This window comes from Ruegeria sp. B11 (assembly GCF_056539785.1).
On sequence record NZ_JBQFVO010000007.1, the window covers coordinates 57,672 to 115,342 of the forward strand.

A 57,671-nucleotide genomic window follows, 5' to 3' on the forward strand; every position below is an offset into this window, starting at 1 on the left:
CAGCGTCTGGCTCGGATGCGCGACGAAGCGATGGCGACGACCAGTGTCGCAGAATTGGGTTATCGCTATGGGTCGGAAGGCGGATTGCACGAGACACTTTTGCGTCATGCATTTCTTGAACAGCCTTGGTCCGAAGACCTGAACCGAGCTTTGCAAAAAGGGTCTGCGGCCAGTTTCCCGATCAAGGCGGCGGATTTGATCCCCGCCTTCTCGGGCCCCGCGCTGGGCGCAAAACTGGCCGAGCTTGAGGCGCGTTGGATCGCGTCGGATTTCGCGCTTAGCCGCGAAGAATTGCTGGCCGACTGATTTGAAGTCTCAAAAAGGGATGACAAACCCGATTTGATTTGGCAGGGTGCGCCTGACTCATATGGAGGGAGGAATGCGAATGTATTACGGGATCTGGTTCGGCTAAAGCCCGGAACACTTTGACCCGTGGGGGTGGTGTTCTGGCGCCATCTTTCTTCGCATGACCTATTTTCTGCTCAATCGGAGCACTCTCCATGTTTCGCTACTTCGAAAATCTCATTGACCCTTTTGTTGCCTATGAACAGGTTGACAAGCCACCGACGCGGCTGTGGCCTTTCATGCTGGGATACTCGCAGCCTTTCAAACGCGTTTTTGTATTGGCCGCGCTGATGTCCGTGGTCGTTGCTGCTGTCGAGGTCGGGCTGATCTTTTATATGGGTCGCGTTGTGGACCTGTTGGGCAGTTCTCCTGCTGAATTCTGGCAGGCGCACGGGACTGAATTGGTCGTGGTTGCCGCCTTGATCCTGTTTATTCGTCCCATCCTTCAGCTTGTTGACGTCTTGCTGCTCAACAACACAATCCTGCCGAACTTTGGCACTCTGATCCGTTGGCGGGCGCATAAACATGTTCTGCGTCAATCGGTTGGCTGGTTCGAGAATGACTTTGCCGGGCGCATCGCAAACCGGGTTGTTCAGACCCCGCCCGCCGCGGGCGAGGTGGTGTTTCAGGTCTTTGACGCGATTTCATTCTCGATCGCCTACATGATCGGCGCGGCCATTTTGCTGATGGCAGCTGATCCGCGCCTGTTGCTGCCGTTGCTGATTTGGCTGGTGTTCTATGGGGCCTTGGTGCGGTGGACCGTCAAGCGGGTCGGCCCCGCGTCGCAGGCGGCGTCGGATGCAAGATCTACCGTGACGGGCCGGGTGGTGGATAGCTATACCAACATCCACTCCATCAAGATGTTTGCCCATGACACTCAGGAACAGGACTATGCGCGCGAGGCGATTGCGGAAACCCGCCGCACTTTCCAGATCGAGATGCGGATTTTCACCATTATGGATGCCGCGCTGGTTGCATTGAACGGTGTGCTGATCGTGGGAGTCGTTGGTTGGGCGATCTTGCTTTGGACGCAAGGTAGCGCAACGGTCGGTGTGGTGGCCGCCGCCACAGCCTTGACGCTGCGGCTGAATGCCATGACCGGGTGGATCATGTGGGCGCTGACCAGCTTCTTTCGCGAATTGGGTATCGTTGCCGAGGGTATGCAGACCATCGCGCAGCCCATCGATCTGTTGGACGAACCTGATGCGAAACCTTTGCGGCTGGGTAATGGCCAGATCGAAATACGCGATCTGTCTCATCACTATGGACGGGAAACCGGTGGTTTGGATCACGTCAACTTGACCATCCGGCCAGGCGAAAAGATCGGCCTGATCGGTCGCTCAGGTGCCGGAAAATCGACCCTAGTAAAGCTGCTTTTGCGGTTTTACGACGTCGAGAAGGGTGCGATCCTGATCGATGGCCAGGATATCTCGAAGGTCACGCAGGACAGTTTGCGCAGCCATATTGGCATGGTTCAGCAGGACAGTGCTCTGTTGCACCGCTCGGTTCGGGCCAATATCCTCTATGGTCGGCCTGATGCGACCGAAGAACAGATGATTGCCGCTGCGAAACAGGCCGAAGCGCATGAGTTCATCCTCGATCTGCAAGACCCGGAGGGCCGCACTGGCTATGATGCGCATGTGGGCGAGCGGGGCGTGAAACTGTCGGGCGGTCAGCGGCAGCGTGTAACGCTGGCGCGGGTGATCCTGAAAGACGCGCCGATTTTGCTATTGGACGAGGCGACATCTGCCCTAGATTCCGAAGTCGAAGCCTCGATACAGGAAACACTCTACGGCATGATGCAAGGCAAGACCGTGATCGCCATCGCGCACCGGCTCAGCACGATTGCTCAGATGGATCGCATCCTTGTGATGGATGGCGGCCGGATCGTTGAACAAGGTGGTCATTCCGATCTGTTGGCGCAAGGAGGGCTTTACGCTCAGTTCTGGGCGCGGCAATCTGGAGGCTTCCTAAACCCGGAGGCCGCTGAATGAGGATTGCCGACCTCATCCAACCGTTCAAAGACACAGAAACGCCCCCGCCGCAAACGCTGGGGGCGTTCATCCGTTGGAGCTTGTCCGGCGCCTGGCCGATGCTGTTCGTCGCAGCCGCCTTCTCGGCGATCGCGGGTGCGATGGAGGCTGGCACCGCCTGGGTCTTGGGCCGCGTGATTGATCTGACCACCAACAGCAGCCCCGAGGCGTTTCTGACCGGCGGCAATCTCGCGATCATTTTGGGTGCTGTCGCATTCTTCATGCTTCTACGCCCCGCACTGTTCGGACTGTCATCGGTGGCAAACAACTACATCGTCATGCCCAACATCACGCCGTTGGTTTTGGCAAAACTGAACCGCTGGACGCTGGGCCAGTCTGTGACCTATTTCGATGACGATTTCGCCGGACGTATCGCCCAAAAACAGATGCAGACATCGAACGCCATGACGCAAGTGGTGTCCGAAACAATCAGCGCTATTGTCTTCGCTATTGCCTCACTTGCAGGCTCATTGCTTTTATTAGGGTCTATTCACCCGCTTGTGATGCTGCCATTTGTTGCCTGGCTTGTTGTCTATTTCCTGCTGGTGCGCTGGTATCTTCCACGCATCCGCGTACGCTCTGCTGCGCGGGCGGGGGCGCGGGCGATGGTGTCGGGGCAGGTGGTCGATACGATCACCAACATCAAGACCGTCAAGCTGTTTGCCCATTCCGAGTTCGAAGATCATACCGCCCGAAATTCCATGGTCGACCTGCGTGAACGGTCGCTGGAATTCGGCAAACTATCGGCCAGTTTCCGGTTCATCCTGATGACTCTGGCGGGGGTTCTGCCGGTCCTGTTGATCGGCGCAACGCTATGGCTGTGGCGGGCGGGTGGCGCGACCGCCGGGGATATCGTAGCGGCGGGGGCCGTGGCGATCCGTATCTCACAAATGACAGGCTGGGTTAGTTTCACACTGATGGGTCTTTACGCAAATGTCGGTGAGATTGAAAACGGGATGCATACTCTGACCAAGCGCGACCGGGTCGAGGACGCGATGAACGCCTCTGAACTGATCGTCTCAGAAGGGGAGATTGCGTTTGATCATGTCAGTTTTGCTTATGGCCGCGATATTGGCGGTGTCTCCGATCTGCATTTCACCGCCGCACCGGGCGAAAAGCTGGGCATTGTCGGGGCGTCTGGTGCAGGGAAATCAACGTTGGTTTCACTGCTGCTCAGGCTCTATGACGGCGAAAAAGGCGTCATTCGCATCGACGGGCAGGATGTCAGCCAAGTCACTCAGGACAGCTTGCGCCGCCAGATCGGCATGGTCACGCAGGAAACCGCAATGTTCAATCGTTCGGCGCGCGAGAACATCCTATATGGTCGTCCTGACGCGACTGAAGATGAGCTGATAGAGGCCGCGACCAAAGCCGAGGCGCATGAATTCATACTCGGTCTCGAGGATGCGCAAGGACGCAAGGGCTATGACGCGCATCTGGGCGAACGCGGCGTGAAGCTGAGCGGCGGGCAACGACAGCGGATCGCCTTGGCTCGCGCTATCCTGAAAGACGCACCGATATTGGTTCTGGACGAGGCGACGTCGGCATTGGACTCCGAGGTCGAGGCAGCGATTCAGACGGCACTGCACCGGGTGATGCAGGGCAAGACCGTGCTGGCTATTGCCCACCGCCTGTCCACGCTTAGCGAGATGGATCGGATTATTGTTCTGGACCACGGTCACATCGTTGAAAGCGGGACGCACGAGGCTCTGCTGGAGCGTGGCGGGTTGTACGCCCGGTTCTGGCATCGCCAATCGGGCGGCTTCATTCAGGCCGAGGCTGCAGAATAAAGGGTTTTGTTGCGCTCAAACCCCAGTTATCAGGCCTCCATGACGCAGCAATACACAATAAACCGCCTTGGACATCAGGGCGACGGAATCGCCGATGGTCCGATCTATGCGCCACGCACTCTGCCGGGTGAAGTGGTCAGCGGTACGTTGCTGGGTCAGTTTTTGAACGATATTCGCGTCGAAACACCCTCGGATCAGCGGGTGAAGGCACCCTGCCGTCATTACAAGGCCTGCGGCGGCTGCCAGTTGCAACATGCGACCGATAATTTTGTCGCCGAGTGGAAAGTTGAGGTGGTGCGCAACGCGTTGGCCGCGCAGGGGCTCGATGCCCCGATGCGGCCCATTCACACTTCGCCTGATCGATCCCGCCGTCGGGCCACCATCGCCGTGCGGCGCACCAAGAAGGGTACGCTGGCCGGGTTTCATGGTCGCGCTTCTGACACGATTACCGAAATCCCGGATTGCCATTTGCTGCACCCAACCTTGATTGCTGCCATCCCGGTGGCCGAAGCCTTGGCGTTGTTGGGTGGCAGTCGGAAAGGTGTGTTGGCCGTAACGCTGACCCTGTCCGAAGGCGGATTGGATGTTGCGGTCAAGGGCGGCAAACCGCTGGATGGACCGTTGGAGCTGGCGCTCGCGCAGGCGACCGAGCATCACGGCCTTGCCCGGCTTAGTTGGGATGATGAGGTTATCGCCATGCGTGTACCTCCGATCCAACGCTTTGGAACCGCTGGCGTCACCCCACCGCCCGGAGCGTTTTTGCAAGCCACAAAAGACGGAGAACAGGCTCTATTACAGGCCGTTTCCGATGCGACGCAGGGGGCCAAGCGGATTGTCGATCTATTCGCGGGCTGCGGAACCTTCTCGCTGCCGCTGGCGCAGACGGCCGAGGTGCATGCGGTTGAAGGTGAGGCCGAGATGACGAAGGCCTTGGATCAGGGCTGGCGCAAGGCGCAAGGCTTGAAACACGTCACAGCCGAGGCCCGAGACCTGTTCCGCCGCCCGCTCATGCCCGATGAACTCAAGAAATTCGACGCCGTTGTGCTTGACCCGCCGCGTGCTGGGGCCGAGGCGCAGGTGGCCGAGCTGGCGCAGGCCATGCGCCCGGTGGTTGCTTATGTCTCGTGCAACCCGATCACCTTTGCCCGTGACGCAAAAATGCTGGTTAACGCCGGATATGCCCTTGAATGGGTACAGGTGGTTGACCAATTTCGATGGTCGTCACACACCGAACTTGCTGCTCGGTTCATTTTGAACAAATAACCCTGAGATAAGGACCGCCCGCATGGTGATCGCCCAACGACTGCTGCCCATCATCGAAGCACCGGCTTTCGGGAAATTCATCACCGGTGTGATCCTGTTCAACGCGGTACTGCTGGGGATGGAGACATCGCCTACGCTGATGGACGCAGCGGGCCCGCTGATCGTGACGCTGGACAAGCTGTGCCTTTCCATATTCGTCATCGAAATCGTCATGAAACTGATCGCCACAGGGCGCCGGTTCTTCACCAGCGGCTGGAATGTGTTTGATTTCGTGATCGTGGGCGTCGCCCTAGTTCCCAGTGCAGGGGCGCTTTCAGTTCTGCGGGCACTGCGTATCCTCCGGGTGCTGCGCGTCATCTCGGTCGCGCCGCGCCTGCGCCGAGTGGTCGAAGGCTTCATCTCAGCCCTGCCGGGCATGGCCAGCGTGTTCCTGCTGATGGCGATCCTGTTTTACATCGGCGCTGTGATCTCAACCAAACTTTTCTCGGGCACGTTCCCCGATTGGTTCGGCGATCTGGGTCTGTCGGCCTATACGCTGTTCCAGATCATGACGCTGGAAAGCTGGTCCATGGGCATTGTCCGCCCTGTGATGGAGGTGTATCCCTACGCTTGGCTTTTCTTTGTTCCCTTCATCATGGTGACCACCTTTGCGGTGGTGAACTTGCTGGTCGGTCTCATCGTGAACTCGATGCAGGATGCGCACCATGCCGAGGATGAGGTCAAGACCGATGCCTATCGTGATGAGGTTCTTGAAAGGCTGGAATCGATCGAACGCCGCCTGACGGAACAGTCGAACAGCAAAAAGTGATTTAAGTTTCGCGAAAATCTGGCATAATAATTGACAAAAAAGAGCACCAGGCAGTGAAAATAATGGATCGTCGAGCATTCGGAATGGGCGCAATGGCAACGCTGAGCCTTTCAGCGTGTGCCTCAGCCAAACCCAGATTTCTTTCTTATCGCGGGCCCGAGGTGACCTCGATGGTCATCAACAAAGGTGCACGCAAGCTGTATTTGCTCCATAACGAGCAGATTTTGCGGGAGTATGATATCGATCTAGGATTTGCGCCCACCGGCACGAAAAACAAAAAAGGCGATGGCCGTACGCCCGAGGGCACCTATCTGATCGACCGTCGCAATCCGCGCAGCAGGTATCATCTATCGTTGGGTATATCGTATCCCAATTCGGAAGACTTGGCTAAAGCCAAGGCCGCAGGTGTTGATCCGGGCGGCGACATCTTCATTCACGGACAACCCAATCTGCGATCCGAGTTCAAGCGGGCGAAGAAGACCCCGGATTGGACGGCAGGTTGTATTGCGGTCAAGAATGATGAGATCGAAGAGATCTACGCCATGGTGAATGAAGGAACCGTGATTACCCTGCGCCCCTAAGCAAGGTTCAAAGCGGTTTCCAGTCACCAAATCCAAATATTGTATAGTCGCGCTGGTATGCTTCCTTCGCCAGCGCTTCAAGCTGTGCGTCGTAAATCTGATCAAGTGCAAACGGCGCGTCCGGCTTGGCCCTGTTTGGGGTTGGCGGGGCTGTATGCCCAACTTTGTAGGCAAGGTCGGGCAAGGCGGTTTCCATCTCATCCTCGCGCAGGATCAGGTCGGGCATGGTGAAACCGGCCATGCCTTCCAGCGTCTGCGCCTGTCCGCACCATTCCCCATCCACACGGATCGGGGTTTGACCCGCCAGAATACTGCGCAGCATGCCCAAAAAGGCCGCGAACGCCTCGGAATGCTGATCGCGGGTATAATTGCTGAGATCACCCTTGGCAGGCAGCGGGACCTTGTACCGTCGGCTCAGCATATTGCGAATGCTGACATATGCGCCGGGGCCTGTGTGCAGAATACGGTCGCAGAACACAGCGTGCGCGCGCGCCAGCGGATGGCGCAGCACCGTGAATTTGAGGTGACCGGGATGATCCTGCATCCATTGACGGGTCTGTTTTTGATTGCGGCCGGTGATCAGGTCGGCTTGTGACACCCCGTCCAGATCGGCAATCCACTGCACCACTTCAGCCTCGGGGCCGCCGCGCACCGGAAGGTACATCAGCGAAGTTTGCGCAGCACCCACATAGCGCGAAACAGCCGGCCCGCGGTGCGGCTCGTAACTTGGGATATGGTGTAGCTTGAAGCGGTCACGTTGCGACAGGGCCAGCTCCATATCATCCGGATTGGTCACTTTCGACAGGGCAGGCGCTGGGTTTTGACGTTTGAGATGCTGGTTCAGCTCCTTAAGACGTGCGCTGACGCCAAGCCACGCGGCAAGGCCGTTCAGAACGTCCAAATCTGTTAGATCGTCATAGTCGATATAGAACGGTGTTTGCCCGGTGGTCTGCAGATGTTTGAGCACTGTTTGTTGAAATGCTTGCCGCTGGTCGAGCTGTTCGGCGAATTCTTCGGCATCGAAGGTGATTTGCGCCTCCCGCCGTTGCTTGATGTTTACCAACCGCCACTGCTTTGTTTCCAAGGCGATTTTCCACGATATGTAGCTATCCAGAGGGTTGCGCATCAGAATGATTTTGGCGCAGCGCGGATCATCCAGCGCCGGTGGCAGCGCCCGCGCATCGTGGTCGCTGAAAAAACGAAAGCCGTTCATCTCGCCCGGCGCCTTTCGGATAGCGTCGATTAGCGCCATCGGGTCGCGTTCACGATCTTCCAGGGTAAAGCCCAGAACACTGTCCAGTTTTGGCAGGCCGACGAAATAGGGGTTAAACGCTTCTCCGTGACACGTGACGCCATCCAGCGTGTTCAGCTGCAATTCAAGCAGGTTCGAACCGGTCCGCATATCGGCCAGAACGATGAAATAATCGAAGCGGCGGGTCATTTTATGTTACTGCACCAAATAGGGCTTCTTGAACGATTTGGACTGTGCGCCAAACACGTCATTCACAGGGAAATCCCCCATCAGATAGGGATGCATCCCCTGGTTCTTGAGGTTTTGCAGGAACTTTCCGAACCCGGTCAGATCCACCATCGTCGGTGCCTCGGTCAAATGGGTGGGCTTGGGCGCGCCCATGTCTTCCAGAACGGTCTGCAGTTGCTCCATCGGGGATTCCACAAACTCCGCCATTGTCCATATTCGAATGCGCGTCTTTGCGCGGGCGGCATCCAGCAGCTTGAGCTGTTTGCTTTCGATCTGTTGTAGGCGGGCAGCTTCGCACCGGATATCGGCAAAATTCAGGTTCGAACGGAACAATGGAACCGCCCAGGCCCCCGAGATGACCGCAATATGTGCATTCTGGTCTTGCGTCAGGAATTCATTGATTTTCTGAATATCCGTTGGCCCGAATTGAAAGCACTGACGCTCGCCTCGTGTATTCCAGATGAGGTTCGCCAGAAAGGCCGAGGGGTTATAGTCGCGTAGCGTGGCGCAATCGCTGAGCGCACCGTTGATGATCGTCTCATCTTCGGCAAATTGCGCCCGTTCGGGACCGAACAGGTGCCCATGCACCCGCCCGCCGATGGCGTTTGTCAGCCAAGGTTCGAAATCCTCGAACAACTCGGTAAAGCCTTGAAACACCGAATAGGGAAAGGCTGTCAGGCTGCGTTCCGTAGCCGCGCGGGGGAAGCGGCTTTGCATATAAAGACCATCCCGTCCGCGAACGCGCCGCTCGACCGCTTTGGAAAACACCCGGTCGATCTTGCCGGGGTTGGGCTCGGCGGGGGTCAGTGCGCCTTCGTGGTCGGTCAGGAAGGTCTGATACAACCGGTTCGCGCTGTGCCAGACTTTGCGCGCCACGAAACAGTCGGACCGGCGCAGCAATTGCAGGTGATCGTCGTAGAACATGTGCGGCCGACCTTGATAGTCGAACTTCGAAAGGGTCAGCGATCGGCTTTCGATATGGGTGGAATAGAGCCGTGCCAGTGTCTGAAAATAGCTTTCATCGGGAATCCAGACCTGGCGAAAATAGCGATCATATTCGGCGCGTTTGGGATCCTGAAGAATGGCCGACAAGGTTTGGCGGGTCAGACACCACCACTGGCTGCCCATATGGGGCACCAGACCGTCTGGAATTCTGCGGCGCAGACCGAGGGCGCGTTGCAACCGCACGTAATTGTCAAACAGTTTTCGTTGCCTGCGCCATGAGAAGGGGAAACTCAGGGTGAAACGTTCCAGATCCAGGCCGCCGATCGTCCAGCTGACGTCGCGCGTGGTTGCGCTTTCGATGAAATCGACACGGGGCCGGTCGGCCAGATAGTCGATCAGATCAGCGACCGGACGCAGCGGCAGACACGCGCCCGAGGACAGATATACATGCCGGACGTTCGGAAACCTCTCCAACATCAGCGATGCAGCGGATTGCGATGCGGCGACAATACCCCAGCCGCCCCATTCACAGACATGGCGTTCGGAAAACAGAATAAGCGGTTCATCCGAACAAGCGGCGACAAAATCGGAATAAGCCGGATCGCCGACTTTCTGATCTACATGAATGACCACAGGACAGCCCGAGGCGGCCCAATGGCGTGCCACCTGCTCAACCCGATCCAGCGCAGTGTGCACCAGCATTATGATGCCCAAGCTGCTCATGCCCAGTTCCCCTTGGACATCAGGCCGAGGATCTCAATCTGTCGCCAGTTGATGTATTTCTCGGACCATTTGTTCCAGAAAACCGGATTATCCTCTAACTGCTTGGCATAAGCCTTGTACTCGCCCGACGCAGCATAGTGCTGTCCGCGCAGCAACTCTTCTTTAGCTTTTTCCCCAAGCGTATTGATCAGCTTTGCATGCAACAGTGCTCCGCTGGTTTTTTCACCGCCCTGCTCTTCATAGACCTGATTGAGCCCGCGCGGCAGCAAGGCGTGGGTTGAGCTGACATATGCGTAGCGCCGGTGCCATTTCACAAGAGGTATCTTGTTCAGGGCCGGAGCCTTCAGGGGATTGTCCTGAAAGAAAACCCGTGCGCGTGCACCGCCTTGAATCCACAGATTCCCATAGGTCGGGTTGCGGGTAATCATGAAGTTGCCTGAATCGAACCAAGGCGCGACTTCAAAGGGGTTCTGGCCCTCATGATAGGGCGCATCCATGATTCCGGTTTCGGGATACATGTCGATCAGCATGGTGCCGAAACTGCGCACACCAGTATCGTCCAGCCAGTCGGTCAGGGCGCGGATCGGGCGGGTATCGCAAAAAGGATAGATAAAGAATTCATCCGGATCGACCGTCAGAACCCAGTGCTTATGCGCATAGCGGCGCAGCAGGTAGTTGGACCAATCCAGACCAAAGGTCGCATTCTTGTAACCTACATCCGTCCACCACACCGAAACGTCCGGCTGGCCGCTCAGGTATTCATGGGTGCCGTCATCGCTGTTGTTGTCCACGCACAGGAAGTGATTGATACCAAGCTTTCGATAGTACTCAAAAAAATAGGGAAGGCGGATCTTTTCGTTCCGCATCACACTCATCAACAAGATGTCGTTTTCTTTGATCTTGTTGGTGTTATCTTGCACCGCTTTCAGATCCCGGCGCCGACGCAGGCAACGCAGCAGGCGGCGCTTGCGCCGCAATCTCATGCGATAGGAATCCAAAAGGCTCACGCGGCTGCCCAACCTTTTTTGATACGCGCGTCTGCCCGGGGCCGCCTGAGGCCTGAGTGGTGCCGGACATTAACGTTTTATGACATCTCTGCACCTTGTGAGGCAACGGGTTTAAATCCGGTTTACTTCCCCCCTGTGGCAGGAAATCCGCCCGCGTTCATGAGCCCAAGGTCTTGTAACTGTTGCCAATCACCTAGTTTGACCGAGTCAGAAGTCCAAAGATCAGGCCCGCTGATGATCCCGTCATAATAGGCGTCGAACCGATCGGGGTCATGAAAATGTTGCCGCCTCTGTTTTTCGATCCGCGATTTGTCGACAACCTCGGGCAGGAATTTCGTGTGTAACAACACGCCCGAGGCGGTCTGCCCACTCGGACCGTCATATTCAAAATTCAGGAACCGGGGCAGCGCGGAATGGCACGAATTCACATAGGCCATATGCCGTGACCACCGGGTTAGAGGGATTTTGTTCAGGGTCGGTGATTTTTGGGGCTGATCTGCAAAAAACACCCGCTCGCGTACGCCTCCCTGAACCCAAAGGTTGCCCATCGGCCTTTGGCGCTGGGCACGATAGGGGCCGGGGTCAAACCAGTTCAGGCAATCGGTTGGATCGGAATGCGGATCATAACTTTGCTTGCCCAGCCGACCTTTGGGATAGAGATCCAGCATCATCGCCCCAAACGTGGTTTGACCGCGCGCGTCCAGCCATGCAGTTAAATCGCGCATCGTATGGGTGTTGTGATGGGCGTAGATCAGCAACTCATCGGCGTCGACCATCAACGTCCAGTGGTCGTGCCCAAATTTCCACTGCAGCCAAGTCAGCCAATCCAACCCGAACCGAGACGCTCGATAGCTCGCCGTAGTCCGCCACAGCGACACATCCGGCTGTTTAAGCAAATACGGGACCGAGCCGTCATCGCTGCCATTATCCACCATCAGAAAATGATCAACGCCCAGCGTGCGATAATGGTGAAAGAACCACGGCAGACGGCTGATCTCATTCCGCAGCGTGGTAAAGGCCAGAATGGCGCAGGGTGTGATCTTTTGCGTGTTGTCAGTCAACGACTTCAGTTGATGGCGGCTGCGAAAGGATCGCCACAACAGCCGCTTGCGTTTCAGGCGCAGCTTGTAGCGCTGCACCCAGGTAAGCGGCTGATCCTCAAGGTTCACTTGGTATAGCTGCCATTCTGATGCCAACGCCAGGCATCCGTGATCATCGTCTCTAACGTTGATCTTTTTGGTGTCCAGCCCAGCTCTTCCTTGGCTCGGACCGAGCCTGAAACTAGACGCGTGCAATCCCCGGCTCGGCGCGGGCCGATGCTATACGGCACCGCACGGTTGGTGACGGCTTTGGAATGCTCGATGACTTCCATCACCGAAAACCCCGACCCGGTGCCCAGATTGAACACGCGGCTTTCTTTGCCCTGTTCTAGCCACTTTAGCCCCAGTACATGTGCATCGACCAGATCACAGACGTGTACATAATCGCGGATGCAGGTGCCGTCGGGTGTGTCGTAATCGGTGCCGAATACAGTCAAGCCACCCCGCTTGCCATCGATGGCGTCCAGCATCAGCGGCACCAGATGGGTTTCTGGTTGGTGAAACTCTCCAACTTCGGCATCCGGGTCGGCCCCGGCCACGTTGAAATAGCGGAAGATCACGTGCTTTAGGCCATATGCGGCTTGGAAATCACGTAAGATGTCCTCGATCGCTCGTTTCGAAGCACCATAGGCATTCAATGGCTGCTGCTGAGTGCTCTCGTCCAGCACAACGTTGTCATGTTCGCCATAGATGGCGCAGGTCGACGAGAACACAAAGTTCAAACATCCCGCATCCACAGCCGCTTGTATCAGTGTCAGCGAACCGGTGACATTGTTCGACCAATACGTTCCGGGCTCAGCCATCGCTTCGCCGACCTGACTGAGGGCGGCGAAATGTATCACGGCGGCGGGTTGGTATTTGGCGAACACTTCGTCCAGCCGGGCGCGGTCCAGCAGGTCGCCCTGCTCGAAAGGGCCGAATTTCACCGCGTCCTGCCATCCGGTGACAAGATTGTCATAGGTTACGGGCGTATACCCCGCCCTTGCCAGTGCCTTGCAGGCATGAGAGCCGATATAACCTGCACCACCTGTAACCAGAATATTTGTCATTCAAGCCCCATAGCGGCCATCATTTCTTCGATCTTGGCCACGTCCTGCGGGTTGTTCAGCTCCCAGAACTGACGACCTTTGGCTTCAACTTCGACACACAGAACCTTGCGGCCGTTTTCCATGAAGCGCAGCTGTTCCAACCCTTCCAGTGTCTCCAGCGGACCGCTAGTCCAGCCCGGATAAGCAGTCAGAGCGTCAGGCCGATAGGCATAAACTCCGACGTGGTGGAATACCGGTGTCGGGTCACTGCTGGCATAGGTCTCGGCTGTGAAAGGGATCACTTCTTTCGAGAAGTAAAGCGCGCTGTGGTCATTGCCGAACACCGCTGTAGTGCCCCCGACCCGGCCTTGCTTGCGATCGTTCAGTAATCCGTTCAGTGCGTCCCCGTCACAGCGCAGCACGGGGGTGGCCACACCCGCATCTGGCGCGTTGCGCAGACCCGAGATCAGGTCTTCAACAAACCAATGCGGGGTCAAAGGCGCATCCCCTTGCAGGTTGACGACGATGTCATAACCGCCACCCAGAGCCGAGTGCGCCTCGGCGCAGCGTTCGGTACCGTTGCGGCAGGTGTCTGAAGTCATCACCACCTCGGCACCAAATCCCTCTGAGACTTCGCGGATACGGTCATCGTCGGTTGCCACAACCACGCGATCTACGCCTGACACGGAAATCGCAGCGCGCCAGGATCGTTCGATCAGAGTCATGCTGGTTCCGTTTGCCCCGGTCAGCGGAACCAGAGGTTTGCCTGGATAGCGGGTCGAAGCGTAGCGCGCGGGAATGGCAATCAATACTGACATCAGGCTTCCTTCAGCTCAACGCCTGGAGCATAGGCGATGAAAAATGGATTGGCATAGCCGTCTTTGCCATAGGTCAGCGGCGAATGGTCGTCAAAGCGCACCACATGTCCGCCCGCACCGGCCAGAACCGCGTGGCCCGCAGCGGTGTCCCACTCCATGGTGCGGCCAACACGGGGGTAGAGGTCGGCCTCTCCCGTCGCCACCAGACAGAACTTCAGCGACGACCCGGCACTTTTGCTGTCGCGCACCTGATATTTGTTGATGTAATCCTCGGTCGCCTGATCCCGATGCGACTTGGATGCAACGATCATCAGCGCCGAATTGTCTGGTTTAGAGACTGATATTGGCGTCAACACACCCGGCTGATCTTTGTCCAGTGCGCCGGTTTCCTCGACAGCTTGCCCATCGGCTTGCGTATAGAACATCCGCCCCCGCGCCGGTGCGTAAACCACACCGCGCGTCGGCACGCCGTTCTCGACCAGAGCAATATTTACCGTGAAATCGCCCCGCCGGTTGACGAACTCTTTGGTGCCGTCCAAAGGATCAACGATCAGAAAGGTTTCACCCTTTTCGGAATGCGAAGCTGCCTGTTCCTCGGTCACCAGCAGGATATCTGGAAAAGCCTCGCGCAATCCGGCCGAGATCAAAGCATCCGCCGCCTCGTCCGCCTCGGTTACCGGGCTTGAGTCTGACTTGACCTTGACGCCGAAATCATCCGCTTCATAGATCTGCATGATCTTGTCGCCTGCCTGCAAGGCCAGCCGCCGGATGACGGGAATAAGCGCGTCATAGGTCACAAAAAAGCTCCGTTCCTGTGGTTTGTTGATCAGGGCATCTCACGGACTTATGATGCGATGGATACGGAACAGCAAGAATTTCGTGCCAATTTGCGGCTGACACAGCAGGAAAGAGTATTCGAGTGTTTCACTACAAGCGAAATCAGTCGTTGCTGGGCGGGGTTTTCACCACCGCCGAGCTTATATTCCATGCGGTGGTCCGCAATATCCGCTCGCAGCATTCAAATGCGGTGATCGCAATCCTGATAAACATTGTTCAGGTCGTTCTTCTGGTGACGGCGTTTTATATACTTATGACGCTAATTGGTCGAATGACCGGCATGGCCAAAATCCGGGGCGAGATGGTGTTGTTCCTGCTCTCCGGAGTTTTTCTGTTCCTGACGCATATCAAGTCTGTCGCTGCTATCGCCGGGGTTGGATCCGGCAACAATCCGATGACACTGCATTCGCCGATGACCATGATGGTGATGTTGTCAGCATCTGCCTTCGGTATTCTGTACACGCAGCTTGTCTCGATCCTGGTCATCCTGTTCGTCTACAGCGTAGCCGTCTCGCCCCTTGTAATTCAGGAGCCCGGCGGTGCTTTTGGGATGCTTTTGCTGGCATGGTTTGTAGGATGCTCAGTCGGTCTTGTGTTTCTGGCGCTAAAGCCCTGGTTTCCAAATACGGTAAGCATCCTGACAAGTATGTACCGTCGTCTGAACATGATATTTTCTGGCAAGATGTTCGTCGGCAACGCATTGGGTGGGTTCATGCTGACTATGTTTGCGTGGAACCCGCTGTTTCACATCATAGATCAATGCCGTGGTTTTGTGTTCCGAAACTACTTTCCCCGCAACTCCAGTTGGGAATACGCGCTTTGGGTCGGGATAATCCTGACGATGATCGGCCTGCTGGGCGAGTTCTATACCCGTAAGCAGGTCTCGAAAAGCTGGGATGCGCGACGCTGATCTTGGCGGTGCACACTTTATCCTGAAAAGCTGATCCCGAATTTGGATTGTGTTTCACGTTGCGACTCTCAAAGTCAGGTTGATGCGTCCGCCCTTTGGCAAAAGTTTGGATGATCCAAACCGGATGCGATCAACCCCGTGATAGGTCAAGCGTGCCGGGCCGCCCATGATCACCACATCGCCCGAGCTCAGCCAGATCGACTCGGTCTTGCCGCCCCGTGTTGTATTGCCGATGCGGAATAGCGCGTCATCGCCCAATGAAATCGACAGCACGGGCCACGAGAAATCGGCCTCATCCTTGTCCTGATGCAGGCCCATCTTGGTGCCTTCACCGTAATAGTTGATCAGACAGCAATCGGGCCGGCGATCCGCGCCCGTCAGGTCCTGCCAGATGGTCAAAATCTCATCTGGAATCGCGGGCCATGTCATGCCCTTTGGGTGCGTGTCCTGATACCGATAGCCCGCCCGGTCAGTGACCCATCCCAGCACCCCGGCCGAGGTCATGCGCACTGACATTTCCTTGCCCGAAGGTGTCACGGGCCGATAAAGCGGTGCCACTTTCAGAATCGGCCTAAGCAGGTCAACTAGATGCGACTGCGCCGCCGCATCCAAATAGCCTTTCCGAATATCAAATCCGCGCAATAACAGCCGCGCCATTCCAGAATCCCCAAACCTTGCCAAAACCTTGCCAAAAAGGCCACAGATTCCCGAAAACCTGCGTTTCTGAACGCTTGCAGGCCCCTGTTCTCGCCCTTATATACGCCTCGACGCGCGATGGTGTAGTGCTGTCGCGCACATCAATCGGGGGCAGGATGCCGCAACGGGTCCAACCCTCGGGACATCGCCTTGAATGGAAAGGGATTGAAAATATGGGAAAAGTAATCGGGATTGACCTCGGTACCACCAACTCGTGTGTGGCCATCATGGACGGCTCGCAGCCGAAGGTCATCGAAAACGCCGAAGGGGCGCGGACCACGCCCTCGATCGTCGCTTTTACAGAAGATGAGCGTCTGGTCGGTCAGCCTGCAAAACGTCAGGCGGTCACCAACCCCGACAACACGATCTTTGGCGTCAAGCGTCTGATCGGTCGTCGTGTGGATGATGCAGAAGTCGAAAAAGACAAGAAAATGGTGCCCTACGCCATCGTTGATGGCGGCAATGGCGACGCGTGGGTTGAAGCCCGCGGTGAAAAGTACTCCCCAAGCCAGATCTCGGCCTTCACTCTGGGCAAGATGAAGGAAACCGCAGAAAGCTATCTGGGTGAGGAAGTCACGCAAGCAGTCATCACCGTTCCGGCATACTTCAACGATGCTCAGCGTCAGGCCACCAAAGACGCCGGTAAAATTGCCGGTCTGGAAGTGCTGCGGATCATCAACGAGCCGACAGCGGCTGCTCTGGCCTATGGTCTGGACAAGGAAGAAACCCAAACCATCGCGGTTTATGACCTTGGTGGTGGTACTTTCGACGTAACCATTCTGGAAATCGACGACGGCCTGTTCGAGGTGAAGTCGACCAACGGCGATACCTTCCTAGGTGGTGAAGACTTTGACATGCGCATCGTCAACTATCTGGCGGATGAGTTCAAAAAGGAACACGGTGTCGACCTGTCTGCCGACAAGATGGCCCTGCAGCGTCTGAAAGAAGCCGCTGAAAAAGCCAAGATCGAGCTATCCTCGACCTCGCAGACCGAAATCAACCAGCCGTTCATCTCGATGGGTTCGAACGGTCAGCCGCTGCACATGGTCATGAAACTGACCCGTGCCAAGCTGGAATCGCTGGTTGGCGACCTGATCAAGAAGTCGATGAAGCCTTGCCAGGCTGCCCTGAAAGACGCGGGCCTGTCGGCTGGCGACGTGGATGAGGTTGTTCTGGTCGGTGGTATGACCCGGATGCCGAAAGTGATCGAAGAGGTCACCAAGTTCTTCGGTAAGGAGCCGCACAAAGGTGTGAACCCGGACGAAGTTGTTGCCATGGGCGCCGCCATTCAGGCCGGCGTTCTGCAGGGCGACGTCAAAGACGTGGTTCTGCTGGACGTGACCCCGCTCAGCTTGGGCATCGAGACACTGGGTGGCGTGTTCACCCGACTGATCGACCGCAACACGACCATTCCGACGAAAAAGTCCCAGGTCTTCTCGACCGCCGAGGACAACCAGAACGCCGTGACCATCCGCTGTTTCCAGGGTGAGCGCGAAATGGCTGCGGACAACAAGATCCTCGGTCAGTTCAATCTGGAAGAGATCCCGCCCGCACCGCGCGGCATGCCTCAGATCGAGGTGACTTTTGACATCGACGCCAACGGCATTGTCTCGGTTTCGGCCAAGGACAAAGGCACCGGCAAAGAGCAGAAGATCACCATTCAGGCCTCGGGCGGTCTGTCGGACGAAGATATCGACAAGATGGTCAAGGATGCCGAGGAAAACGCCGAGGCAGACAAGGCGCGCAAAGAGCTTGTCGAAGCCAAGAACCAGGCCGAAAGCCTTGTTCACGCGACCGAGAAATCGATCGAGGAACATGGCGACAAGGTCGACCCGTCGACCGTCGAAGCGATCGAGCTGGCCGTTGCCGCGCTCAAGGATGAGCTGGAAACGGACAATGCCGACAAGATCAAGTCGGGCATCCAGAACGTGACCGAAGCGGCCATGAAACTGGGTGAGGCGATCTATAAGGCACAGGCGGAAGAGGGCGAAGATGAGCCCGCAGCCGCAGATGCCGCGCCGGGTGACGATGACATTGTCGACGCCGAGTTCGAAGATCTGGACGACGACAAGCGTAACTAACGGGTAACCGGGCCAATTTGGGCCGGTCCGGTTGCCGGGCCGGCCCGATTACGTTGAGGCAGAAGGAAATACTGATGTCCAAACGCGACTATTACGAAGTGCTCGGCGTGTCCAAGGGCGCTTCTGCGGATGAGATCAAGAAAGGCTTTCGCTCGAAAGCCAAACAGCTGCATCCCGATCGCAACAAGGACAACCCCGATGCCGAAGCGCAGTTCAAAGAGGCCAACGAGGCCTACGATGTTCTGCGTGATGCTGACAAGAAAGCCGCTTATGACCGCTTTGGTCACGCTGCGTTTGAAAACGGCATGGGTGGCGGCGGCGGCCGTCCCGGTGGCGGCTTCGGTCAGGGCGATTTCTCCAGCGCGTTCTCTGACGTGTTCGACGATCTGTTCGGCGACTTCATGGGTGGCCAGCGTGGGGCAGGCGGGGGCCGTCGCGCCGCACGCGGTTCAGACCTGCGCTATAACCTGCGGGTCACGCTGGAAGAGGCTTATGCAGGCCTGCAGAAAACCATAAACGTTCCTACGGCTGTGGCCTGTTCCTCTTGCGAGGGAACTGGTGCCGAAGGTGGTGTTGAACCTACTGCATGTCCAACTTGTTCCGGCATGGGCAAGGTTCGCGCGCAACAGGGCTTTTTCACGGTTGAGCGCACTTGCCCGACCTGCTCTGGTTTGGGTCAGATCATTAAGAACCCTTGTAAGTCGTGCCAAGGTGCGGGGCGCGTTGAAAAAGATCGCGCATTGTCCGTGAACATCCCTGCCGGTGTCGAGACCGGCACCCGGATTCGTCTGGCCGGTGAGGGTGAGGCCGGAATGCGTGGTGGTCCTCCGGGTGACCTCTATATTTTTGTCGAAGTTTCCGAGCACAAGCTGTTCGAACGTGACAGCGTGAACCTCTATTGCCGTGTGCCAGTCAGCATGGCCAAGGCAGCACTTGGCGGTTCGATCGAGGTGCCGACCATCGACGGTGGTCGCGGTCGTGTTCAGATTCCTGCTGGCAGCCAGTCGGGACGCCAGATGCGTCTGCGTAGCAAAGGCATGCCCGCCCTGCGCGGCGGAGGCATCGGGGATATGTTCATCGAACTTGCCGTGGAAACTCCGGTCAATCTGACCAGTCGTCAGAAAGAACTTCTGCGTGAGTTTGACGATTTGGGCGAAGATAACCACCCGGAATCTAAAAGCTTTTTCTCTTCTGTAAAGTCCTTCTGGGATGGCATGAAGGGTTAAACGGTTGAGCAGGGGGCTCTGCCCCCATCGCCCTTTGGGCGACCCCCCCCGAGATATTTATGGCCAGATGAAACAGGGGATCCGTGTGTTGCCGATCCGGCAGGCAGGGATAGGGCGCGTTAACTTTTCGGAAACCGATTCTGCGTCAGAGTGGTGTTATGACCCAAGACGCCTTTGCCGAAGCCCCCATGCTGTTCGATACGGATGAAGCACCGGCGCAGCCGCTGCCCGTTGGTCGGTTACCCTCCTACATCAAAGACCATCGCAAGCGGCTGCGCGAAAGGTTCATGTCTGGCGGATCAGCAGCGATGCCGGATTATGAACTGCTGGAACTTGCTCTGTTCCGATCCATCCCGCGTCAGGATGTGAAACCGCTGGCGCGCGCGCTGATGGATGCGTTTGGTGATTTCAATCGTGTGTTGACGGCACCCGAGGAACGGCTGCGTCAGATCAAAGGCGTTGGGGACACGGTGATTACCGATCTGAAAATCCTTGAGGCCTGTGCCCACCGCATGGCGCGTGCCCGGGTGATGCAACGGCATGTGATCTCGGGATGGGATGCGCTTCTGGACTATTGTCACACCACGATGGCGCACCGCGAGATCGAGCAGTTTCGTGTGTTTTATCTAGATCGCAAGAATGTGCTGATTGCGGATGAAGAGCAGGCCAAAGGCACGGTGGATCATGTGCCGGTCTATCCGCGAGAGGTCGCGAAGCGGGCGTTGGAACTCAATGCCTCGGCTCTGATCCTGGTCCACAATCATCCATCCGGTGATCCGACGCCGTCGCAGTCGGATATCGATATGACCAACCGGATTCAGGATGCGTGTTCCGCCCTTGGGCTGACTTTGCATGATCACCTGATCATCGGGAAATCGGCTGAACTGAGTTTCCGCTCGCAAGGCTATTTGTAAGGGTTATCGGATCCAAACTTCGACCCGACGATTCACCTTGCGGCCCCATTCGGTGTCGTCGCAGGCCATCGGCATGGCCTCGCCAAAGCCCTCGACACTGATTTCGATGCTGTCGGGGAGGCTGGTTTCGACCGATGCCAGCACTGCGTTTCGGACGGTTTTGGCTCGCTGCAGGGCAATACGTGAATTGGCGACCGCCGCGCCCTCGCCGTCACTAAACCCAACAAAGATCAATTGACGTGCCTCCAACGTTCCGCTTTCCAAAGCTTGCGCAAGCTTCAAGATGTTTGACCGGGACTGAGCATCGGGTCGCGACGACCCCGGTTCGAACCGAAAGGACAAAGATAGCCGCGAAAGTGGACGGAGGGTTTCGATCATGCGCTGCAACTCTTCCAACCCGACCTCAGCTCCACCGGTGCTGATCGCATTGGCCAGCCGATCGCCTTGCAGCCCAACCTGGATTGTTTCAAGGGATTGATCGACAAATCCGGCTTGCCGGATGACCATCTGTGCGGCGCTGCTTTGGGTATAGGCCAAAAACTGTCGCGCGACTTTGGGCAATCGTCTTTGTGGCAAATAGAAAAACATGGGTGAGGTCAGCGGATAATCTTCGGTCTTGACCGATTGCCGCGTTGCCGGCAAGGCATGTCCGCACCCACCGGTCAGAGGCAGGGCGCGCACAGTCCCGGCCTCGGCAAGACTGGCGACGCCGAGCGCGAACGGGTCGTTCGAGACCGTGCGCACCAGATTGCTGTTTCGATCGTGGCGCGTGATCTGAGCGGTCATATGTGCGTTGGCAGGTGCTAACAGCAAATCCTCGACCGCCTGATCCAGCCCGGAACCGACCTGTGGCAGATGCAGAGAGATCGGCGCATCAGGCCCACCGAGATCGCCCCAATTTGCGACCTCGGCGGTGAAAACCTTCACCAGATCAGCAAGCGATATCTGGCGCACGGGATTGTCGGCCGACACGATTGGCACGATTGCATCCAGAGCCAAGACGCGCGACCGGCGGGTTTGCGTCAGATCTCCGAGCCCAGCGGCTTTGGTCAACTCCAGTTCGTCTGATCGAATTTCCCGCTGCGCCAACACGACATCTGCGGTGTTCTCAACCAGATCGATAAAGCCGTCAGCCGTATCCGTTGCACGAAATATGAACCTCGCCAAAGGCGCCTGCCGATCAGGGTGATGCAGAGCGTAGACCCGCAGGTCTCCGGTGCCCTCGGGCTGTGACAGGGTTAACCCTTCCTCGATGGCAAAGCCCTGTGCAAGTGCGGGCAGCAGCGTCTCGGCGATCACTGATGAGCCAGAGAACCGAACTTCGGCCACAAAATCCGTCAGGTTGGGGCAAGCTGGGCCGTCGCAGGTGACCCCCGATCCATCGACCGTCAGCTCTCCGAATTGCGTATCGACACGGTAGAATTCACCGTCGTAACCAAGAAGGGTGCCGACCACTTCTACCTCGCCGTCATGCGAGGTCAAAGTGATGTCCTGCGCGAATACGCTTTGTGCCAAGGATAAGGCAAAAAGCGCGGCGAACGCCGCACGAAGAATGTTCATTGGAAACCGTAGATCTGCCTGCTGCTTATTTGGCAGCGATTGTCAGGTCTGAGAACAGATTATTCAACACCAGAAAATCGCCAGCTGCCTCACAACCGGGCATATCCAGCGACAGGTCGCGTGAGCGTAGCCGTTCCGCGCGCCATTCCAACGATTGCACGCTTAGGGGCTTGCCGCAATTTGCTTCGGTGACCTCAGTTTCAACCGACAGAGTGATACTTCCGGCCTCGGTTGCGGTCTCGATGGGGTATGAATAAACCTCGATATTGCGCGCGACGTCCGAACCGCCCTGACCCAGATGGATCACCGAGCCCGCGCCGCCGGTCTGGGACCCGGACCACACGTGGCCTTCTTCCCCGTAACCTGCGCCGAATTCCAGCGCATGAAGCTGCAGATCGGTTTCGCCCTGCCACTGCAAGGCAACCCGGTTGAAGCTGTTGATCTCGGGCACATGCGTCGTCGCAACGGTACCTTTCTCATCCGGCAGCGAGATCAGGAAAATAGCGTATTCCGACAGCGCCGGGATGGTCAGGTTCAAGCCGCCAAGCGCATCGGTCTCGGTGCTGAAAACCAGCCCGTTGTGATGAACCTCAATGGTCTCATTGGCGTGGCAGGGGGCCTTGACCCGCAGCCGTACGTTGGCGCCGGGCACAGCCATGGCGCGCGCGCTCATATCGCAATTCGAAGGCAAACGGCTGGTTTCTGGCGCTGAGCGTATGGATTGAGATAGATCCTTGGGACGCGCTTCTGTCGGGGAAGAAGAGGTCAGGACAACGCTTTCCAGTCCGGTCAGGTCCGAGTCCTGCTCCGAGATCGAAGCGACGCGTTCACCGCTCGGCTCAGCATTGGGTTGCTGCGCCGATCCGTTTTGCATCAAATATCCAATGGCCAGAGCGCAGGCAACGGTTCCGCCCGTGGTCACGTAGTTCTTAATGACAAACAAGACACCCTCCCCAGTTGAAGGAGCGATTCGCAATTTGCTTCCCAATCAAGGCCAATATGTGGCCGTGAGGCGGACTCATTGTGGTGGAAAGCAGGTGACGTTAAGTCAACCTGCCGTGGCAATGTTTGAATTTTTTCCCCGAGCCACAGGGGCAAGGATCATTGCGTGACGGGTTACCCCAAGTCGAAGGATCATCCTCAACAAAACCCGGACGACTGTCACCAGACGCTTCAGCTTCGGCGATCGCCTCAGCATTCCCGGCAGCTTGATCCACAGCTTTCTGCGCCTGTGCCTGTTGCGCCGCCATCTGCGCGAGCATTTCCTTCTGTTCTTCTTCGCTCAGCGGGCGCACGCGCGACAATTGCTGAGTGACGGTTTCGCGCAAGGAATCAAGCATCCCTTCGAACAGCTGGAAGCTTTCGTTCTTGTACTCGTTCAGCGGATCGCGCTGTGCATAGCCACGGAAACCCACGACCGAGCGCAAATGCTCCAGCGTCAAAAGATGTTCGCGCCATTTGCCATCGATAGTCTGCAGCAGAACCTGCTTTTCGATGTTGCGCATGTTTTCCGGGCCAAAGGCCACGGCCTTCTGCGCCATCATTTCATCGGCGGCGTTGATCAGACGTTCGCGGATTTGCTCGTCATCCACGCCTTCCTCGGCGGCCCAGTCCTGAACCGGCGCATCGATGGTTAGCTTGTCTTTGACCGCTTCGTGCAGACCTTCTGTATCCCATTGATCTGCATATGATTTTGGCGGCATGAATTCGTCGATCATATCGTCGATCACCTGCTCACGCATATCGGACACGACATCCGACAGATCATCCGCTGACATGATTTCACGCCGCTGGCTGAACACGACTTTCCGCTGATCGTTCATCACGTCGTCGAATTTCAGAACGTTTTTGCGCATGTCAAAGTTGCGACCTTCGACTTTGGATTGCGCCCGTTCCAGCGATTTGTTCACCCAGGGGTGAATGATTGCCTCGCCCTCTTTCATGCCCAGCGTGGTCAGGACCTTGTCCAAACGTTCCGAACCGAAGATGCGCATCAGGTCATCTTCCAGGCTCAGGTAGAACACGGTGCGGCCCGGGTCACCTTGGCGTCCCGAACGCCCGCGCAGCTGGTTGTCGATCCGGCGGCTTTCATGACGTTCGGACGCCATTACGTAAAGACCACCGGCCTCCAGCACCTTTTCCTTTTCTTCCGCGTGCTTGGCTTCTTCTGCCGCACGCAACTCGGCCGGGTCAGCCTCGGGGTTTTCGGCCAGCGCCTGCAGCACCTTCATCTCGACATTGCCGCCCAGCTGAATATCGGTGCCGCGGCCCGCCATGTTGGTGGCGATGGTCACCGCACCCAGACGGCCGGCATCTGCCACGATCTGGGCTTCCTGTTCGTGCTGACGGGCGTTCAGAACGTTGTGCTCGATTCCCTCTTTGTCCAGCATCTGGCTGATCACTTCGGACTTTTCGATCGACGTGGTACCGACAAGAACCGGCTGACCTTTTTCACCGGCCTTTTTAACCTGTTCAATAATGGCACCGTATTTTTCGGCTGTCGTGCGATAGACCTGGTCGTCTTTGTCCTCACGCGCGATTGGTTTGTTGGTCGGAACCTCGACCACACCCAGACCATAGATTTCCTGAAATTCTTCCGCCTCGGTCAGCGCAGTGCCGGTCATGCCGGACAGCTTGTCATAGAGGCGGAAATAGTTCTGGAATGTCACGCTGGCCAGAGTCACATTCTCGGGCTGAATCTGTACGCCTTCCTTGGCTTCGATGGCTTGGTGCAGACCTTCCGACAAGCGGCGGCCCGGCATCATCCGACCGGTGAATTCGTCGATTAGCACCACATTGCCATCCCGAACGATATAGTCCTTGTCGCGTTGGAACAGTTTATGCGCGCGCAGGCCCTGATTGACATGATGCACTACAGTGGTGCTTTCGGGGTCGTACAGCGAATGCCCCTCGGGCAGCAGACCCGCTGAAAGCAGTTGCTGCTCCAAAAACTCGTTGCCTTCATCGGTGAACGTCACGCTGCGGCTTTTTTCATCGAGCGAGTAATGATCGTCCTGCAGCGTCGGGATCACGGTATCGATGGCAGTATAAAGGTCCGATCGGTCTTGTGCCGGCCCCGAGATGATCAGCGGTGTCCGCGCCTCATCAATCAGGATCGAGTCGACTTCGTCGACGATCGCGAAATTGTGGTGCTTCTGATAGACCTGTTCCAGATCGGCCTTCATGTTGTCGCGCAGATAGTCGAAGCCCAACTCATTATTTGTGGCATAGGTGATGTCACACTTGTACGCCGCCATCTTCTCGGCATCCGGTTGGCCCGACCAGATCACACCGGTCGTCATGCCAACGGACGCAAACACCTTGCCCATCCATTCCGAGTCGCGCTTGGCCAGGTATTCGTTCACCGTGACCACATGCACGCCCTTGCCGGTCAGAGCATTCAGATAGGCGGGGAAGGTGGCGACCAGGGTTTTGCCTTCACCCGTTTTCATTTCCGAGATGTTGCCCTGGTGCAGGAACAAACCACCCATCAACTGCACATCAAAGGCCCGAAGACCCAGGGCGCGCTTGGCCCCTTCGCGGACATTGGCAAATGCTTCCGGCAGCAAGTCATCCAGCTTTTCACCGTCCAGCGCTCGTTTGCGCAGCTCAGCGGTTTTCTCGATCAGGCCATCGTCGGTCAGGATCTCGAACTCCGGCTCCAGCGCATTGATCTTTTCGACCAGCGGGCGGGCCGCCTTGATCTTGCGGTCGTTCGGTGTTCCGAACACCTTTTTGGCGAGCGTTCCGAGTCCCAGCATGTTCACTCCAGCGGATCTGTTTTTTTCTTGGTTGCGACAGGCTTGCCCACCTTGCGCGCAGCCCCTAGATACGGGGGGTGAAAGGCGGCCCTGTCCAAGGCTTCAAAGCGATGTAAGGGGCAGGTTCCACAGTGTCAACGCTGCGCCCTGTCGCGGCAAAGAAATAGGATAATTCCATGCCCAAAGGCCTCACTTTTCTGCCATCGCTTGCGCTTGCTGCCGTGATGGCGTTGCCGCTGGCCGCCCAGGACGCACCGGATGCCAACACCGTGGTTGCCCGCGTGAACGGCGACGAGATCACATTGGGTCACGTCATCGCCACCGCCTCGGCGCTGCCGGCGCAGTATCAGCAGCTTGAAGATGAGGTGCTATATGATTTCATCCTCGAGCAACTGGTCCAGCAGCACCTGCTGAGCCTTGAACAGGAAGAGCTGAGTACACTAAACGCCCTTCGACTGGAAAACGAAACCCGGTCCCTGCGCGCCGTACAAACCGTCGAAGCGCTGACAGCCGCCAGTGTCACTGATGAGGCCATACAGGCCGCCTATGACACGCAATTCGCCGAGTTTCAGGGCGAAGACGAGTTCAATGCCAGCCACATTCTGGTCGAATCCGAGGACGAAGCCAAAGCTGTCAAAGCCCAACTTGAAGAAGGCGCAGATTTCGCTGAGCTAGCGAAAGAAAAATCCACAGGACCCTCTGGCCCCAATGGCGGTGCGCTGGGCTGGTTCGGCAAAGGCCAGATGGTGCCCGAGTTTGAAGGTGCCGTGCTTGGCCTTGAAAAGGGTCAGGTCTCGGATCCGGTGCAAACCCAGTTTGGTTGGCACGTGGTCACGCTGAACGACAAGCGCAAGACCGAGGCCCCCGAATTGGCGGTCGTGCGCGATGAATTGGCTCAGACCATTCGGCAAGAAGCAATTCAGGCCAAGATTGACGAGTTGACGCAGCAAGCGCAGATCGAGCGTCCCGCGCTCGAGGGCGCCGGCCCCGAGGTCATGCGCCAGCTGGAGCTGCTGCAGGAGTAACCCCGTGGCCACGATAACCAAGGTTTCACCGCTGGCCCCGGCGGCCTTCCCCGAATTGCCCGCGATCGACGGTGTGCGCTTCGCCACTGTCGAGGCTGGTGTCCGATATCAAGGCCGCACCGATGTGATGCTGGCCGTTCTTGATCCGGGCACCTCGGTGGCCGGAGTGTTCACCCGCTCGGCCACCCGTGCGGCCCCCGTTCTGGATTGTCAGGACAAGATCGGCGGGCCCGGCGACGGGCCTGCAGCGATCCTTGTGAATTCGGGCAACGCCAATGCGTTTACCGGCCATTACGGGCAGACCTCAGTGGCCGAGGTGACGCAAGCCGTCTCCAAAGCTACCGGTGTTGAGGTAGATCGGGTTTTTACCTCGTCGACCGGTGTCATCGGCGAGCCGCTGCCCCATGACCGCATCGTTGCACAGCTTGAGGCGTTGAAGGCGGGCCTCAGCCGTCACGCGATCGAGGACGCGGCGCGCGCGATCATGACCACCGACACCTTCCCGAAGGGGTCGTCGGCGCAGGTCGATATTGGCGGCCAAACAGTCTCTATTGCGGGGATAGCGAAGGGTTCCGGCATGATCGCGCCCGATATGGCGACGATGCTGGTTTATATCTTCACCGACGCTCAGATCGAGCAGACAGCGCTGCAGGCGATGCTGGGCGCGCAGACCGACCGGACCTTCAACTGCATCACTGTGGATAGCGATACCTCGACATCCGACAGCCTCTTGCTTTGCGCCACCGGGGCATCGGGCGTCGATGCCACCGGCAATGCCGCTTTCGCGCAAGCGCTGGAAACAGTGATGTTGGACCTTGCGCAGCAAGTGGTCCGCGACGGCGAAGGGGCCACGAAATTCGTCGAAATTCGTGTGACCGGCGCCGCCACGGATGCTGATGCCAAAACCCACGGGCTGGCTATCGCCAACTCCCCGCTGGTCAAAACCGCCATCGCGGGCGAGGACCCGAATTGGGGCCGCATCGTCATGGCCATCGGCAAATCCGGTGCTGCTGCAGACCGCGACCTTTTGAGCATATCGTTCGGAGACATCCTTGTGGCTGAAAAAGGCTGGGTCAGCCCCGACTACCGCGAGGAAGACGCTGCGGCCTATATGAAAGGTCAGGATTTGGTGATCGCAGTCGATCTGGGACTGGGTCAGGGCGCTTCCACCGTCTGGACCTGCGATCTGACCCACGGATATATCGAGATCAACGCGGATTATCGCTCGTGAAGACAGTATTGGTGTCTGCTGTCGCTCTGATCGACATCGAGGGCCGCGTCCTACTGGCCCAACGCCCCGAAGGCAAATCCATGGCCGGTCTCTGGGAATTCCCCGGCGGCAAGATCGAACCCGGAGAAACCCCCGAGGCCGCCCTGATCCGCGAATTGCACGAGGAACTGGGCATCGACACCTGGGCCTCGTGCCTCGCGCCGCTGACCTTTGCCAGCCACAGCTATGACGATTTCCACCTGCTGATGCCGCTGTATGCCTGCCGCAAATGGGAGGGGATACCGCAATCGAAAGAAGGACAGGCGCTGAAATGGGTGCGGGCGAATGATCTGAGGAACTACCCGATGCCTGCGGCAGATGTGCCGTTGATCCCGATTTTGCGGGATTGGCTATAAGCCCTTAAAAAAGACTCTAATCTGACTCAACTGGCAAAACGACAAAGCTCGGCAAATCACTGTGGTGCATGTCATTGCTGAACATATCGTTACGAAGGCAACCGACGTATTCTGCTTGAGGTTCCCTTTGTTCGATCCGGACTGGCCCGCCCTCACGCGTAGCAATTCCCGCATGCACCGCGGCCATACAAATGTTGCTCCACCAAGCGTACACTTCGCATCCCTGTACATTGAACGGCCGTATCCGTTGCGCCTCTTTTGTGCACATGCACTCAATGGGTAAGTCAAGTTCACCAATATGGCCGGGGCAATCCTGTAACTCATCGGCTGAAATCGGTCGACTCCCGCTACCAGCGATCACAAAAATCGCGATGGCCACAAATATGATCTGCTGAGCTCTATGCATTATCAATTCTATCACGAACTCACGCATTGCCCAAAGAAACGCGGAGGTTGTATTCGCTTTTGGCAGCGCTGGTTTATCCAGTTCAACGATTTTTACATCTTGTACAACTCGGAACTTCACTCCTCCGCCCCTGTTACAATTCGTAAGAATTGAGAAAACATCAGGCAAAACTTGACGCTGATCGTTACGACGTCCCTTATCGGGGCATTGGCGTTCGGGCACCATCCCGAACCCGCCATTTTCGGCCCGGGGAGGGGTCGGATGGGGAGGAGAAAAAGATTGGCTCAGACGCAGTCGGGCGCTGAAGGGATGGACTCTCTTCCGGCGCTATTACACCGCAATGTGACCCAGTTCGGGGATGCCCCGGCCTATCGGGAAAAGGAATTCGGGATCTGGCAATGCTGGACCTGGGCGGAAGCCGCCAAAGAAATCCGTGCCATCGCGCTTGGGTTTCTAGAACTTGGCGTTGAAAAGGGTGACCATATTGCTGTGATTGGTCGGAACCGTCCCGCCCATTACTGGTCGATGGTTGCCGCTCAGATGGTAGGCGCGGTGCCGGTGCCTCTGTATCAGGACTCGGTCGCCGAAGAGATGGCCTATGTGCTGGAACATTGCGGCGCGAAATATGTGGTCTGCGGTGATCAGGAGCAGGTCGACAAAGTCATCGAGATTCAGGAAAATCTCCATCAGGTCAAACACATACTTTATACCGACAAGCGCGGGATGCGGAAGTATGACCACTCGCAGATGAACGCGCTTGAGGACATCATGGCGGAGGGCAGCGCCGGTCATGCACGGTTTGACGCCGAACTGGACAAGCGCATCGCTGCGATCACCTATGACGACACCTGCGTAATGCTCTATACCTCGGGCACCACGGGCAAGCCCAAGGGCGTGGTGCTGTCGAACCGGAATGTCATCGAGAGCGCCAAGAACTCGGCCGAGTTCGATCGTCTGACCCGGAATGAAGATATTCTCTCATACCTGCCGATGGCGTGGGTTGGGGATTTCATCTTCTCCATCGGTCAGGCCTATTGGTGCGGTTTCTGTGTGAACTGCCCCGAAAGCGCCGACACGATGATGACCGACCTGCGCGAGATCGGGCCAACCTACTTCTTTGCTCCGCCGCGTGTGTTCGAGACGCAGCTGACCAATGTGATGATCCGGATGGAGGATGCGGGCAAGCTGAAACAACGGATGTTCCACCACTTCATGGCGCATGCCAAAAAAGTCGGTGGTCTGTTGCTGGACGGCAAGCCGGTGGGCTTTGGCGACAAGCTGAAATACGCACTGGGTAACCTGCTGGTTTACGGTCCGCTCAAGGACACTTTGGGCTACGGTAGGTTCCGTGTTGGCTATACAGCGGGCGAGGCGATTGGGCCGGAAATCTTTGATTTCTATCGCTCTTTGGGCATCAACCTGAAACAGCTATATGGTCAGACCGAAGCCACCGTGTTCATTACAGTGCAACCGGATGGGGAGGTACGGGCCGATACGGTCGGCGTCCCCGCACCGGATGTTGAGCTGAAAATCGACGATAAGGGTGAGATCCACTATCGCTCGCCCGGGGTGTTTGTTGAATATTACAACAACCCGGACTCCACAGCTTCGACCAAAGATGCCGAAGGCTGGGTCGCCACTGGGGATGCCGGGTTCATCGAGGAGAACTCGGGCCATCTGCGGATCATCGATCGCGCCAAAGACGTGGGCAAGATGGCCGATGGCTCGATGTTTGCGCCGAAATACGTCGAGAACAAGCTGAAGTTCTATCCTGACATTCTTGAGGTCGTGCTGTTCGGTAACAGCAAGGATCGCTGCGTAGCCTTCATCAATATTGACCTGACAGCTGTCGGAAACTGGGCCGAACGTAACAATGTGGCCTACGCGTCCTATCAGGAGCTAGCGGGTCATCCCCGTGTGTTAGAGACGATTCGGAGCCATGTGGAAGAGGTGAACAAGTCGGTTGCGGCGGATGAAATGCTGTCGGGCTGTCAGGTGCATCGTTTCGTGGTTCTGCATAAGGAACTGGATGCGGATGATGGTGAAATGACCCGGACCCGCAAGGTGCGGCGTGGGTTTGTCGAGGACAAATTCAGCGACATTATTGCGGCGTTGTACGACGGGTCGTCGAGCGTTTCGACCACGACTGAAGTGACCTATGAAGATGGTCGTAAGGGATCGATTTCTGCGACGTTGGAAATTGTCGATGCGCCAGTGGTTCCGGTCGCGCAGCACAAGGTGGCGGCGGAATGAGTGGGCTGACGCGCGCCGCTCGACCTGCGGTCATCGCCCCGCCCGCCGTCCCGTTTTTGTGTCAGGGAGGTTCTGATGCTGGATAACTCCGAAGGATATGTCACCGAAGACGGCCGCAAGATCGGCGGTGTGGTGATGGAGATGAAGAACATCACCCTGCGCTTTGGCGGCGTGGTGGCGATCAAGGATATCTCGTTCGACATCCGTGAGGGTGAGATCCGTGCGATCATCGGGCCAAACGGGGCGGGTAAGTCCTCGATGCTGAATGTGATCTCGGGCTTTTATGTTCCGCAAGAGGGTGAGGTTTGGTTTCACGGTGCCAAACGCCCGCCGATGCGGCCCTTTGAAGTAGCCCAGCAAGGGATCGCGCGGACGTTCCAGAACATTGCCTTGTTTGAAGGGATGAGCGTTCTGGACAACGTCATGACCGGGCGTTTGGGTTTTATGAAGACCAATATTCTTCAGCAAGCGCTGTGGAAGGGCAAGGCCGAGGCAGAAGAGACCGAGAATCGCGAGGCGGTCGAGAAGATCATTGATTTCCTTGAGATTCAGCACATCCGCAAAACGCCGGTGTCCCGGCTGCCTTACGGGTTGAAGAAACGCGTCGAACTGGCGCGCGCGCTGGCAGCGGAACCGAAACTGCTGCTGCTGGATGAGCCGATGGCCGGGATGAACGTCGAAGAGAAAGAGGACATGAGCCGCTTTATCCTCGACGTGAATGACGAGTTTGGCACCACGATTGCGCTGATCGAGCACGATATGGGCGTGGTAATGGATCTGAGCGACCGTGTGGTTGTGATGGATTACGGCAAAAAGATTGGTGACGGCACCCCGGATGAGGTGCGCAACAACCAAGAAGTCATTGATGCCTATTTGGGGGTCAGCCATGACTGAGGTCCGGGCAGAATTGGGGAGGGGCTGGCATGCCTGAACAATTAATCTTCGCGATGGAGGTCATCCTCAACGGTCTGATGGCTGGGGTGCTGTATGCGCTGGTCGCGCTGGGCTTTGTGTTGATCTACAAGGCGTCGGGGATTTTCAATTATGCCCAAGGGGTTATGGCCCTGTTTGCGGCGATGACGCTGGTCGGAATCATGAACGGGCAGGTGCCTTTTGCGCACCTGATCAACGCGACTTTCGGCACGCACGTCTATAATTTTGGTTGGAATGTGCCCGCGTTGCTTGCGATTATTCTGACCATGGCCGTGATGGTGTTGCTGGCCTGGTGCGTGCAGCGGTTCGTGATGCGCCATCTGGTCGGACAGGAACCGATCATCCTGTTCATGGCGACCATCGGTCTGGCCTATTTCCTTGAGGGCGTCGCCGACCTGATGTGGGGGTCCGAGATCAAGACGCTGGATGTGGGTCTGCCGCAGGGTATCAACCTGTGGATTGACGAGACGACTTTTAACATCTTCGACTACGGTTTCTTCATCGACAATCTGGACATCGTGGCCACGATCATCGCAGCACTTCTGGTGGCGGCTCTGGTGGCGTTCAGCCAGTACACCAAGCAGGGTCGGGCGATGCGTGCGGTGGCGGATGACCATCAGGCGGCGCTATCGGTCGGGATTTCGCTGAACTTCATCTGGATCATGGTCTGGTCGGTCGCCGGGTTTGTGGCGCTGGTCGCGGGCATCATGTGGGGCACCAAATCGGGCGTCCAGTTCTCGCTGTCGCTGATCGCGCTGAAGGCGCTGCCGGTGCTGATGCTAGGCGGGTTCACCTCGATCCCCGGAGCCATTGTCGGTGGCCTGATCATCGGTGTGGGTGAGAAACTGTTCGAGTTCGCCATCGGCCCAATGGTTGGCGGTGCGACTGAGAACTGGTTTGCCTATGTATTGGCGCTGATATTCCTCGTGTTCCGACCTCAAGGCCTGTTCGGCGAGAAGATCATCGAGAGGGTGTAGGGCGTGACCAAGCTGATTGCCATCATCAACGTGATCGCATGGGCGGGGTTTTGGGCTTTCGGCTACATCGCCCTGACATCGAGCGATCTGACCGAGGGCCAACTTGTGATCGCTGTAATTCTGGCCTTTGCCGGGCTGGTCATGGGCATCCTGGCTTACATGAAACTGGTGCGCGCTTCCGAGGCCACCGGATATGCCAAAGGGTCCAATCAACTGGACGCCGCTGCCCGCAATCGGGCGCAGGAAGAATGGGGAAAGTAAGTTATGTTCTATCGTGAGGCCGGGGATTTCAAAACCTCATATATCGCCGACAGCCAGACTTTCCCGATCAAGTTTGACCGGTATCGGTATTATGTCGTGCTGGCGGTGGCGTTCGGGATCATTCCGTTCATCATCAACGACTATTGGGCCAACGCGCTGCTGCTGCCATTCCTGATCTATGCCATCGCTGCGATCGGGCTGAACATTCTGGTGGGCTATTGCGGACAGGTGTCGCTGGGCACCGGCGGGTTCATGGCTGTGGGGGCCTATGCCTGTTACAAGTTGATGACGGCCTTTCCCGATGTTAGCATGTTCATCCATGTGATCCTAGCCGGCGGCATCACCGCCATTGTGGGTGTCCTATTCGGCTTACCATCACTGCGGATCAAAGGCTTTTATCTGGCGGTTGCCACGCTGGCGGCGCAGTTCTTTCTTGTGTGGCTGTTTAACCGGGTGCCGTGGTTCTACAACTACTCGGCCTCGGGCCAGATCAATGCGCCGGAACGCGACGTATTTGGGATCATCATCACCGGCCCGAATGCTCCGGCATGGGCGACTTATCTGTTCTGCCTGATCTTCCTGACCGTCTGCGCGATCATCGCGCGTAACCTGACCCGCGGCACCACTGGTCGTACCTGGATGGCAATCCGCGACATGGACATCGCGGCCGAGATCATCGGGGTGAACCCGCTCAAGGCCAAGCTGACCGCCTTTGCTGTCAGTTCGTTCTTCGTGGGCGTGGCCGGCGCGCTGTTCTTTGCGGTCTATCTGGGCGCGGTCGAGGTTGGCGAAGTGTTCGGCATTCAAAAATCGTTCCTGGTGCTGTTCATGGTGATTATCGGCGGATTAGGGTCTATTTTTGGATCCTTTGCCGGTGCCGCCTTCCTCGTGCTGCTGCCAGTCGTTTTGAAACTGCTTGGCGTCGATCTGCTGGGCTGGCCCACAGATATCGTGGCGCACCTGAACCTCGTCATCGTCGGTGCTCTGATCATCATGTTCCTGATCCTCGAACCGCACGGTCTGGCGCAGCTCTGGCGTGTGGCGAAAGAGAAACTCAGACTCTGGCCGTTCCCGCACTAAGGACCGGCCCAACGAAAAGACGGGTGTGAAACCCGAAACCCAACATCGGATCAACCAAGGGAGGAGACACCCGATGAAAAAGAAACTGGCAACCCTGGCGCTGGGCGCCGTGATGGCCGCAGGTCCGGTCATGGCCGACCTCGTATTCCCGTCGCTCAGTTACCGGACCGGGCCTTATGCGGCCGGCGGTATCCCATTTGCGGACGGATATGCCGACTACTTCACACTGCTGAACGAACGCGATGGCGGTATCGGCGGTGTTGCGGCCAACGTGATCGAATGCGAGACCGGATATAACACGGAAAAAGGCGTGGAATGTTATGAATCGACCAAGGGCGAAGGTGCTCTGGTCTATCAGCCCCTGTCCACCGGCATCACCTATCAGTTGATCCCTAAAGTGACCGCAGACGGCATTCCGCTGCACACAATGGGTTATGGCCGCACCTCGGCGGCGAACGGTAAGGTGTTCAGCAACGTGTTCAACTATCCTGCCAACTACTGGAACGGGGCGTCGGGCGCGATCAACTATCTGCTGGACGAAAACGGTGGCGACTTGAGCGGCAAAAAGATCGCGCTGGTCTATCACAACTCGGCCTATGGCAAGGAACCGATCCGTACGCTGGAAACACTGGCTGAAAAACATGGCTATGACCTGACCCTGCTGCCGGTCGACCACCCCGGTCAGGAGCAGAAGTCGCAGTGGCTGCAAATCCGCCGGGAAAAGCCCGACTATGTGATCATGTGGGGCTGGGGCGTGATGAACCAGGTCGCCGTGCAAGAAGCCGCCAATATCCGCTTCCCGATGGAGAACTTCATCGGCGTCTGGTGGTCCGGGGCCGAGTTTGATGTTGAGCCTGCGGGTGATAAGGCCACCGGTTACAAAGCGCTGACCTTCACCGGTCTGGGCGACGACTATCCTGTCTATGACGACCTGAAGAAATATGTCGTCGATGCGGGCAAAGCTGCAGGCGCCGGTGATCAACTGGGTACGGTGCAGTACAACCGCGGCCTCTATGCTGCGATGCTGGCCGCAGAAGCAGTGAAAACCGCGCAAGAAATGCACGGCACTGCCGAGATCGACGCATCGATGATGCGCGATGGCATGGAGGCGCTGGAGATCACCAACGCCAAGATGGAAGCGCTGGGTATGGCCGGTTTCGGACCTGAATTCGCGGTCTCATGCGAAAACCACGGCGGCCCAGGCCTTGTCGGTGTTGTTCAGTGGGATGCAGCGGCGGGTACCTGGAACTCGATTCAGGGCTTCGAACCGACTGACGCTGAGGTCATCAACGCACTGATCGACGAAGACTCGGGCGCATATGCTGCTGAGAACAATATTTCTCAGCGCTGCGAATAAGGTGCTCTGAACCAAACGGGGCGGCGGATCGCTGCCGCCCCGAACCCCACACTCGCACAAGGACACGCGCTGATGTTGGATGCGGCACAAACCACTGACGTGCAGGCGGAAACCCTGCTTGAGGTCAACAATATCGAGGTGATCTACAACCATGTGATCCTTGTTCTGAAAGGCGTCAGCCTGACTGTGCCCAAGGGCGGCATCACAGCCCTACTGGGTGGCAATGGTGCGGGCAAGACAACCACATTGAAGGCCGTGTCGAACTTGCTGCATTCGGAACGGGGCGAGGTCACCAAAGGCTCGATTAAATATCGCGGCGAGGGCGTGCATGAAAGCGACCCGGCTGCCTTGGTGGAGAAGGGCGTCATTCAAGTCATGGAAGGCCGCCACTGTTTCGAACACCTCACAGTCGAAGAAAATCTGCTGACCGGTGCCTATACCCGTAAGGACGGGTCTGCCGCGATCCAGCAGGACCTGGAACTGGTTTACAATTACTTCCCACGCTTGAAGGAACGCCGTCGTAGTCAGGCCGGTTATACTTCGGGTGGTGAGCAGCAGATGGTTGCGATGGGCAGGGCTCTGATGTCACGGCCCGAGACCATCCTTCTTGATGAACCCTCAATGGGTCTAGCCCCGCAACTTGTCGAAGAGATTTTTGGCATCGTAAGGGACCTGAACGAGAAGGAAGGCGTGTCCTTCCTGCTGGCTGAGCAGAACACAAATGTGGCTCTAAGGTTTGCTCATTACGGTTATATTCTGGAATCTGGCCGCGTGGTGATGGACGGCCCCGCCGCTGAATTGCGCGAAAACCCGGACGTAAAGGAATTTTATCTTGGCATGTCTGACGAAGGCCGAAAGAGCTTTCGAGACGTGCGCTCATACCGCCGCCGCAAGAGATGGCTGTAAGCGGGTGGAGGATATTTCAATGACCTATTTTGATAAGCTTGAAACCCGATCCGCTGACGAGCGCACCGCTGATCACGCGCGCGCCTTGCCAGAACAGATTGCCCGCGCTCAAAAAGCGCCCGGATATGCCGGCATCCTGTCCAACGTGGACGCCGGCACAGTGACAGACATGCAGGCGCTGGCACAACTGCCGGTTCTGCGAAAATCCGATCTGACAAAGGCGCAGGGCACCCGGCCTCCGTTTGGAGGGTTCACCGTCAAACCGGCGCGGAATTTCCAGCATGTCTTTCAATCTCCGGGGCCAATCTATGAGCCCGGCAGCACTGATCACGACTGGTGGCGCATGGGCCGGTTCCTGAATGCAGCCGGGGTTGGTCCGGGCGATATCGTTCAGAACTGTTTTGGCTATCACCTCACCCCCGCGGGCATGATCTTTGAAAGCGGCGCGCAGGCCGTTGGCGCGTCGGTCCTGCCTGCAGGTACAGGTCAGACCGAGTTGCAGGTGACCGCTGCGCGCGATGTGGGTTGCACCGCATATGCAGGTACGCCCGACTATCTGAAAGTCATTCTTGATAAAGCCGAAGCCATGGGCGTCGCGCTGAAATTTTCCAAGGCCGTTGTGGGTGGCGGGGCGCTGTTTCCAAGCCTACGACAGGATTACGCCGATCGGGGCATCGTCTGCCTGCAATGCTACGCGACCGCTGATCTGGGCAACATAGCTTATGAAAGCCCTGCGATGGAGGGTATGATCATCGACGAACACGTGATCGTTGAGATCGTCACCCCCGGCACAGGAACCCCGGTTGCACCTGGTGAAGTAGGTGAGGTGGTTGTGACCACGCTGAACCCCGATTACCCGTTGATCCGATTTGCCACCGGTGATCTGTCGGCGATCATGCCCGGAGAGTCTCCGTGCGGGCGCACAAATATGCGTATCAAAGGCTGGATGGGTCGCGCCGATCAGACCACCAAGATCAAGGGCATGTTCGTCCGCCCCGAACAGGTGGCCGCGCTGGTCGACAAGCATGATGAAATCGTCAAGGCGCGTGTCATTGCGGCGCGACAGGGCGAGATGGATACCATGACCGTTCAGATCGAAAGCCCCTGCGAGAACGATGGTGCCTATGCAAAATCGGTGGTCGAAGTCCTGAAACTGAAAGGCGCGATTGAAGTTGTGGCGCCGGGCTCATTACCAAAAGATGGCTTGGTGATCGAGGATCAGCGCGTTTATGAATAGGCATCTGCGGCGAACATTGCCGCAGTTTTTGTTAGTCCGCCCACTGGTGTTTCTTAGAGTTTTAGTCGATTAAAGGCAGACCCTACGGGATTCTCAGTCAGACGCCATGGCCGAAGTCGAATATTCAGAACACGGAACGCATAATCGCGGCGCACTAGGCACACGCTTTGTGGGCGGCATTGCCTATGTCGTGGCAGCCGCCTGTCTGTTGCCAATGGTGGCGGTTGTTCTGGCGGCGGTGACCGGTGGCACCGACACAATTTCCCATTTGTTAGAGACTGTTTTGCCTGGCTATGCGCTGACCACGGTGATCCTGGTGGTGCTGGTCGCAGCAGGGACGTTTTCGATTGGCGTCGGCGCTGCGTGGCTGGTCACGATGACCCGCTTTCCCGGAGTGCGGTGGCTGGAAATCGCTCTGGTCCTGCCGCTGGCCTTTCCGGCTTATGTGCTGGCCTATGCCTATACCTTCATTCTGGATCACCCCGGAATCGTTCAGACCACGCTGCGGGATGTGACCGGCTGGGGCCCGCGCGACTATTGGTTCCCCGAGATTCGCTCGACCGAGGGTGCGGCGGTGATGTTGATCCTGGTGTTGTATCCCTATGTCTATTTGCTGGCGCGCGCGGCGTTTCTGCAGCAAAGCGCCACGGCCTTTCTGGCGGCCCGGGCGCTGGGCAACGGCCCTTGGCATGCCTTTTGGCGCGTATCCCTGCCGATGGCACGCCCGGCGATTGCGGGGGGCGTCTTGCTGGCGGTTATGGAAACCATCGCCGATTTCGGCACAGTCGCCTATTTCGGAGTGCAGACTTTTGCCACTGGCATCTACACAAGCTGGTTTTCCATGGCTGATCGCGCTGCTGCGGCGCAACTCGCCCTTTGTCTGTTGGGTTTTGCGCTTGTCATGGCCGTGGCCGAGCGGACACAGCGCGGCAAAGCCAAATACTATCAGGCAGGCAAGCGCCACGCAGGTCTGCCAGCGGCGCAACTCAAGGGATGGCAATCACTTGCGGCATTTCTGCTATGCGCAATTCCCGTCCTGTTCGGATTCCTTCTGCCTGTGGTTATCCTAGTGCAGATGGGGTTGGAATCCGAGCAGAACCTGCTGTCGCGCCGATATATCGGGTTCATACAGAACTCGCTGACACTGGCGGGGGCTGCGGCGGTTATCACCGTCAGCGCGGCGATTTCGATAGGATTCTTCCAACGCCTGCGCCCCGGGCGCGGGTCCGCCATGGCGGCTTATGTGGCGCGGTTGGGCTATGCAGTGCCGGGTGGCGTGATCGCCGTGGGGCTGATCGTCCCCTTTGCGGGATTCGACAACGCACTGGATGCGTGGATGCGCCAAACCTTTGGTATCTCGACCGGACTGCTGGTCACTGGATCCATCTGGTTGTTGATCGCGGCCTATATGGTGCGCTTTTTGGCCGCCGCGCTCAGCGCCTATGAAGGTGGGCAGAGTACCGTTCACGCCAATATGGATGCCGCCGCGCGGTCACTGGGTCAAACCCCGTTAGGAACGCTGCGCCGGGTACATCTGCCGATCCTTACGCCTTCATTGCTGACGGCACTGTTGATTGTCTTTGTGGATGTGATGAAAGAGCTGCCCGCGACCCTGATCATGCGGCCTTTTAACTTCGACACGCTAGCAGTGCAGGCCTATCGTCTGGCCTCGGATGAGAGGCTTGAAGGTGCAGCGGTTCCGTCGCTGGTTATTCTGGCTGTCGGGTTGCTGCCGGTGATCTTGATTTGCCGTCAGGTTGGGCGCAGATAGCGGGCGGGCGATCCAAAAATACAACACCTTGATGCCAGTGGGCTTGATTCGACGGCGATTTCCGGCAAGGCTTGTCATATGAACATGCAGCCTCCCAGCCGGTTCGGGTCCGGCTCTGCCCAGATGCCGGTCGCGTTTGACCGGCGCGAGATGTCTCAAATCCTGTCTGTTTATGGCCGAATGGTTGCTGCCGGTGAATGGCGCGACTACGGAATCTCGAACCTGCGGGATATGGCGGTATTTTCGATTTTTCGGCGCACGGCGGAACATCCCATCTACAGGGTCGAGAAGCACCCGCGCCTGCGGCTACGTCAGGGCATGTATTCCGTGGTCGGCATGGATGGGCGTATTTTGAAGCGCGGGCACGATCTGCGCTCGGTTCTGAGGGTTCTGGAACGCAAGCTTATCCGTGCGGTTGACCTGGATTAGAGCCTTTTATGCGCTGTAACCGGCCCGTCGCCCTGGGCGGCGATCCGGGCAATCGCCTGATCCATCGGTTCGAGCGCAACGGCCATGTGATAGGCGTTGGCGTGAAGTAGAAGGTTTTCGGCGGCAACCCAGGCAACATGGCCTTTCCAGAACAGCAAGTCTCCGCGCCGTGCGGGATCGCCCTCGGGCACCGATCCACCAACTTCGCGTTCCTGATCGCCGCTGTCTCCGGGACAAGGAACGCCGCAGGCGAGCAGTGCGAGCTGCACGAGGCCCGAGCAATCCAGCCCGAATCGACTGTTACCACCCCAAAGATAAGGGGTGCCGAGAAAAAGTTCGGCCGCGGTAACGGGATCGGTCAGCAGGGAATAGGCGGGCACGGCATGCACCCCCGGAATGAACCCGATTGGCGTTTCCAGAAACCCGCCCTCCTCAGACAGAGCCCTGATTTTACTGCCAAAGCTAAGAGAGGTCAGATCGCGGCTTTTTATATCGGGCTTCTGATAGGCATGGGTCGAAGCGGCGACGATCCAGTGAGTCTGTGGCTCAATTGGTCCCAGATCGTCCGTCGCCACCCATCCGGTATAGCCGTCCTTGCTGGCTGAGATCTTGCTCCAGCCGTTTTGGTCGTCCAAAACAGTGACCGTGTCGCCGAACAACAATTGCCGGTCGCGCGGACCGTCAGGGTGGCGCAGCAGGTCTATGACCGGTTGAATGATGCGCGCCTGAGTCATAGGCCAAGGATCTCTGGCAAAGCCCCCAGGAGGGCACGCGGGCCTTGGCCCAAACCACCCTTGCTGCGACCGGGTTCCTTACTGCGTTGCCACGAATAGATGTCAAAATGCATATAGCGACTTTCGGCAGCGAACCGGCGCAGGAACAGTGCCGCGGTGATAGAGCCTGCAAATCCACCAGAAGGCGCATTGTCGAGGTTAGCGATGCCGGGTTCGATCATCGCTTCATAGGGGTCATGAAAAGGCATACGCCAGACCGGATCAGCGGCAGCCCGGCCAGCACGCGCCAGCACGTCGGCGGCTTTGTCGTCATCGGTATAAAACGGGGCCAGATCAGCGCCCAATGCAACCCGGGCCGCGCCAGTCAAAGTGGCCATCGAGATGAGCAGGTTTGGCGCCCCTTCATGCGCCAGAGCAAGGGCATCGGCCAGCACCAACCGACCCTCGGCATCAGTGTTGTTGATCTCAACCGTTAGCCCATTACGCGCCGTCAGGATGTCGCCGGGGCGGAAAGCATTGCCCGCTACTGCGTTTTCGACCGCCGGGATCAGGACCCGTAATTGCACTTTCAGATCCAGCGCCATGATCATACGGGCCAGACCCAGCACATTGGCCGCTCCGCCCATATCTTTTTTCATCAACCCCATCGACGCACCGGGTTTCAGATTCAGGCCGCCTGTATCGAAACAGACCCCTTTCCCAACTAATGTTAGTTTTGGCCCTTGATCGCCCCAGTTCATCTCGATCAGACGCGGGGCCTGTTCGGCAGCACGCCCCACCGCGTGGATCATCGGAAAATTCTGTTCCAGCAACGCATCGCCTGTGATGACCGAGATGTCTGCACCGTGTTCCCGTGCCTGTGCCTCAACCGCGTGTTGTAATTGCACCGGGCCCATGTCCGAAGTGGGTGTGTTGACCAGATCCCGTGTCAATGCCTCGGCATTGGCCATGATTTCGATCCGCCGGGCATCTATGCCCTCGGGCTCAATAAGCGTGGCGTTGGCCGGGCTTTGCGCGGCATAGCGATCAAAGGCATATCCCGTCATCAGCCAGCCCAGGCATTCAGCCTCAAGCACATCTGCGGGAACGCCCGAGGTGATATGATAGGTGCCCTTGGGCAGCGATTCTGCGGCAGCGGCTAGCGGAAATCGCTTGCGTACCCGTTTTGCCGCGCTGCCATATCCCGCCAAGGCAAACTGCGGATTACCATCTGTGCCGGGCACCAGAAGTGTTTGACCCAGAGCTCCGGAAAACCCATCGGCCGCAACCCAAGCTCGGATATGATCCGGCTGATCGGTCAGCCAGCTTTCAAAATCTGATTGCTCTAACACATGTAGTGGCAGCGATGGGTCGGAGGCAGGGGCGAAGGACAGGGTCATGCGTGTCTCGGCTGGTTGGATTTTCGCCCAGACTATCTGTCTGCGGCGCACTCGCAACCCCCTCTCAGACAGATAGATCTTGTTGGTCCCAGACGGCAGTCAGCGATCGCTCGCCCACCCGGATCAGGCGGCTCAGAGTCGCCCCTGTCGCGACCGCATCGCCAGCGTCGACAGTACAGGCTACATCGCCTGCCACACGTGCCAGTGCTGTCATGCCGATTTGCTCGGATATGGCTACGAGAGATTTTGCGCATTTGCGCAGCCCGGCCCAATCGCGTTGCCGCCAAAACCGTTCACAATTCGACAGCCGCAACGCCAGTTCTTCAACCGTGCGGCACAGCACGTCCATCGCGTTGGTGTCGCCGAGCTGATTGTACAGGCTGCTCAGGCGGTCCGGGTCCAGACGCACGGGTTCCTTCTGTTCCAGTGTGATAATCTTGTCCACCACATTCACCCCAATTGAAATGCCCCCACGGCACAGTCAGAGATTGGCGGCAAAATACTTTGCAAAACCTTGCACCGGTTCAGAAGAATGGGTCGAATTTTCTGAGAATTCAGGCTTCCACGCGGTTCTGTGGGCAAAACCGGGCGAGAGTCCGGTCACACCTCTTGCGTTGACGCTCACTTGCTGCCAGTACCGTAGAAACCGGACAGAGAAGGACAGGATCATGCCGATTACCACTGACGAGCTGGCCGCTGCCCGTACCGCCTGGGGCGATGGGTTGATTGCGATCTCCAAAGCTTTTGAAGACGGTGGGATCGATGCGGCCCGTTCCGTTGCCGAGGGTGTTCTGGATGCGGCATACGGCTATAATCTGGGTCCGGTCCTGTTCAAACCAACTATGGCGTCCGGAGATCAAACCTTTCGCCCGACTCGCCACGGTGCACTGGCCTATTTTGTCGGTCACGATGCCGAATTTCCGCTTGATGGCGGTTTCGGAATCAAGGGTTGGCGCGAAATGGCAAGTGAGACATCGGCCAGCTTCGTCGAAGGCGATGTCGCCATGTGGATGGGCAAGGTCATTCTGTCGGATAGCCAAGGTAACATAACGCAAGTCGACAAAAGCTTCGGCTACAAAAAAGACGCTGACGGAGTGCTTCGCATCGTGCTGCACCATTCGTCGCTGCCTTACCAGCCACCGGCCTGATCCTGCGGGCCATACGATCGGGCCTCTGAAATTACGTCGATTTTTTGATATGTTTCCGATGATGTTTTCAGAATCGGATCGAGCTCATGAAATTGATCAAACGTATTCTCGTCACCCTACTGGTGATCATTCTGGCGCTTGTCGGAGTGTCTTATCTGCTCCCCGGAAAAGCCAAAGTGTCCCGCAGCATCACGATCGACGCACCAGCCTCGGCGATTTTTCCCTATGTGAATTCGATGCAGGAGACCGAGAAATGGTCCCCCTGGCTGTCCCGGGACCCCGAAACCAAGCTGAGCTATAGTGGCCCGGAAGCGGGTGTTGGAAACATACTGAACTGGGCCTCGGACAACCCGCAGGTGGGAATCGGTTCGCAGGAAATCACCGAGAGCACCCCGGATCAGTCCGTGCAAACCGCACTGGATTTTGGCCCGATGGGGACAGCCACCGCCTCGTTCCAGTTGCGGCCCGAAGGATCAGGCACACAGGTTACTTGGGGCTTCGTATCCGACCTTGGTATGAACCCCATGTCCCGCTGGATGGGCCTAATGATGGACAATTGGGTCGGCGGAGATTACGAGCGCGGGTTGGAGAATTTGAAGACGCTGGTTGAGGGACAGGGGTGAAGGATCAGGCAGGAGGCATCTCTCTGATGACTGCTTTGAGGCCATACCAGAAACGATTGATGAAATGTACGTGCGCTCATAGCAGTCCATTTGCCGCGCAGGAGTTTGAGTTCAAGCCATCGTGCAGCGCAAATAACCTCCGCTGACGCGGTGTTCAACTCGGTTCAAGCCCATACAGAACGGGGCGTGGATCGTTTGGTCCTTCGCTTCAATGCCATTTGTAGTGCCTACCATTTTGACGACAGCTTAATCGGGGCGACCACCGACAACCCGTCTGTTATTGAATATCAAATCGTGAAGACCGTAGGTTCGAATGTGCAAGTTGGTTTCTCGAAAGCCACAGATTCGATTTTGATGCTCTGAACATTTGGAAAGGTGTGTTTATGAGGCGAACGGTATTGATGTTAGCTGTTTTGGCATTAGCGGGATGCGCTTCAACCACCACTCCTCCATCAGCACCTATTCCAAACCCCGGTCGCGCGAGCGCGCCCGTCAGTTCACAACAGGCACAAATAAGGTTCCGTCAGGTCGCCTCACGAATAGAACCTGTGGCAGAACGAGAATGCCGCCGCCGCACTAAGAATGTGAATTGTGATTTTTTGATCCGCATTGATCCAGACAAAAAAGCACCCTCAAACGCGTATCAGAGTTTAAGCAAGTCGGGGCGCCCCGTTATCACAATGACTCAAGCGCTGATACGGAATGTAAACAACACTGATGAACTTGCATTTATTATGGCGCATGAGGCCGCTCACCACATTCAAGGGCATTTGGCGCGACAGGCCCAAAATGCGGCGGCTGGTGCGGTGCTTTTGGCCGGTCTAGCAACAATTGCGGGGTCAGGGCCGAATGACATTGCCGCAGCACAAGACATTGGAGCCTTTGTTGGTGGGCGCAGCTATTCAAAAAACTTTGAATTGGAAGCTGATCGACTAGGCACTGTAATAGCCTACAAAGCGGGTTATGATCCACTCAAGGGTGCGCTGTACTTCGCACGAGTTCCTGATCCTGGTGATCGCTTTCTGGGGACGCATCCCCCAAACTCTCAAAGATACTATGCGGTAAAAGCGACAATGTCCCAGATCGGTGGCTAACCAACTGGTGCTGGATAGGCAATGGCAACGCATGCACAGGGCGGCTTTGCCCCGCAATATTGCCATCTCTGCCCGTCCACAAAATAATAAACCCCACTGGCGGTACAGCGGGGTTTAATAGAGTCATAACCAACTGGCGAAGGTTACCCCTTCTTCAGAACTTCACGGCCCAGCAATTCTGCAATTTGAACAGCGTTCAATGCCGCGCCTTTGCGCAGGTTGTCCGAAACGCACCACAGGTTGATGCCATTCTCAACCGTCGAATCCTGACGGATGCGGCTGATGAACGTGGCGAAATCGCCCGCGCATTCGATTGGTGAGACGTATCCACCCGGTTCACGCTTGTCGATTACCATGATGCCCGGTGCTTCGCGCAGGATGTCGCGGGCTTCGTCTTCGTCGAGGAACTCTTCGAACTCGATATTCACGGCCTCGGAGTGGCCAACGAATACCGGAACGCGAACGCAGGTTGCGGTGACCTTGATCGACGGATCGACGATCTTTTTGGTCTCGACAACCATCTTCCACTCTTCCTTGGTCGAGCCGTCTTCCATGAAGACGTCGATTTGAGGGATGACGTTGAAGGCGATCTGTTTCTGGAACTTCTTCGGCTCAACCTCGGTCGTCGGGTTGTAGATGGCCTTGGTCTGATCCCAAAGCTCGTCCATGCCTTCCTTGCCGGCTCCCGACACCGATTGATAGGTCGAGACGACCACGCGCTTAATGCGTGCACGGTCATGCAGCGGCTTCAGCGCGACCACCATCTGCGCGGTCGAGCAGTTGGGGTTGGCAATGATGTTTTTGTTTTTATAGTCGTGGATCGCCTCGGGGTTACATTCCGGCACGATCAGCGGAATGTCCGGGTCATAGCGATAGAGCGAGCTGTTATCGATCACCACGCAGCCAGCCGCTGCCGCCTTGGGGGCGTAAACCTTTGTGGCCTCGGAACCCACAGCAAACAGCGCCATGTCCCAACCAGTGAAATCGAATGTGTCCAGATCTTTGGTAGTGAGCGTCTTGTCGCCAAATGTCACCTCAGTACCCAGCGAACGACGGCTTGCCAGAGCAGCAAGTTCATCGACAGGGAACTGGCGTTCCGCCAGGATGTTCAGCATTTCGCGGCCCACGTTGCCCGTGGCGCCGACGACTACGACGCGATAGCCCATTTCATGTCTCCAAAGTTAAGGACGCGCGTTCATAGCCGCGTTGCGGCAAAGAAAAAAGAGGGGTTTCGGCTTATTTCACCCCGTCACACCGATTTGACACAGTTCAGTACCGTTCAGGGTTGTTTCAGCAAGGATCGATAAACCTCGACAATCGCCTGCGCTTCGCCTTCGATTCGAAAATTCTGCTCGACATGGGCGCGCGCGGCTAGTCCCGCAGCGGCCAGCGCAGCGCGGTCCTGCACCATATCCTCCAGCGCGTCGGCCAGTGCAGGGGCATTGTCTTTCTCGACCAGTCTTCCGGTCTCACCATCCTTGATTTGCGCACTAAACGCTCCGACCCCGTGACTGGCTATGGCGGGCACGCCCGAGGCCATCGCTTCAAGCGGTGTAAGGCCGAACCCTTCGTGCCGTGCGGGCGCAACGAACAGATCGAGCGCGCGATAGGTCTCGACAATCTCATCCCAAGGACGCTCACCCAGAAAATGCACGCGGTCGCCCAGCCCGGCGTCCTGCAGCTTTTGCTCCTGCTCAGCCTGAAAAGCCTCAAATTCGTTGGTGGTACGCCCGGTAAAGATCACATGCGCATCGGGGTGATTAGGTAGCATCTTCAGGGCGGCATCGACCAACAAGTCGACCCCTTTCTGAGGGCGGATACGGCCAAAACACCCGATCAGCAGCCCGTCTGGCAGACCAAGTTTTTGGCGCAGGGCGCTTTTGTCCTCGGCCGGGTGAAACAGCTCGGTGTTGACGCCATGCATGATAACAGTAGCGGGATGCTCCAGAAAGGAAGCGGCTTGAGGCGTCGTCGCGATCAGCGCGTCCATTTTCGAAATCAGCCGCTTGGTGAACCCGGAATGATCACGTTGCGCGGCTGAGGTGAATAGCAGTTTGTAGTTGCGTCGAAGCACCGAACGCAAGACCAGACCCATCAACATCTCGGTATTCCGGCGTGCATGCCAGACCCGTTTGCGATTGGGTAGAAACAGTAGTTTCCAGAGTCTGATATGGGGCAAATCTGCCGGCAGGCCGGGACCGGTGGCACGGATGCCGATCATTTTCTGCTGGATTGGCAGCAGACGGATCACCGTCGTTGTCACGCCCGACAGGGAATGCTTCAGATTGGGTGCAATCACCTCAATGTCCTGCACGGGCGGTCTCCGGTTTCAGTCCACGCTGTCCCGACTGAATAGATAGATCACGCAGCCAATGGCAAGGGTGACCGCGAAAAAGCCGAAGATCGCCGTATAAGGTGCGGAGGGGCTGATCCCGGCGCTGGCTGCATGGATGCGCCCGGTGGCAAATTGCGCCAGACCGACGCCGCCGACGCCAAAAAGGTTTAGCAGGGTGACGCCCCGCCCGACCAGATGCGGCGGCACGAAGGCCCGGCCATGGGCCATGATCACCGGAAAACTGGCGCCCAGAAAGCCGATCACTGCCAACAGCAGCACCGAGACCCAAACGCCGCTGTCGACCCACAGGCACAACAGGCCGAGCGTCGTGGCCCCCAACACGTTACCGCCCAGGATCACCCATTTCCGGGTGCCCAGCATACGGTCCAGCGGCCCATAGGCGAAGGTTCCCGCGATCATCGCGGCCCCCATGATCAACGTTGCCGTCCCGATCTGAGCGGTGCTGAGCCCGAACACGTCATTCAAATACGGCCCGGCCCAAAGCCCTCGGATCGCACCCGATGGCGCATAAGACACAAGCATGAGCGGCAGAATGGTCCACAGCGCAGGTTCTTTCAGCAGGTCCAGAAGTGATCCTTTTTGCTCGGTTTCGGCCTTTTTAGGGTCACGTACCGTCAGCCAGATCCCCGCAGCCACTGCGGCAGAGATGATCGCCAGACCGGCCAGCGTAGCGCGCCAGCCCATCAGCTCGACCGCCAGCGCCGTGGGGTATGAGGCGACCAGATTGCCGACAGACCCTACGCCCAGCATCACGGCGGCGAGCGTGGCGAATTTGGCGGGCGGAAACTCTCGTGCAAAGATATAGTAGGATGCCATCAGAACCGGCGAGCATCCTACCCCGATCAGCGCCATGGCGAGCGCCACATGGAACGGGGTCGTTGCGACCGCGAACAGACCAGCCCCGCCAGCCCCGCCGATCAGCAGCAGCACCGCAGAACTGCGCCGAGGACCGACGCGGTCCAGTGCCCAGCCCACCGGAATCTGCATCGCCGCAAAGATTAGAAACCAAAGACCTGAAGCAAAGGCGAGGTCTTCGGGTGTTGCGCCGATATCGCGTCCCAGATCGGTGCTTAAAACTGCCAGAAAAGCGCGGAAAAACTGGCTGAGTACATAGGCCAGACACAAGATCACCAAACCTGCCTGCATTTCTTGACCTATTGTCTAGCTGCCTCGCCCCGATGCTTGGCACGCTGCGTTGATCGGCACAAGTGCCATGATTGAATCGATTGGGGCGGACATTCTTCACAATTGAGCTATCATCACAGCAGATTTTGGATTTTCCGAGTGTGTTATGACCCTCTCAGACTCTGTATTTTATGACTCCGTCCCCATTTCGGACAATTTCCTCAGCCTCAGTGACCCCGCGCAGTTCACACCTTTGCCAGAGACATGGGTTCTGGGCGTCGCCGATATCGTAGATTCGACCGGTGAAATCGCGCGGGGCCGGTACAAGACCGTCAACATGGTGGGGGCGGCCGTGATTTCAGGCATGATCAATGCGCTGGGTGGGCGCATATTTCCGTATGTCTTCGGTGGTGATGGTGCTGGATTCGCCGTATCGGGTGAGGATGCCGAGATCGCGCGGGATACGCTGGCAACATTGCAAAGCTGGGCCGAAACGGAATTCTCAATCACTCTGCGTGCAGCGCTGGTTTCGGTGGCCGACATCCGCGCCGCTGGACGTGATCTGCGTGTTGCTCGCTTTGCGCCGTCAACCGGCGTTGACTATGCGATGTTTACCGGCGGGGGACTGGCCTGGGCCGAGGCTCAGATGAAATCCGGGCAACTTGTTGTGCAACCAGCCGGACCTGACGCGCAGCCCGATCTAACCGGCCTATCTTGTCGTTGGTCCAACAGTCCAGCGAGGGTTGGTCAGATTGTTTCACTGGTTATTCAGCCTACATCAGAGTCTAATGAGGCTGAATTCGCCGCCCTGACCCAATCCATCCTGTCCGTTGCCGAAGGGCTAGAACGCGCTGGTCACCCGGTTCCGGCCAAAGGACCTCCGATGAGTTTCCCTCCGCCCGGCGTCGATATCGATGCCCATGTCTCACGCGCGGGTCGGAATCTTCTGATGCACAAAACACGCTTGATGATCGGGAATATGTTGATCGGCTTGTTGTTCAAAACCGGGATGCGCCTGGGTCAATTCGAACCCAAGCATTACAAAGAGATGGTCAGTCGCAACGCTGATTTCCGAAAGTTTGATGACGGTCTGAAAATGACGCTGGATTGTGACTCGAGCACGTTGGAAAAGCTCACTCAGATGCTGGAAGACGCGCAAACAAAAGGCAAAATCAGATATGGCATGCACGCCCAGCAAGAGGCGATGATGACCTGCTTTGTTCCCTCGGCCATGCGTGACGACCATGTGCACTTTGTTGACGGGGCCTCGGGGGGATACGCGCAGGCTGCAGCGTCAATGAGGGCCTAAAGCCCTCGAGCGATTTCAGTGATCACGTCATAGGCCATCATCACGTCCTGTTCTTTGGTTTCAAACTGACCGGCCTGAAAGCGGATGACCAGATCGCCATCCACGCGGGTCTGTGTCAGGTAGATCCGCCCATCATCATTGATTGCATTCACCAGCCGCAGGTTCAGATCATCCAGATCGTCGGCCCCATCCGGCTCGTATCGGAAGGTCCAAAGAGACCACATTGGAGGCGTCACGATCCGAAAATCCGGTTCTGCTGCTAAACGGTCATGCAGCGCGCGCGACCAATTGACGTGCTTCCGCAGCCGTTCGCGCAACCCCTCCAGCCCATAGGTGCGGATGACGAACCACAGTTTCAGCGCGCGGAACCGACGTCCTAAGGGCACCGACCATTCCGAGTAATTGATGATCCCGTCCTTGCCGTGGGTTTTCAGATATTCCGGGCTGATCGCAAGCGTGCGGACCAGATCATCGGGGTTTTTCAGGAAATGCGCACAGCAATCGAATTGCACGCCCAGCCACTTGTGGGGATTGAATACAATGCTGTCGGCCTGATCGATGCCCGGCCAGTAGTGACGATATTCGGGGCAGATCATCGCCGACCCCGCCCAGGCTGCATCGACATGGCTATAAAGGCCGTATTTCTGTGCGATCGCAAGGCAGCGATCCACTGGATCAGTTGCCCCAGTTCCGGTCGCTCCAACACAAAGGATCACGCCCGCCGGGTGGAAACCAGACTCTAAATCTGATTGAATCCCTGCTTCAAGCGCCTCAGGGTTCATTCCACGCCAATCACCTTGCACGGGGATGCGCACCAGATTGTCCTGTCCAATCCCCGCAACCCAGATTGCGCGGTCGATTGAGGTATGAACCTCGGAAGAGCAATAAATGCGCAGTGGCTTTTGACCGAACAGCCCCTGCGTGTTGCCCTGCCAGTTCATCGCCTTCTCGCGCATGGTCAGCACAGCCGCCAATGTCGCAGATGACGCAGAATCCTGAATGACCCCGGCAAAACCTTTGGGCAGGTCCAGCGCTTCGCGCAGCCAGTCCATCATTCGTGTTTCCATCTCGGTTGCGGCGGGCGAGGTCTGCCACAGCATACATTGCGGCGCGATGGCGCTGGTCAGGAACTCGGCCAGAACAGACGGGGCCGACGCGTTCGAATTGAAGTAGGCGAAGAACCGAGGGTGTTGCCAATGGGTAATGCCGGGCATCACGATTTGTTCGAAATCATGAAAGATGTCCTCGATCGGCTCGCCCCGCTCAGGGGGATGCGCGGGCAGAGCGTTCAGGATATCGCCCGGCTCGGTCCGGGCGCGCACGGGCTTGTCGCCCACCGTCAGGTGATAGTCTTGCGTCCACTCGGAAACCTTCTTGCCCCAATCGGAGAATTCATTCCATTTCATCTTATCCGCCTCGGTAGCCTTTTTGTCAGTATCATATGCTAAACAAGTTAAGTAAAGCCCAGTAAACGAAACTCAACCACAACCAACGTTCTATTGCGAAATATTTGGAATTGCGCGAAAATTCCATATGTCAAGAAACTTACCACAGACGTCCCGATCATTGCCGATAGCGCTGTTGCGCGCTCGGGAAAGGGTGATGGGGCCTATTCGTGGTGTGCTAACGGATGCTGGCGTCACCGAGCAACAATGGCGCGTTCTGCGCGTTTTGCAGGAAGAAGGACCTCAGGAGCCTACTCAGATCGCCGAGCGCGCCTGCCTCTTGTTGCCCAGCCTGACGCGCATTCTGAAAAAGCTAGAAGACAGCAAGCTGATCATGAGGCGGCCGGATACCAAAGACCGCCGCCGACAGATTGTCGAAATCAGCGAGAACGGGTTGCAAATTATCGACGCAAATCTGGCGGAAATGTTGGAGCTGGCGGAACACACCCGCTCTTTGCTCGGGGCAGAGCAGCACGAGAAGTTGCTGGACCTTCTGGTAGAGCTTCACCAGCTGGAAGGCTGAGCGCAATGCTCAGAACAGGCTCTAACCAAGTTGTTTGCCGTCGTTCAGACCTCGTTTAAGGCCCCAAACTATAAGCATTGTGGGCGGAGAAGGTAATATTCGTTGCCCGTAGATGGTTCGCGTCGTAGCCTCATCCTTACCTTTAACAAACGGTTCAATGCAGATGGATGGGCCCAAACCGCCAGAACCGGCACCGCCTGCACATATTGCAAAGCAGGATTTAAGCGAGCGAGTGGGCGCGCGAGTACGCCGGGCGCGTCAAATGCGAGGCATCCCGCGCCGGATCCTGTCTGAGAACTCGGGCGTTTCCCCACGCTATTTGGCGCAGCTTGAGGCGGGTGAGGGCAACATCTCGATCGGCGTGTTGCACCGTGTCGCACAGGCACTGGATTACAAAGCCGAATGGTTGATTGGTGAAGATGATCCGTGGGATTCGGATGCTTTGCAGATAGTTGAGCTTTTCCGGCAAGCCAGCGACGACGTCAAAGAAAGCGTCAGGCGTGCATTGCAACCTCACCCAGATGAGGATGCACGTGCGCATCGGGTTTGTCTGATTGGATTACGCGGAGCGGGTAAGTCAACTCTTGGCGCTATGCTGGCCGCTGCACAAAGACTGCCGTTTGTTGAGCTCACAGCCATGATTGAAGAGATGGCCGGCATGCCCATGTCTGAAGTGATGGCGTTCTACGGGCAAGACGGGTATCGCAATCTGGAAGCGCAGGCGCTGGATCGGGTGATTGCAGAGCATGATCGGGTCGTGCTGGCAGTCGCGGGCGGGATCGTTTCAGAGCCTTCGACCTATGCTACCCTGCTTGGCCGGTTTCACACCATCTGGCTGCGCGCGTCACCGACCGAGCATATGGACCGCGTGCGCGCCCAAGGCGACGAACGCCCGATGGCCGGAAATCCCAAGGCGATGGAACAGCTCAAGAACATATTGGCCAGTCGCGAGGCTTTGTATGGGCGGGCAAATGCGCAGCTGGATACATCGGGCAGGGCGCCCCATGTTTCGCTGAACGAGCTGCGCCTACTGATTGAGGAACAAGGTTTCCTGATCGAAAAATTGGGTTCTATTTAGGATCTTTCAGCCAATCCTTTTCAAATTTCACCCCGTCCAGTTCCGCAAATCGCCGTACCCGGTCCAATTCGGCCTGCAGGCGGCGGGTTCTTGCGTCAGACCAACGCACCGACCGTTCTGGCCATACGGATCGGACTTGCAACAGTCCACGGTCTCGCTGGGCCTTCATGTCGACGCGTCCGATCAACCGGTGCCCCTCAATCAACGGAAAGACATAATAGCCGTAGGTACGCTTGGGTTCGGGGACGAACACCTCGATCCGATAGTGGAATCCGAACAACCGCTCGGCCCGGTTCCGGTCACGCAACATAGGGTCAAAAGGGCTGAGAACTCTGATCCGGCCCGGCGCATCGGGCAGCTCTGTAGCGTGTTCACATAGACCGGGGCGGGCGAACACTTTTCGTTCCCGCCCGTCTGCGCATTCGACGCAGATCTCTTCGATTTCACCCTGTGTTAGAGCCTGTTGGCACCAGGATTTTGCCTCGGCAGCGCTTACTGTATCCCAGAACGCGGCAAGCTCTCCCGATGTGGCGAACCCCAGCCGGTCGAGTGCGGCGTTACACAACCAATCCACAGTTTCATTTGCGTCGCAATGCAAATTGCCGGGGCAAAGTTGAGTTTCTATAACCCGCTCTGTCAGGTCATAGCGTTTCTGAAACCCATCGCGTCCAACCACGGTCAGCGCGCCGGATCGCCAGAGATATTCCAGCGCGGTCTTGGATGGATGCCAGTCCCACCAACCGCCAGATCCCTTTTTCTCGTCTTTTCCGACATCGGACGAGCCAACCGGACCATGGTCGCGGATATGTTGTAGGACGGTTTCGAACTTTTGCTCAAACCCGTCACGCCGCCAGTTCTTCCAGCGGGCTTTCAACATGTCGGCATCGCGCAGGAACCGCAGATGCCAATGGCGATAGAATTCCATTGGGATCACCGCCGCATCGTGCGTCCAATGCTCAAACAGCGCGCGGTCGCGTTCGTAGAGCTGCTTGAGGTAGCGCGAACGATAGCTGGGCTTACGCGCATATAGGATCATGTCATGCGCGCGGGCGACGGTGTTGATACTGTCGAGCTGGACAAACCCTAAACGATGGATCAGCTGTAACAAGTCATCGCCTTTGGAACTTCCAGTAGGCTGTTCCAAAAGCGCGTGCCGATCCATGAAAAGCGCCCGCGCCGCGCGGTTGTCCAGACGTTGCTGCGCCATCGGGAGTTATCGCCGTTTCAGCGTGTCGCCGTAGCTGATCTTTGGGGTTAGGGTAACGCGGGTTTCAACCTCGGAATCCGGATCGGCCAGCTTCGCCGCAATGATCTCGGCCGCGGTGCGCCCAATCTCGGTCCGGCAGGCATCCATCGTGGCCAGCTTGCGTGGTAGCCCCTGCAGCAGCTCCACATTGTTGAATCCGGCCAATCCGATCTGACCGGGCACATCAATCCCTTGATCCAGCAAATACAGCAGCCCACCTGCGCCGATCATATCGTTGGAATAATACAGAAAATCCAACTCGGGCGAGCGTTCCAGCATCGCTTGTGTCATCTCGCGCCCCTTGGCCAGCGCTGAGCCACCCGAATAAAATTCACGGTCCTCAATCTCGATCCCGTGCTTGCCCAATACTTCGGTGAACCCTTCGAACCGTTTACGGGCACGGTGATCCAGAGGCATCTTGGTGCCCATAAACCCGATATGCTCATAACCCGCCTTCAGGATTGCCTGCGCCATCTCGCGCCCGGCGCGGCGGTGTGAGATTCCCACCATCGCATCCACCGGCTTGCCATCGGTATCCATGATCTCGACCACTGGTATGCCGGCGGAATCCAGCATGGCGCGCGCGGCTTCGGTATGCTCCAGCCCGGCAATGATCACGCCTGAGGGCCGCCACGAGAGCATCTCGTACAGCACTTTTTCTTCTTTTTCTGGCAGATAGTCCGTGACGCCAACCACCGGCTGCAGTTCAGTATCTTCCAGCACCTGATTGATACCGGTTAGAACTTCGGGGAAGACCATATTTGACAATGACGGGATGATCACAGCGACCAGATTCACCCGGCTTGACGCCAATGCTCCCGCGATCTTGTTGGGCACATATCCCAGCTCTTTTGCGGCGGCTAAAACACGGGTACGGGTGGCATCCGACACATCCCCGCGATTACGTAGCACCCGGCTAACGGTCATTTCGGATACTCCGGACGCTTCCGAGACATCACGAAGGGTAAGCGGGCGTTTTGTTTCTGTTGTCACCGAGATACCTGCATTGTTTGTTTGGCCGATGGTAGCGTGAACAGGGCGAATTGTTCAACTGTTGTGCAAAGCCCATGACAATCTGAAAAAACCCCGCTAGAGAAAACGACGCGCGGCCCCGTGGCTCAACTGGATAGAGCAGCCCCCTCCTAAGGGGCAGGTTGCAGGTTCGAATCCTGCCGGGGTCGCCAAGCTTTTCTGAACGTACCCGATTAAATGCGTTACAGACCAAGCGTTCTAATTCTCTGCCCTTTGGGAGACGAAGGAATTATACCCTCGTCACTTCTTGCCGGGTGTGCCGTCGAATTTCTTTTCGATGTCGCTCCAACAGTCGATGTAATCGTCCTGCAGTGGTGCCTCATTGGCGGCGAACGCTGTGAGATGTTGCGGAAAGCGGGTTTCGAACATGAAGGACATGGTGTTTTCCAGCTTGTCTGGTCCCAGGTTTGAATTCGATGCTTTTTCAAAGGCTTCGCGATCCGGGCCGTGGGGCAGCATCATGTTGTGCAGGCTCATACCGCCGGGAATAAAGCCCTGCGGTTTCGCATCATATTGGCCGTAGATGTTGCCCATCAGCTCGGACATGATGTTCTTGTGGTACCAGGGCGGGCGGAAGGTATCTTCCATGACCATCCAGCGCTCGCGGAACAGAACAAAGTCGATATTTGCGGTGCCGGGCTGGCCTGAAGGTGCGGTTAGAACGGTGAAAATCGACGGATCCGGATGATCGAACAGGATGGCTCCGACCGGGCAATATGTACGCAGGTCGTATTTGACGGGTGCATAGTTGCCATGCCACGCCACCACGTCCAGCGGGCTGTGACCGATTTTAGTCTGGTGAAACTGGCCGCACCATTTGACGGTCACGGTTGAGGGCACCTCGCGGTCCTCAAACGCCGCGACCGGTGCTTTGAAATCACGCGGGTTGGCCATGCAGTTGGCACCGATCGGGCCGCGGCCAGGCAGTTCGAATTTCTGGCCGTAGTTTTCGCACACGAACCCGCGCGCAGGGCCTTCCACAACTTCGACCCGGTAGACAAGACCGCGGGGGAGAATGGCAATTTCCTTGGGTTCGAGGTCGATGATCCCCAATTCGGTGTAGAATCGCAGAACGCCCTCTTGCGGCACCACCAGCAGCTCGGAGTCAGCCGAGAAGAAGTAATCATCCTGCATCGAAGTGTTCACCATATAGATATGGCTTGCCATCCCGACCTGAGTGTTCACATCCCCGGCAGTGGTCATGGTGTGCATGCCCGTGACCCAGGTTGTCTGTTCACCGGTATGGGGCACCGGATCCCAGCGGTACTGTCCCAAGCTGACAACGTCAGGATCGACATTGGGCGCTGATTTCCAATAGGGAACATCGATTTTTTCATAGCGATGTGAATGCTTTACTGACGGGCGGATACGATAGCACCAGGTGCGCTCGTTCTGGTGCGAGGGTGCCGTAAACGCAGTGCCTGAAAGCTGCTCACCATAGAGGCCGTAATTGCATTTCTGCGGGCTGTTCATACCCTGGGGCAGAGCATCAGGAAGCGCTTCGGTTTCGTAATCGTTGCCAAAGCCCGGCATGTACCCTTCGTGCGGCCCTTTCAAGGATGGGGCAACTGTCATGCGTTCATTCTTGGTCAGCTCATTCATTTTGCACGTTCCTTCCGGACAGATACGATCGAATTTAATCGGTGTGGTAATAGTTGACTTTGTAACTAACAAGCGTGACGGGAAGGTATCTTCAAAAAAGATGAGTTTGATTTGCAGGAAATTGCCATAGCCTTGCACCATGTCCTTCTTCGACTGGCAAAAGGTAGTGCAACAGAGATTGTTAATTCCGGTACCTGCGGGTCGATTCTCGGGGTCAAACAAAGAAATTGACTCAGACAGGCCAAACCAGTCTGATTGTAAATCGGTCAAGTGACCGGAAGTGCCAGGGGGTTCAAATTTTATGGAAAATTTGGTGCCCAGGAGAGGACTCGAACCTCCACGTCCATACGGACACTAGCACCTGAAGCTAGCGCGTCTACCAATTCCGCCACCTGGGCAGGTGTCGTGGAGGGGCGTTTAAGCTGACTGGCAGGGGGCGTCAACCAGATTCGGGGGGGTTTTTGAAAGTTTTTTGATGCGTGCCCCAACTTCTGGTTCACGCGACGGATTTTCAGAGAAGCGCGGCGTTATTGCGCCTTGTTCGACGGGCTCGTGGGCGCTAGATCAATTCAGACCAAGACAGCAGGAGCGCCATCATGTCGAAACTCGTCACGATTTACGGTGGATCGGGCTTTGTCGGCCGATATATCGCGCGGCGTATGGCTGCCGAAGGCTGGCGTGTCCGCGTCGCTGTGCGGCGGCCCAATGAAGCGATGTTCGTCAGACCCTATGGCGCGGTTGGTCAGGTCGAGCCTATCTTGTGCAATATCCGTGATGACGCCTCGGTCAGTGCGGCGATGCATGGTGTGG

52 protein-coding genes and 2 tRNA genes (2 of these 54 cut by a window edge) are annotated in these 57,671 nt (G+C 57.2%); 31 read left to right on the forward strand and 23 right to left on the reverse strand.

The genetic code is table 11. The features are described 5' to 3' along the window. The 6 genes from ACR0I1_RS18575 to ACR0I1_RS18600 form a co-directional block, all read left to right on the forward strand. Positions 1-306, forward strand: partial view of a CCA tRNA nucleotidyltransferase gene (locus ACR0I1_RS18575; RefSeq protein ID WP_170408787.1) — the final stretch only. It extends 849 nt beyond the left edge of the window; only the last 306 of its 1,155 coding nucleotides appear in the window; its start codon lies off the left edge, out of view; it ends in the stop codon at positions 304-306. A 194-nt stretch (positions 307-500) separates the two neighbouring features. Further along, on the forward strand, positions 501-2,339 hold the full coding sequence (locus tag ACR0I1_RS18580; protein ID WP_170636716.1) for an ABC transporter ATP-binding protein: 1,839 nt from the start codon (positions 501-503) through the stop codon (positions 2,337-2,339). Beyond that, positions 2,336-4,168, forward strand: coding sequence for an ABC transporter ATP-binding protein (locus ACR0I1_RS18585; protein WP_170399345.1), 1,833 nt, complete (start codon positions 2,336-2,338; stop codon positions 4,166-4,168). Before ACR0I1_RS18580 ends, ACR0I1_RS18585 begins: the two co-directional genes overlap by 4 nt. Before the next feature lie 39 nt (positions 4,169-4,207). Continuing rightward, positions 4,208-5,431 carry a class I SAM-dependent RNA methyltransferase gene (locus ACR0I1_RS18590; protein WP_480707511.1) on the forward strand — a complete coding sequence of 408 codons (1,224 nt, stop codon included), beginning with the start codon at positions 4,208-4,210 and terminating at the stop codon, positions 5,429-5,431. 22 nt (positions 5,432-5,453) lie between these two features. Then, on the forward strand, positions 5,454-6,239 hold the full coding sequence (locus ACR0I1_RS18595; RefSeq protein ID WP_170408783.1) for an ion transporter: 786 nt from the start codon (positions 5,454-5,456) through the stop codon (positions 6,237-6,239). Positions 6,240-6,301: 62 nt separating this feature from the next. Then, positions 6,302-6,820 carry a L,D-transpeptidase family protein gene (locus ACR0I1_RS18600; protein WP_170399336.1) on the forward strand — a complete coding sequence of 173 codons (519 nt, stop codon included), beginning with the start codon at positions 6,302-6,304 and terminating at the stop codon, positions 6,818-6,820. A 7-nt stretch (positions 6,821-6,827) separates the two neighbouring features. On the opposite strand, the gene ACR0I1_RS18605 is transcribed toward ACR0I1_RS18600, so the two are convergent. The 7 genes from ACR0I1_RS18605 to cysQ all read right to left on the reverse strand — a co-directional run bounded on the left by ACR0I1_RS18605 (position 6,828) and on the right by cysQ (position 14,718). Next, entirely contained in the window at positions 6,828-8,261 is a 1,434-nt protein-coding gene (locus ACR0I1_RS18605; RefSeq protein WP_480707512.1) for a nodulation protein NodH, read from the reverse strand. 6 nt (positions 8,262-8,267) lie between these two features. Further along, positions 8,268-9,968: a DUF5927 domain-containing protein gene (locus ACR0I1_RS18610; RefSeq protein WP_480707513.1), complete on the reverse strand. Its 1,701-nt coding sequence runs from the start codon at positions 9,966-9,968 to the stop codon at positions 8,268-8,270. Next, a complete protein-coding gene (locus tag ACR0I1_RS18615) occupies positions 9,965-10,951 on the reverse strand; it encodes a glycosyltransferase family 2 protein (protein ID WP_480707539.1) in 987 nt (328 codons plus the stop codon). Before ACR0I1_RS18615 ends, ACR0I1_RS18610 begins: the two co-directional genes overlap by 4 nt. Before the next feature lie 146 nt (positions 10,952-11,097). After that, positions 11,098-12,144 (reverse strand): glycosyltransferase family 2 protein, encoded by a 1,047-nt coding sequence (locus ACR0I1_RS18620; protein ID WP_480707514.1) that lies wholly within the window; start codon positions 12,142-12,144, stop codon positions 11,098-11,100. Further along, a complete protein-coding gene (galE, locus tag ACR0I1_RS18625; protein WP_480707515.1) occupies positions 12,141-13,124 on the reverse strand; it encodes a UDP-glucose 4-epimerase GalE in 984 nt (327 codons plus the stop codon). Before galE ends, ACR0I1_RS18620 begins: the two co-directional genes overlap by 4 nt. Next, on the reverse strand, positions 13,121-13,921 hold the full coding sequence (locus tag ACR0I1_RS18630) for a 3-deoxy-manno-octulosonate cytidylyltransferase family protein (protein ID WP_170408777.1): 801 nt from the start codon (positions 13,919-13,921) through the stop codon (positions 13,121-13,123). The genes galE and ACR0I1_RS18630 overlap by 4 nt, the downstream gene beginning before the upstream one ends. After that, positions 13,921-14,718, reverse strand: coding sequence for a 3'(2'),5'-bisphosphate nucleotidase CysQ (cysQ, locus tag ACR0I1_RS18635; RefSeq protein WP_480707516.1), 798 nt, complete (start codon positions 14,716-14,718; stop codon positions 13,921-13,923). The genes ACR0I1_RS18630 and cysQ overlap by 1 nt, the downstream gene beginning before the upstream one ends. 122 nt (positions 14,719-14,840) lie before the next feature. Between cysQ and ACR0I1_RS18640 the strand changes: the two genes are divergently transcribed. Further along, positions 14,841-15,668: an ABC-2 transporter permease gene (locus ACR0I1_RS18640; protein ID WP_170408775.1), complete on the forward strand. Its 828-nt coding sequence runs from the start codon at positions 14,841-14,843 to the stop codon at positions 15,666-15,668. A gap of 54 nt (positions 15,669-15,722) precedes the next feature. On the opposite strand, the gene ACR0I1_RS18645 is transcribed toward ACR0I1_RS18640, so the two are convergent. Next, positions 15,723-16,325, reverse strand: coding sequence for an alpha-ketoglutarate-dependent dioxygenase AlkB (locus tag ACR0I1_RS18645; RefSeq protein WP_170613526.1), 603 nt, complete (start codon positions 16,323-16,325; stop codon positions 15,723-15,725). A gap of 212 nt (positions 16,326-16,537) precedes the next feature. Between ACR0I1_RS18645 and dnaK the strand changes: the two genes are divergently transcribed. From dnaK to radC, 3 genes are all read left to right on the forward strand, one after another. Further along, complete coding sequence (dnaK, locus tag ACR0I1_RS18650) at positions 16,538-18,445, forward strand: molecular chaperone DnaK (protein WP_170399312.1); 1,908 nt, start codon at positions 16,538-16,540, stop codon at positions 18,443-18,445. Between the two features lie 74 nt (positions 18,446-18,519). Beyond that, on the forward strand, positions 18,520-19,671 hold the full coding sequence (gene dnaJ / locus ACR0I1_RS18655) for a molecular chaperone DnaJ (protein WP_170399308.1): 1,152 nt from the start codon (positions 18,520-18,522) through the stop codon (positions 19,669-19,671). Positions 19,672-19,829: 158 nt separating this feature from the next. Continuing rightward, positions 19,830-20,585 (forward strand): RadC family protein, encoded by a 756-nt coding sequence (gene radC / locus ACR0I1_RS18660; protein ID WP_170515434.1) that lies wholly within the window; start codon positions 19,830-19,832, stop codon positions 20,583-20,585. A gap of 3 nt (positions 20,586-20,588) precedes the next feature. Here the strand turns inward: radC and ACR0I1_RS18665 are convergent, their stop codons facing one another. From ACR0I1_RS18665 to secA, 3 genes are all read right to left on the reverse strand, one after another. Then, positions 20,589-22,145, reverse strand: a complete 1,557-nt coding sequence (locus ACR0I1_RS18665; protein WP_480707517.1) for a phosphate ABC transporter substrate-binding/OmpA family protein — start codon at positions 22,143-22,145, stop codon at positions 20,589-20,591. A 25-nt stretch (positions 22,146-22,170) separates the two neighbouring features. Continuing rightward, on the reverse strand, positions 22,171-23,088 hold the full coding sequence (locus ACR0I1_RS18670; protein WP_480707518.1) for a hypothetical protein: 918 nt from the start codon (positions 23,086-23,088) through the stop codon (positions 22,171-22,173). Positions 23,089-23,188: 100 nt separating this feature from the next. Beyond that, entirely contained in the window at positions 23,189-25,906 is a 2,718-nt protein-coding gene (gene secA / locus ACR0I1_RS18675) for a preprotein translocase subunit SecA (protein WP_480707519.1), read from the reverse strand. A gap of 176 nt (positions 25,907-26,082) precedes the next feature. Between secA and ACR0I1_RS18680 the strand changes: the two genes are divergently transcribed. From ACR0I1_RS18680 to mutT, 3 genes are read left to right on the forward strand one after another with little or no spacing between them, the layout of a single operon-like run. Beyond that, positions 26,083-26,931 carry a peptidylprolyl isomerase gene (locus ACR0I1_RS18680; protein WP_480707520.1) on the forward strand — a complete coding sequence of 283 codons (849 nt, stop codon included), beginning with the start codon at positions 26,083-26,085 and terminating at the stop codon, positions 26,929-26,931. A gap of 4 nt (positions 26,932-26,935) precedes the next feature. Next, positions 26,936-28,162, forward strand: coding sequence for a bifunctional glutamate N-acetyltransferase/amino-acid acetyltransferase ArgJ (gene argJ, locus ACR0I1_RS18685; protein ID WP_170399294.1), 1,227 nt, complete (start codon positions 26,936-26,938; stop codon positions 28,160-28,162). Next, the gene (gene mutT / locus ACR0I1_RS18690; RefSeq protein ID WP_223117286.1) at positions 28,159-28,557 is read left to right on the forward strand and encodes an 8-oxo-dGTP diphosphatase MutT; all 399 of its coding nucleotides are present in this window, start codon (positions 28,159-28,161) and stop codon (positions 28,555-28,557) included. The genes argJ and mutT overlap by 4 nt, the downstream gene beginning before the upstream one ends. A gap of 16 nt (positions 28,558-28,573) precedes the next feature. On the opposite strand, the gene ACR0I1_RS18695 is transcribed toward mutT, so the two are convergent. Further along, positions 28,574-29,083: an LCCL domain-containing protein gene (locus ACR0I1_RS18695; protein WP_170613516.1), complete on the reverse strand. Its 510-nt coding sequence runs from the start codon at positions 29,081-29,083 to the stop codon at positions 28,574-28,576. Positions 29,084-29,272: 189 nt separating this feature from the next. On the opposite strand from ACR0I1_RS18695, the gene ACR0I1_RS18700 reads away from it, so the two are divergent. The 10 genes from ACR0I1_RS18700 to ACR0I1_RS18745 all read left to right on the forward strand — a co-directional run bounded on the left by ACR0I1_RS18700 (position 29,273) and on the right by ACR0I1_RS18745 (position 40,167). Then, entirely contained in the window at positions 29,273-31,216 is a 1,944-nt protein-coding gene (locus ACR0I1_RS18700; protein WP_480707540.1) for an AMP-binding protein, read from the forward strand. A gap of 75 nt (positions 31,217-31,291) precedes the next feature. After that, positions 31,292-32,110: an ABC transporter ATP-binding protein gene (locus ACR0I1_RS18705; protein ID WP_170426283.1), complete on the forward strand. Its 819-nt coding sequence runs from the start codon at positions 31,292-31,294 to the stop codon at positions 32,108-32,110. Between the two features lie 29 nt (positions 32,111-32,139). Further along, positions 32,140-33,126 (forward strand): branched-chain amino acid ABC transporter permease, encoded by a 987-nt coding sequence (locus ACR0I1_RS18710; RefSeq protein WP_170408767.1) that lies wholly within the window; start codon positions 32,140-32,142, stop codon positions 33,124-33,126. 3 nt (positions 33,127-33,129) lie between these two features. Next, the gene (locus tag ACR0I1_RS18715) at positions 33,130-33,387 is read left to right on the forward strand and encodes a hypothetical protein (RefSeq protein ID WP_170408766.1); all 258 of its coding nucleotides are present in this window, start codon (positions 33,130-33,132) and stop codon (positions 33,385-33,387) included. 3 nt (positions 33,388-33,390) lie between these two features. Next, entirely contained in the window at positions 33,391-34,467 is a 1,077-nt protein-coding gene (locus ACR0I1_RS18720) for a branched-chain amino acid ABC transporter permease (protein ID WP_170408765.1), read from the forward strand. A 73-nt stretch (positions 34,468-34,540) separates the two neighbouring features. Further along, positions 34,541-35,824: an ABC transporter substrate-binding protein gene (locus tag ACR0I1_RS18725; RefSeq protein ID WP_170408764.1), complete on the forward strand. Its 1,284-nt coding sequence runs from the start codon at positions 34,541-34,543 to the stop codon at positions 35,822-35,824. A gap of 72 nt (positions 35,825-35,896) precedes the next feature. Beyond that, a complete protein-coding gene (locus ACR0I1_RS18730) occupies positions 35,897-36,730 on the forward strand; it encodes an ABC transporter ATP-binding protein (protein WP_170399269.1) in 834 nt (277 codons plus the stop codon). A 19-nt stretch (positions 36,731-36,749) separates the two neighbouring features. Beyond that, positions 36,750-37,967 carry an acyl-CoA synthetase family protein gene (locus tag ACR0I1_RS18735; protein WP_170426281.1) on the forward strand — a complete coding sequence of 406 codons (1,218 nt, stop codon included), beginning with the start codon at positions 36,750-36,752 and terminating at the stop codon, positions 37,965-37,967. 106 nt (positions 37,968-38,073) lie between these two features. Next, positions 38,074-39,738: an ABC transporter permease gene (locus ACR0I1_RS18740; RefSeq protein ID WP_170515416.1), complete on the forward strand. Its 1,665-nt coding sequence runs from the start codon at positions 38,074-38,076 to the stop codon at positions 39,736-39,738. A gap of 78 nt (positions 39,739-39,816) precedes the next feature. Beyond that, positions 39,817-40,167: a DUF2794 domain-containing protein gene (locus ACR0I1_RS18745; RefSeq protein ID WP_480707521.1), complete on the forward strand. Its 351-nt coding sequence runs from the start codon at positions 39,817-39,819 to the stop codon at positions 40,165-40,167. Here the strand turns inward: ACR0I1_RS18745 and ACR0I1_RS18750 are convergent. From ACR0I1_RS18750 to ACR0I1_RS18760, 3 genes are all read right to left on the reverse strand, one after another. After that, the gene (locus ACR0I1_RS18750; protein ID WP_480707522.1) at positions 40,164-40,901 is read right to left on the reverse strand and encodes a C40 family peptidase; all 738 of its coding nucleotides are present in this window, start codon (positions 40,899-40,901) and stop codon (positions 40,164-40,166) included. The two genes, ACR0I1_RS18745 and ACR0I1_RS18750, sit on opposite strands and share 4 nt — an antisense overlap. Beyond that, positions 40,898-42,280, reverse strand: a complete 1,383-nt coding sequence (locus ACR0I1_RS18755) for a leucyl aminopeptidase family protein (protein ID WP_480707541.1) — start codon at positions 42,278-42,280, stop codon at positions 40,898-40,900. Before ACR0I1_RS18755 ends, ACR0I1_RS18750 begins: the two co-directional genes overlap by 4 nt. Positions 42,281-42,344: 64 nt before the next feature. Beyond that, complete coding sequence (locus tag ACR0I1_RS18760) at positions 42,345-42,734, reverse strand: hypothetical protein (RefSeq protein WP_170399254.1); 390 nt, start codon at positions 42,732-42,734, stop codon at positions 42,345-42,347. Between the two features lie 214 nt (positions 42,735-42,948). Between ACR0I1_RS18760 and ACR0I1_RS18765 the strand changes: the two genes are divergently transcribed. The 3 genes from ACR0I1_RS18765 to ACR0I1_RS18775 all read left to right on the forward strand — a co-directional run bounded on the left by ACR0I1_RS18765 (position 42,949) and on the right by ACR0I1_RS18775 (position 45,145). Continuing rightward, positions 42,949-43,428: a phosphoribosyl-AMP cyclohydrolase gene (locus tag ACR0I1_RS18765; protein WP_480707523.1), complete on the forward strand. Its 480-nt coding sequence runs from the start codon at positions 42,949-42,951 to the stop codon at positions 43,426-43,428. Between the two features lie 86 nt (positions 43,429-43,514). After that, a complete protein-coding gene (locus ACR0I1_RS18770) occupies positions 43,515-44,051 on the forward strand; it encodes an SRPBCC family protein (protein WP_480707524.1) in 537 nt (178 codons plus the stop codon). Positions 44,052-44,452: 401 nt separating this feature from the next. Beyond that, a complete protein-coding gene (locus ACR0I1_RS18775) occupies positions 44,453-45,145 on the forward strand; it encodes a M48 family metalloprotease (RefSeq protein ID WP_480707542.1) in 693 nt (230 codons plus the stop codon). 143 nt (positions 45,146-45,288) lie between these two features. On the opposite strand, the gene ACR0I1_RS18780 is transcribed toward ACR0I1_RS18775, so the two are convergent. The 3 genes from ACR0I1_RS18780 to ACR0I1_RS18790 all read right to left on the reverse strand — a co-directional run bounded on the left by ACR0I1_RS18780 (position 45,289) and on the right by ACR0I1_RS18790 (position 48,647). Continuing rightward, entirely contained in the window at positions 45,289-46,311 is a 1,023-nt protein-coding gene (locus ACR0I1_RS18780; protein WP_170567244.1) for an aspartate-semialdehyde dehydrogenase, read from the reverse strand. Positions 46,312-46,424: 113 nt separating this feature from the next. After that, on the reverse strand, positions 46,425-47,459 hold the full coding sequence (locus ACR0I1_RS18785; protein WP_480707525.1) for a glycosyltransferase family 4 protein: 1,035 nt from the start codon (positions 47,457-47,459) through the stop codon (positions 46,425-46,427). Between the two features lie 15 nt (positions 47,460-47,474). Continuing rightward, positions 47,475-48,647: an MFS transporter gene (locus tag ACR0I1_RS18790; protein ID WP_480707526.1), complete on the reverse strand. Its 1,173-nt coding sequence runs from the start codon at positions 48,645-48,647 to the stop codon at positions 47,475-47,477. A 145-nt stretch (positions 48,648-48,792) separates the two neighbouring features. Here ACR0I1_RS18790 and ACR0I1_RS18795 point away from each other — a divergent pair, with 145 nt between their 5' ends. Beyond that, a complete protein-coding gene (locus tag ACR0I1_RS18795) occupies positions 48,793-49,935 on the forward strand; it encodes a DUF3095 domain-containing protein (protein WP_480707527.1) in 1,143 nt (380 codons plus the stop codon). Here ACR0I1_RS18795 and ACR0I1_RS18800 read toward each other — a convergent pair. Continuing rightward, complete coding sequence (locus ACR0I1_RS18800) at positions 49,932-51,341, reverse strand: pyridoxal phosphate-dependent decarboxylase family protein (RefSeq protein WP_480707528.1); 1,410 nt, start codon at positions 51,339-51,341, stop codon at positions 49,932-49,934. The two genes, ACR0I1_RS18795 and ACR0I1_RS18800, sit on opposite strands and share 4 nt — an antisense overlap. Before the next feature lie 127 nt (positions 51,342-51,468). Between ACR0I1_RS18800 and hpaR the strand changes: the two genes are divergently transcribed. Then, complete coding sequence (gene hpaR / locus ACR0I1_RS18805) at positions 51,469-51,903, forward strand: homoprotocatechuate degradation operon regulator HpaR (protein ID WP_170426263.1); 435 nt, start codon at positions 51,469-51,471, stop codon at positions 51,901-51,903. A 163-nt stretch (positions 51,904-52,066) separates the two neighbouring features. Further along, positions 52,067-52,981: a helix-turn-helix transcriptional regulator gene (locus ACR0I1_RS18810; RefSeq protein ID WP_170567234.1), complete on the forward strand. Its 915-nt coding sequence runs from the start codon at positions 52,067-52,069 to the stop codon at positions 52,979-52,981. Here the strand turns inward: ACR0I1_RS18810 and ACR0I1_RS18815 are convergent. Then, on the reverse strand, positions 52,974-54,188 hold the full coding sequence (locus ACR0I1_RS18815; RefSeq protein WP_480707529.1) for a winged helix-turn-helix domain-containing protein: 1,215 nt from the start codon (positions 54,186-54,188) through the stop codon (positions 52,974-52,976). The two genes, ACR0I1_RS18810 and ACR0I1_RS18815, sit on opposite strands and share 8 nt — an antisense overlap. Before the next feature lie 6 nt (positions 54,189-54,194). After that, positions 54,195-55,220, reverse strand: coding sequence for a LacI family DNA-binding transcriptional regulator (locus tag ACR0I1_RS18820; RefSeq protein WP_170399205.1), 1,026 nt, complete (start codon positions 55,218-55,220; stop codon positions 54,195-54,197). Positions 55,221-55,334: 114 nt separating this feature from the next. Here ACR0I1_RS18820 and ACR0I1_RS18825 point away from each other — a divergent pair. Beyond that, positions 55,335-55,411: transfer RNA gene (locus ACR0I1_RS18825), tRNA-Arg, on the forward strand. Positions 55,412-55,499: 88 nt separating this feature from the next. Here the strand turns inward: ACR0I1_RS18825 and hmgA are convergent. Both hmgA and ACR0I1_RS18835 read right to left on the reverse strand, forming a co-directional pair. After that, entirely contained in the window at positions 55,500-56,861 is a 1,362-nt protein-coding gene (gene hmgA / locus ACR0I1_RS18830; RefSeq protein WP_170627026.1) for a homogentisate 1,2-dioxygenase, read from the reverse strand. A gap of 311 nt (positions 56,862-57,172) precedes the next feature. Beyond that, a tRNA-Leu gene (locus ACR0I1_RS18835) sits at positions 57,173-57,259 on the reverse strand. Positions 57,260-57,457: 198 nt separating this feature from the next. Between ACR0I1_RS18835 and ACR0I1_RS18840 the strand changes: the two genes are divergently transcribed. Then, a protein-coding gene (locus tag ACR0I1_RS18840; RefSeq protein WP_223117263.1) for a complex I NDUFA9 subunit family protein crosses the window boundary here: on the forward strand, positions 57,458-57,671 show its start. It continues 770 nt past the right edge of the window; the window shows 214 of its 984 coding nt (coding positions 1-214); its start codon is at positions 57,458-57,460; its stop codon lies beyond the right edge, outside the window.

Bases quoted from the DNA above. Each gene is read 5' to 3' on its own strand.
- ACR0I1_RS18580 (WP_170636716.1), top strand. From the start codon at position 501: ATGTTTCGCTACTTCGAAAATCTCATTGACCCTTTTGTTGCCTATGAA.
- ACR0I1_RS18585 (WP_170399345.1), top strand. From the start codon at position 2,336: ATGAGGATTGCCGACCTCATCCAACCGTTCAAAGACACAGAAACGCCC.
- ACR0I1_RS18590 (WP_480707511.1), top strand. From the start codon at position 4,208: ATGACGCAGCAATACACAATAAACCGCCTTGGACATCAGGGCGACGGA.
- ACR0I1_RS18595 (WP_170408783.1), top strand. From the start codon at position 5,454: ATGGTGATCGCCCAACGACTGCTGCCCATCATCGAAGCACCGGCTTTC.
- ACR0I1_RS18600 (WP_170399336.1), top strand. From the start codon at position 6,302: ATGGATCGTCGAGCATTCGGAATGGGCGCAATGGCAACGCTGAGCCTT.
- ACR0I1_RS18605 (WP_480707512.1), bottom strand. From the start codon at position 8,261: ATGACCCGCCGCTTCGATTATTTCATCGTTCTGGCCGATATGCGGACC.
- ACR0I1_RS18610 (WP_480707513.1), bottom strand. From the start codon at position 9,968: ATGAGCAGCTTGGGCATCATAATGCTGGTGCACACTGCGCTGGATCGG.
- ACR0I1_RS18615 (WP_480707539.1), bottom strand. From the start codon at position 10,951: ATGAGATTGCGGCGCAAGCGCCGCCTGCTGCGTTGCCTGCGTCGGCGC.
- galE (WP_480707515.1), bottom strand. From the start codon at position 13,124: ATGACAAATATTCTGGTTACAGGTGGTGCAGGTTATATCGGCTCTCAT.
- ACR0I1_RS18630 (WP_170408777.1), bottom strand. From the start codon at position 13,921: ATGTCAGTATTGATTGCCATTCCCGCGCGCTACGCTTCGACCCGCTAT.
- ACR0I1_RS18645 (WP_170613526.1), bottom strand. From the start codon at position 16,325: ATGGCGCGGCTGTTATTGCGCGGATTTGATATTCGGAAAGGCTATTTG.
- dnaK (WP_170399312.1), top strand. From the start codon at position 16,538: ATGGGAAAAGTAATCGGGATTGACCTCGGTACCACCAACTCGTGTGTG.
- dnaJ (WP_170399308.1), top strand. From the start codon at position 18,520: ATGTCCAAACGCGACTATTACGAAGTGCTCGGCGTGTCCAAGGGCGCT.
- radC (WP_170515434.1), top strand. From the start codon at position 19,830: ATGACCCAAGACGCCTTTGCCGAAGCCCCCATGCTGTTCGATACGGAT.
- ACR0I1_RS18665 (WP_480707517.1), bottom strand. From the start codon at position 22,145: ATGAACATTCTTCGTGCGGCGTTCGCCGCGCTTTTTGCCTTATCCTTG.
- secA (WP_480707519.1), bottom strand. From the start codon at position 25,906: ATGCTGGGACTCGGAACGCTCGCCAAAAAGGTGTTCGGAACACCGAAC.
- ACR0I1_RS18680 (WP_480707520.1), top strand. From the start codon at position 26,083: ATGCCCAAAGGCCTCACTTTTCTGCCATCGCTTGCGCTTGCTGCCGTG.
- ACR0I1_RS18700 (WP_480707540.1), top strand. From the start codon at position 29,273: ATGGACTCTCTTCCGGCGCTATTACACCGCAATGTGACCCAGTTCGGG.
- ACR0I1_RS18705 (WP_170426283.1), top strand. From the start codon at position 31,292: ATGCTGGATAACTCCGAAGGATATGTCACCGAAGACGGCCGCAAGATC.
- ACR0I1_RS18710 (WP_170408767.1), top strand. From the start codon at position 32,140: ATGCCTGAACAATTAATCTTCGCGATGGAGGTCATCCTCAACGGTCTG.
- ACR0I1_RS18720 (WP_170408765.1), top strand. From the start codon at position 33,391: ATGTTCTATCGTGAGGCCGGGGATTTCAAAACCTCATATATCGCCGAC.
- ACR0I1_RS18725 (WP_170408764.1), top strand. From the start codon at position 34,541: ATGAAAAAGAAACTGGCAACCCTGGCGCTGGGCGCCGTGATGGCCGCA.
- ACR0I1_RS18730 (WP_170399269.1), top strand. From the start codon at position 35,897: ATGTTGGATGCGGCACAAACCACTGACGTGCAGGCGGAAACCCTGCTT.
- ACR0I1_RS18735 (WP_170426281.1), top strand. From the start codon at position 36,750: ATGACCTATTTTGATAAGCTTGAAACCCGATCCGCTGACGAGCGCACC.
- ACR0I1_RS18740 (WP_170515416.1), top strand. From the start codon at position 38,074: ATGGCCGAAGTCGAATATTCAGAACACGGAACGCATAATCGCGGCGCA.
- ACR0I1_RS18745 (WP_480707521.1), top strand. From the start codon at position 39,817: ATGAACATGCAGCCTCCCAGCCGGTTCGGGTCCGGCTCTGCCCAGATG.
- ACR0I1_RS18750 (WP_480707522.1), bottom strand. From the start codon at position 40,901: ATGACTCAGGCGCGCATCATTCAACCGGTCATAGACCTGCTGCGCCAC.
- ACR0I1_RS18755 (WP_480707541.1), bottom strand. From the start codon at position 42,280: ATGACCCTGTCCTTCGCCCCTGCCTCCGACCCATCGCTGCCACTACAT.
- ACR0I1_RS18765 (WP_480707523.1), top strand. From the start codon at position 42,949: ATGCCGATTACCACTGACGAGCTGGCCGCTGCCCGTACCGCCTGGGGC.
- ACR0I1_RS18770 (WP_480707524.1), top strand. From the start codon at position 43,515: ATGAAATTGATCAAACGTATTCTCGTCACCCTACTGGTGATCATTCTG.
- ACR0I1_RS18775 (WP_480707542.1), top strand. From the start codon at position 44,453: ATGTTAGCTGTTTTGGCATTAGCGGGATGCGCTTCAACCACCACTCCT.
- ACR0I1_RS18780 (WP_170567244.1), bottom strand. From the start codon at position 46,311: ATGGGCTATCGCGTCGTAGTCGTCGGCGCCACGGGCAACGTGGGCCGC.
- ACR0I1_RS18790 (WP_480707526.1), bottom strand. From the start codon at position 48,647: ATGCAGGCAGGTTTGGTGATCTTGTGTCTGGCCTATGTACTCAGCCAG.
- ACR0I1_RS18795 (WP_480707527.1), top strand. From the start codon at position 48,793: ATGACCCTCTCAGACTCTGTATTTTATGACTCCGTCCCCATTTCGGAC.
- ACR0I1_RS18800 (WP_480707528.1), bottom strand. From the start codon at position 51,341: ATGAAATGGAATGAATTCTCCGATTGGGGCAAGAAGGTTTCCGAGTGG.
- hpaR (WP_170426263.1), top strand. From the start codon at position 51,469: ATGTCAAGAAACTTACCACAGACGTCCCGATCATTGCCGATAGCGCTG.
- ACR0I1_RS18810 (WP_170567234.1), top strand. From the start codon at position 52,067: ATGGATGGGCCCAAACCGCCAGAACCGGCACCGCCTGCACATATTGCA.
- ACR0I1_RS18815 (WP_480707529.1), bottom strand. From the start codon at position 54,188: ATGGCGCAGCAACGTCTGGACAACCGCGCGGCGCGGGCGCTTTTCATG.
- hmgA (WP_170627026.1), bottom strand. From the start codon at position 56,861: ATGAATGAGCTGACCAAGAATGAACGCATGACAGTTGCCCCATCCTTG.